Source organism: Oceanihabitans sediminis, from assembly GCF_003337215.1.
Taxonomy (GTDB): Bacteria; Bacteroidota; Bacteroidia; order Flavobacteriales; family Flavobacteriaceae; genus Oceanihabitans; species Oceanihabitans sediminis.
This window is the reverse complement of sequence record NZ_QPIG01000001.1, coordinates 692056-749726: the sequence shown is the minus strand read 5'-3', so window position 1 is coordinate 749726 and position 57671 is coordinate 692056. Positions and strand designations below refer to the sequence as shown.

The 57671-nt window shown below is 33.2% G+C and carries 49 protein-coding genes (2 of these 49 only partly in view); 22 read left to right on the top strand and 27 right to left on the bottom strand.

The genetic code is table 11. From position 1 onward, the window contains the following. Positions 1-820, bottom strand: partial view of an L-piperidine-6-carboxylate dehydrogenase gene (gene amaB / locus DU428_RS03380; RefSeq protein ID WP_072348851.1) — the 5' portion only. It extends 734 nt beyond the left edge of the window; the window shows 820 of its 1554 coding nt (coding positions 1-820); its start codon is at positions 818-820; its stop codon lies off the left edge, out of view. A gap of 246 nt (positions 821-1066) precedes the next feature. Here amaB and DU428_RS03375 point away from each other — a divergent pair, with 246 nt between their 5' ends. Continuing rightward, positions 1067-6622, top strand: coding sequence for an alpha-2-macroglobulin family protein (locus DU428_RS03375; RefSeq protein WP_113965801.1), 5556 nt, complete (start codon positions 1067-1069; stop codon positions 6620-6622). A gap of 31 nt (positions 6623-6653) precedes the next feature. After that, positions 6654-9005, top strand: coding sequence for a penicillin-binding protein 1C (pbpC, locus tag DU428_RS03370; RefSeq protein WP_113965800.1), 2352 nt, complete (start codon positions 6654-6656; stop codon positions 9003-9005). Here pbpC and DU428_RS03365 read toward each other — a convergent pair whose 3' ends face one another. From DU428_RS03365 to DU428_RS03355, 3 genes are read right to left on the bottom strand one after another with little or no spacing between them, the layout of a single operon-like run. Next, entirely contained in the window at positions 9006-9539 is a 534-nt protein-coding gene (locus DU428_RS03365; RefSeq protein ID WP_072347628.1) for a YciI family protein, read from the bottom strand. A gap of 1 nt (position 9540) precedes the next feature. Continuing rightward, entirely contained in the window at positions 9541-10032 is a 492-nt protein-coding gene (locus DU428_RS03360) for a CYTH domain-containing protein (RefSeq protein WP_113965799.1), read from the bottom strand. Next, positions 10007-10588 (bottom strand): lysoplasmalogenase, encoded by a 582-nt coding sequence (locus tag DU428_RS03355; RefSeq protein ID WP_165839142.1) that lies wholly within the window; start codon positions 10586-10588, stop codon positions 10007-10009. Before DU428_RS03355 ends, DU428_RS03360 begins: the two co-directional genes overlap by 26 nt. Positions 10589-10700: 112 nt before the next feature. Between DU428_RS03355 and dinB the strand changes: the two genes are divergently transcribed. Next, a complete protein-coding gene (gene dinB / locus DU428_RS03350; RefSeq protein ID WP_072347635.1) occupies positions 10701-11807 on the top strand; it encodes a DNA polymerase IV in 1107 nt (368 codons plus the stop codon). Positions 11808-11846: 39 nt separating this feature from the next. On the opposite strand, the gene pyk is transcribed toward dinB, so the two are convergent. The 5 genes from pyk to DU428_RS03325 form a co-directional block, all read right to left on the bottom strand. After that, positions 11847-13301, bottom strand: a complete 1455-nt coding sequence (gene pyk, locus DU428_RS03345) for a pyruvate kinase (RefSeq protein ID WP_072347637.1) — start codon at positions 13299-13301, stop codon at positions 11847-11849. A 20-nt stretch (positions 13302-13321) separates the two neighbouring features. Next, complete coding sequence (locus DU428_RS03340; RefSeq protein ID WP_243633440.1) at positions 13322-13798, bottom strand: IPExxxVDY family protein; 477 nt, start codon at positions 13796-13798, stop codon at positions 13322-13324. A gap of 119 nt (positions 13799-13917) precedes the next feature. Continuing rightward, a complete protein-coding gene (gene rnc / locus DU428_RS03335; RefSeq protein ID WP_072347641.1) occupies positions 13918-14664 on the bottom strand; it encodes a ribonuclease III in 747 nt (248 codons plus the stop codon). A gap of 7 nt (positions 14665-14671) precedes the next feature. After that, positions 14672-15922, bottom strand: a complete 1251-nt coding sequence (gene fabF / locus DU428_RS03330; protein WP_072347643.1) for a beta-ketoacyl-ACP synthase II — start codon at positions 15920-15922, stop codon at positions 14672-14674. 9 nt (positions 15923-15931) lie between these two features. Beyond that, positions 15932-16165, bottom strand: coding sequence for an acyl carrier protein (locus tag DU428_RS03325; RefSeq protein ID WP_008269813.1), 234 nt, complete (start codon positions 16163-16165; stop codon positions 15932-15934). Between the two features lie 182 nt (positions 16166-16347). Here DU428_RS03325 and purN point away from each other — a divergent pair, with 182 nt between their 5' ends. The 4 genes from purN to DU428_RS03305 all read left to right on the top strand — a co-directional run bounded on the left by purN (position 16348) and on the right by DU428_RS03305 (position 20754). Beyond that, positions 16348-16917, top strand: coding sequence for a phosphoribosylglycinamide formyltransferase (purN, locus tag DU428_RS03320; protein WP_072347645.1), 570 nt, complete (start codon positions 16348-16350; stop codon positions 16915-16917). 46 nt (positions 16918-16963) lie between these two features. Further along, on the top strand, positions 16964-17605 hold the full coding sequence (locus DU428_RS03315) for a ribonuclease H1 domain-containing protein (protein ID WP_072347647.1): 642 nt from the start codon (positions 16964-16966) through the stop codon (positions 17603-17605). A 185-nt stretch (positions 17606-17790) separates the two neighbouring features. Further along, positions 17791-18717 (top strand): PfkB family carbohydrate kinase, encoded by a 927-nt coding sequence (locus tag DU428_RS03310; protein WP_113965798.1) that lies wholly within the window; start codon positions 17791-17793, stop codon positions 18715-18717. Positions 18718-18855: 138 nt separating this feature from the next. Next, positions 18856-20754 (top strand): amidophosphoribosyltransferase, encoded by a 1899-nt coding sequence (locus DU428_RS03305; RefSeq protein WP_113965797.1) that lies wholly within the window; start codon positions 18856-18858, stop codon positions 20752-20754. Between the two features lie 478 nt (positions 20755-21232). Here the strand turns inward: DU428_RS03305 and DU428_RS03300 are convergent, their stop codons facing one another. Then, positions 21233-21841, bottom strand: a complete 609-nt coding sequence (locus DU428_RS03300; protein ID WP_113965796.1) for a superoxide dismutase — start codon at positions 21839-21841, stop codon at positions 21233-21235. Between the two features lie 121 nt (positions 21842-21962). Between DU428_RS03300 and DU428_RS03295 the strand changes: the two genes are divergently transcribed. The 5 genes from DU428_RS03295 (at position 21963) to DU428_RS03275 (ending at position 31577) form a co-directional block, all read left to right on the top strand. Next, positions 21963-25112, top strand: coding sequence for a UvrD-helicase domain-containing protein (locus DU428_RS03295; protein WP_113965795.1), 3150 nt, complete (start codon positions 21963-21965; stop codon positions 25110-25112). 100 nt (positions 25113-25212) lie between these two features. After that, complete coding sequence (gene kbl / locus DU428_RS03290) at positions 25213-26406, top strand: glycine C-acetyltransferase (protein WP_072347657.1); 1194 nt, start codon at positions 25213-25215, stop codon at positions 26404-26406. 124 nt (positions 26407-26530) lie between these two features. Next, the gene (locus tag DU428_RS03285) at positions 26531-27919 is read left to right on the top strand and encodes an OmpA family protein (protein WP_072347659.1); all 1389 of its coding nucleotides are present in this window, start codon (positions 26531-26533) and stop codon (positions 27917-27919) included. A 71-nt stretch (positions 27920-27990) separates the two neighbouring features. Then, positions 27991-30738: a PD-(D/E)XK nuclease family protein gene (locus DU428_RS03280; protein ID WP_113965794.1), complete on the top strand. Its 2748-nt coding sequence runs from the start codon at positions 27991-27993 to the stop codon at positions 30736-30738. After that, positions 30738-31577: an alpha/beta hydrolase family protein gene (locus DU428_RS03275; protein WP_113965793.1), complete on the top strand. Its 840-nt coding sequence runs from the start codon at positions 30738-30740 to the stop codon at positions 31575-31577. The genes DU428_RS03280 and DU428_RS03275 overlap by 1 nt, the downstream gene beginning before the upstream one ends. A gap of 1 nt (position 31578) precedes the next feature. On the opposite strand, the gene DU428_RS03270 is transcribed toward DU428_RS03275, so the two are convergent. Beyond that, complete coding sequence (locus DU428_RS03270) at positions 31579-32385, bottom strand: universal stress protein (RefSeq protein WP_072347665.1); 807 nt, start codon at positions 32383-32385, stop codon at positions 31579-31581. A gap of 80 nt (positions 32386-32465) precedes the next feature. Between DU428_RS03270 and DU428_RS03265 the strand changes: the two genes are divergently transcribed. Both DU428_RS03265 and DU428_RS13365 read left to right on the top strand, forming a co-directional pair. Beyond that, a complete protein-coding gene (locus DU428_RS03265; RefSeq protein WP_072347667.1) occupies positions 32466-33800 on the top strand; it encodes an MATE family efflux transporter in 1335 nt (444 codons plus the stop codon). A gap of 27 nt (positions 33801-33827) precedes the next feature. After that, positions 33828-33995, top strand: coding sequence for a hypothetical protein (locus tag DU428_RS13365; RefSeq protein WP_165839141.1), 168 nt, complete (start codon positions 33828-33830; stop codon positions 33993-33995). A gap of 98 nt (positions 33996-34093) precedes the next feature. Here the strand turns inward: DU428_RS13365 and DU428_RS03260 are convergent, their stop codons facing one another. Beyond that, positions 34094-34735, bottom strand: a complete 642-nt coding sequence (locus DU428_RS03260) for a 2OG-Fe(II) oxygenase (RefSeq protein WP_072347669.1) — start codon at positions 34733-34735, stop codon at positions 34094-34096. A gap of 95 nt (positions 34736-34830) precedes the next feature. Between DU428_RS03260 and DU428_RS03255 the strand changes: the two genes are divergently transcribed. Together DU428_RS03255 and DU428_RS03250 are read left to right on the top strand one after the other, a co-directional pair. Next, entirely contained in the window at positions 34831-35280 is a 450-nt protein-coding gene (locus tag DU428_RS03255; RefSeq protein WP_072347670.1) for a 6-pyruvoyl trahydropterin synthase family protein, read from the top strand. Positions 35281-35361: 81 nt separating this feature from the next. Continuing rightward, positions 35362-36114 carry a UDP-2,3-diacylglucosamine diphosphatase gene (locus DU428_RS03250; protein ID WP_113965792.1) on the top strand — a complete coding sequence of 251 codons (753 nt, stop codon included), beginning with the start codon at positions 35362-35364 and terminating at the stop codon, positions 36112-36114. Positions 36115-36195: 81 nt separating this feature from the next. Here the strand turns inward: DU428_RS03250 and recJ are convergent, their stop codons facing one another. The 5 genes from recJ to DU428_RS03225 all read right to left on the bottom strand — a co-directional run bounded on the left by recJ (position 36196) and on the right by DU428_RS03225 (position 40586). Continuing rightward, positions 36196-37887 carry a single-stranded-DNA-specific exonuclease RecJ gene (gene recJ / locus DU428_RS03245; RefSeq protein WP_113965791.1) on the bottom strand — a complete coding sequence of 564 codons (1692 nt, stop codon included), beginning with the start codon at positions 37885-37887 and terminating at the stop codon, positions 36196-36198. Between the two features lie 76 nt (positions 37888-37963). Beyond that, positions 37964-38386, bottom strand: a complete 423-nt coding sequence (locus DU428_RS03240) for an OsmC family protein (protein WP_072348853.1) — start codon at positions 38384-38386, stop codon at positions 37964-37966. A 195-nt stretch (positions 38387-38581) separates the two neighbouring features. Continuing rightward, positions 38582-39154, bottom strand: a complete 573-nt coding sequence (locus tag DU428_RS03235; protein ID WP_072347676.1) for a uracil-DNA glycosylase family protein — start codon at positions 39152-39154, stop codon at positions 38582-38584. Positions 39155-39183: 29 nt separating this feature from the next. Continuing rightward, entirely contained in the window at positions 39184-39858 is a 675-nt protein-coding gene (gene rsmI / locus DU428_RS03230) for a 16S rRNA (cytidine(1402)-2'-O)-methyltransferase (RefSeq protein WP_072347678.1), read from the bottom strand. Further along, positions 39858-40586 carry a hypothetical protein gene (locus tag DU428_RS03225; protein ID WP_072347680.1) on the bottom strand — a complete coding sequence of 243 codons (729 nt, stop codon included), beginning with the start codon at positions 40584-40586 and terminating at the stop codon, positions 39858-39860. Before DU428_RS03225 ends, rsmI begins: the two co-directional genes overlap by 1 nt. A gap of 244 nt (positions 40587-40830) precedes the next feature. On the opposite strand from DU428_RS03225, the gene DU428_RS03220 reads away from it, so the two are divergent. The 6 genes from DU428_RS03220 to DU428_RS03195 all read left to right on the top strand — a co-directional run bounded on the left by DU428_RS03220 (position 40831) and on the right by DU428_RS03195 (position 47428). Next, positions 40831-41478, top strand: a complete 648-nt coding sequence (locus tag DU428_RS03220; RefSeq protein ID WP_072347682.1) for a thymidine kinase — start codon at positions 40831-40833, stop codon at positions 41476-41478. Next, positions 41471-42577 carry an alanine racemase gene (gene alr / locus DU428_RS03215; RefSeq protein WP_072347684.1) on the top strand — a complete coding sequence of 369 codons (1107 nt, stop codon included), beginning with the start codon at positions 41471-41473 and terminating at the stop codon, positions 42575-42577. Before DU428_RS03220 ends, alr begins: the two co-directional genes overlap by 8 nt. An 86-nt stretch (positions 42578-42663) precedes the next feature. Beyond that, positions 42664-43071 carry a large conductance mechanosensitive channel protein MscL gene (mscL, locus tag DU428_RS03210; RefSeq protein ID WP_072347686.1) on the top strand — a complete coding sequence of 136 codons (408 nt, stop codon included), beginning with the start codon at positions 42664-42666 and terminating at the stop codon, positions 43069-43071. 114 nt (positions 43072-43185) lie between these two features. Continuing rightward, a complete protein-coding gene (locus DU428_RS03205) occupies positions 43186-44175 on the top strand; it encodes an aspartate-semialdehyde dehydrogenase (protein ID WP_072347688.1) in 990 nt (329 codons plus the stop codon). A 115-nt stretch (positions 44176-44290) separates the two neighbouring features. Continuing rightward, positions 44291-46450, top strand: coding sequence for a prolyl oligopeptidase family serine peptidase (locus tag DU428_RS03200; RefSeq protein ID WP_072347690.1), 2160 nt, complete (start codon positions 44291-44293; stop codon positions 46448-46450). Between the two features lie 60 nt (positions 46451-46510). After that, positions 46511-47428: an ABC transporter ATP-binding protein gene (locus DU428_RS03195; protein ID WP_113965790.1), complete on the top strand. Its 918-nt coding sequence runs from the start codon at positions 46511-46513 to the stop codon at positions 47426-47428. 30 nt (positions 47429-47458) lie between these two features. Here the strand turns inward: DU428_RS03195 and DU428_RS03190 are convergent, their stop codons facing one another. From DU428_RS03190 to pdxA, 10 genes are all read right to left on the bottom strand, one after another. Beyond that, positions 47459-47890: a GreA/GreB family elongation factor gene (locus DU428_RS03190; protein WP_113965789.1), complete on the bottom strand. Its 432-nt coding sequence runs from the start codon at positions 47888-47890 to the stop codon at positions 47459-47461. Next, a complete protein-coding gene (gene mtgA / locus DU428_RS03185) occupies positions 47887-48591 on the bottom strand; it encodes a monofunctional biosynthetic peptidoglycan transglycosylase (RefSeq protein WP_072347695.1) in 705 nt (234 codons plus the stop codon). Before mtgA ends, DU428_RS03190 begins: the two co-directional genes overlap by 4 nt. A 1-nt stretch (position 48592) precedes the next feature. Next, positions 48593-49705, bottom strand: a complete 1113-nt coding sequence (locus DU428_RS03180; protein WP_113965788.1) for an NAD(P)/FAD-dependent oxidoreductase — start codon at positions 49703-49705, stop codon at positions 48593-48595. Between the two features lie 94 nt (positions 49706-49799). Further along, on the bottom strand, positions 49800-52481 hold the full coding sequence (locus DU428_RS03175) for a zinc-dependent metalloprotease (protein ID WP_113965787.1): 2682 nt from the start codon (positions 52479-52481) through the stop codon (positions 49800-49802). Positions 52482-52799: 318 nt separating this feature from the next. Continuing rightward, entirely contained in the window at positions 52800-54152 is a 1353-nt protein-coding gene (accC, locus tag DU428_RS03170) for an acetyl-CoA carboxylase biotin carboxylase subunit (RefSeq protein WP_113965786.1), read from the bottom strand. 85 nt (positions 54153-54237) lie between these two features. Then, positions 54238-54729, bottom strand: coding sequence for an acetyl-CoA carboxylase biotin carboxyl carrier protein (gene accB, locus DU428_RS03165; protein WP_072347702.1), 492 nt, complete (start codon positions 54727-54729; stop codon positions 54238-54240). Between the two features lie 34 nt (positions 54730-54763). Continuing rightward, a complete protein-coding gene (locus DU428_RS03160; protein WP_072347704.1) occupies positions 54764-55759 on the bottom strand; it encodes a beta-ketoacyl-ACP synthase III in 996 nt (331 codons plus the stop codon). A gap of 180 nt (positions 55760-55939) precedes the next feature. Continuing rightward, entirely contained in the window at positions 55940-56140 is a 201-nt protein-coding gene (gene rpmF, locus DU428_RS03155; RefSeq protein WP_072347706.1) for a 50S ribosomal protein L32, read from the bottom strand. Positions 56141-56148: 8 nt separating this feature from the next. Further along, positions 56149-56688, bottom strand: coding sequence for a YceD family protein (locus DU428_RS03150; RefSeq protein WP_072347708.1), 540 nt, complete (start codon positions 56686-56688; stop codon positions 56149-56151). A gap of 74 nt (positions 56689-56762) precedes the next feature. After that, positions 56763-57671, bottom strand: partial view of a 4-hydroxythreonine-4-phosphate dehydrogenase PdxA gene (pdxA, locus tag DU428_RS03145; protein ID WP_072347710.1) — the 3' portion only. 138 nt of this gene lie beyond the right edge of the window; 909 of the gene's 1047 nt are visible here — the last part of the coding sequence; the start codon falls outside the window, past its right edge — the gene reads right to left on this strand; the stop codon is at positions 56763-56765.

The window sequence follows — 57671 nt, the reverse complement described above, 5'->3', positions numbered from 1 at the left end:
TGTTTCCTCCTAATTCTAATAAAGATTTACCAAAACGCTCAGCAACTGTTACTCCAACAATTTTACCCATTCTTGTAGATCCTGTTGCAGAAACTAAAGCAACTCTTCTATCTTTAGTCATAAACTCTCCTACTTTGTAGTCTCCGTTTACGATACAAGAAATTCCTTCTGGTAAATTGTTATCTTTTAATACTTCTGCAATAATATTTTGACAAGCTATAGAACAAAGAGGTGCTTTTTCTGATGCTTTCCAAACACAAACATCTCCACAAATCCATGCTAAAGCTGTGTTCCATGACCAAACTGCCACTGGGAAGTTAAATGCAGAAATAATTCCTACTACACCAATTGGGTGCCACTGCTCTCTCATTACATGACCAGGACGCTCTGAAGGAATAGTAAGACCGTTTAATTGTCTTGACAATCCAACTGCGAAATCACAGATATCAATCATTTCTTGAACTTCACCGTAACCTTCTTGTAAAGATTTACCCATTTCGTAAGAAACTAACTTACCTAATGGCTCTTTTAATTCTCTTAATTTATTACCAAACTGACGAACAATTTCTCCACGTTGCGGTGCAGGCATATCTCTCCAAGTTTTAAATGCGCTAGTTGCAGCATCCATCACTTTATCATAGTCTTCACGAGTTGAAGATTTTACTTTGGCAATTAATTTACCATCCACTGGAGAATAAGATTCAATAATTTCACCGTTAGAAAAATTATCAGAACCTGTAGATGTTCCATTATTTAATTCTTTTACTCCTAATGTTTTTAATGCTTGATCTATTCCAAAATCAGTAGCAATAGCTTCCATCATATGTCTTTTTTTTCTTGATTATTATAAATATACACAAAGATACAAATTATTAATAAGTTGCTATTCCGAATTAATTCTTAATATATTATCTTTAATGCAGCTATTTCTTTTTAAGCATATTTATGGTTTAAAGTAGAATTAAATCTCATAGATATTTTAAACAATTTAGTTTGCGCTAAACACGTTAACAAGAATTGTATTACTTATCTTTAAAACATTCAAAACTTCTAATATTACCTCACTATGCACATCAAGAGACTTCTTGCAATGTTTTTTGTTCTTACACTAGCTTTTTCTTGTAAAGAAAAAACAACAGAAACAGATAACATCTTCAAGTTTAAAGAGTATATAAGTTATACAACTTCCGGACGAGTTTCTGTGGCAGACCCTATTCAAATCAATTTAGCAAAGGATGTTGAAGGTTGGACAATGAATCAAGAAATTTTAGAAAAAATTGTAGATATAAAACCGCATATTTCTGGAAAATTATTGGTTAATAATAGCCATTCGCTTCGTTTTGTGCCAGACGAAGCTTTAGATGCAAACACAGAATACACAGTAAATGTAAAGCTTGGTGATATTTACAAAGATGTACCTTCAGAGTTTAAAACCTACACTTTTCAGTTTAAAACCATAAGTCCCAACTTCAATATTGATACAAACAACCTTCAGTCATACAGTAAAGAATGGCAATATTTAGAAGGAGTTATACGTGCAGCAGATATTATTTCTTTGGAGCAAGCAAAGCAAATAATAGAAGCTACCCATAATAACGAAAGACTATCTGTAGTTTGGAATGAATCTTTTAACTCCTCAAAAGTTTTTGAGTTTAAAATAGATAGCATAAATCGTTTGGTAGATGACAGCCAAATTTTGATTAAATGGGACGGAAAATCTATTGAATCGGATAACAAAGGAGAAAAGAAAATTACAATTCCGGGTAAAAATAACTTTGTTATTACCAAGGTGGATGTAATTCAAACTCCAGAACAATACCTATCCATTAACTTTTCCGATCCTTTAAAAAAACAACAGAATTTTGACGGATTAGTAAGTATTCAGGATTCTAAAAACCCAAAATATATTGTAGATGGAAATGTGCTAAAAGCATATCCGGAAGCTAAAATCGCTGGAAATGTTCAAGTAGATGTTTTTCAAGGGATAACAAATACCGACGGCTATAAACTTAAAAAGCCATTTTCAGAATTAATAGCTTTTGAAGAAGAAAAACCGCAAATAAGACTAATTAGTAACGGAGTAATACTACCTAATTCACAAAACTTAAAATTCAATTTCGAAGCAGTTAATTTAAAAGCTGTAGATATTAGAATTATCAAAATTTTCGAAGACAATGTCTTACAATTCTTACAAGATAACGAACTCGATAACACCTACAGAAGTGATGCTAGACGTGTTGGAAGAAGAATTGCCAAACATACCATTACGCTACAAAACGAATCTGAAAACACAGGAAAATGGAAAGCTTATAGCGTTGATTTATCTAAATATATGAAAGCCGATCCTGGCGCTATTTACAGAATAGAATTAGATATGAAAAAGGAGTACTCCTTATACAACTGTGACGGGAAACAAAGTGTTACAAACGCTGAAAACAATGAAGATTATTACGAAGAGGATTACTATTATGACACATATTCTGAAAACTCTAGCGAAGATGACGATTTACGTGAAGAACGTTATTGGGACAACCTAAGCTATAGCTACAAATATGATTATTACAATTGGAATGACAGAAAAGACCCTTGCAAAGAAGCGTATTATAGCGACAAAACTGTAGTACAAAACCTATTAGCCTCAAACCTTGGGGTTATTGCAAAAAAAGGAACAAAAAACAATTATTATTTTGCTGTAACAAACATTCTAGACACCAAACCTGAAGCAGGTGCCACCGTTACCATATATAATTTTCAGCAACAAGAAATTGTAAAAACAAAAACAGATTTAGAAGGACTGGCTACGCTAAAAGTTGATAAACATGCCGCTTTTGCAATTGTTTCCAAAGCAAATAATTACAGCTACCTAAAACTTAATGATGGTAATTCGCTTTCTCTAAGTAAGTTTGATGTTTCTGGAAATCAATTACAACGTGGATTAAAAGGGTATATATACGGAGAACGCGGAGTTTGGCGTCCTGGAGACACCTTACATTTATCTTTTATGCTGAATGACACCGGAAACAAACTTCCTAAAGAGCATCCGGTTAAAATGGAAATCACAGATGCTAACGGAAAACTTGCCTACAGAAAAATTACTAGCCAAAACCTCAACAATCTATACACATTTCATGTTCCTACTTCAACCGAAGACAATACAGGAAATTGGAACGCAAAAGTTTCGGTAGGTGGTGCAACATTTTACAAGGGTTTAAAAGTAGAAACGGTAAAACCAAATCGTTTAAAAATTAAAATGGATTTTGAAGACGAAGTGCTTTCCGTTGGAAAATATTTAAACGGAAAATTAGACGTAAAGTGGCTACATGGTGCGCCTGCTAAAAATGTAAGAACTGAAATTAAAGCGAAATTTAGCAGTGCTTCCTCAAGTTTTAAAAACTATAAAGATTATGTATTTAACGATCCGTCTCGTGCTTTTTCTACCGAAGAAACAATCCTATTTGATGGTAAAGTGAATGAAAACGGGCTAGCAACTATCAACAAAAAAATAAACGTTGCTAAAAATGCTCCGGGAATGTTAAACGCTCAGTTTTTAATCCGTGCTTTCGAAAATGGCGGAGATTTTTCAATGGATGCTTTTACCAAACAATATGCTCCTTATACATCTTTCGTAGGATTAAAATCTCCGCAAGAAAAAGATCATGGCTCCTTTTCTACAGACGAAAATCAAAAATTTGATATTGTTGTAGTAAATGCCGAAGGAAAACCTGTAAAGCGTGAAAATGTAGAGGTAAAAATATACAAGATTGAATGGCGTTGGTGGTGGAATTCTTCCTACGACGATTTAGCTTCGTATACTTCAAACACATTTCATCAGCCATATAAAAGCTTCAAACTAGACACAGATTCTAATGGAAAATCTAGTTTTAAATTAAATATTCCAGAAGAAGACCGTGGTCGTTATTTAATTAGAGTAGAAGATCCTAAAAGTGGGCATGCAACAGGAAGAACCGCTTATTTCTATAAAGGATGGTACACGCCTTCAGGAGACAAGGAAGCTGCCAAAATGCTAGCATTCTCTTCAGATAAAAAGAAATATAATGTTGGTGAAACCGCTAAAATTAAATTCCCTTCTGGTAAAGAAGGTCGTGCCTTAATAAGCATTGAAAACGGAAGCGAAGTTCTAGAATACAAATGGGTAAAAACTACCGCAGAAGAAACAACAATACAAGTTCCTATTAATTCTAATATGGCTCCAAACGTATTTGTAAATATCTCCCTTTTACAACCACATGCCATAACAGCAAACGATTTACCAATTAGATTGTATGGCGTAATTCCTATTATGGTCGAAAATCCTAACACCAAACTAGAACCTGAATTAAGAATGCCAAGTGTGTTACGACCAGAACAAGAGTTTGAAATTTTTGTATCAGAAAAAAACAGAAAACCTATGACTTATACCATTGCAATGGTAGAAGAAGGTTTACTAGACTTAACAAGATTTAAAACGCCAAATGCTTGGAATGAGTTTTATAAGCGTGAAGCCTTAGGCGTAAAAACCTGGGATGTTTTTGATGATGTTATCGGGGCTTATTCCGGAAGTATAGACCAAGTTTTTGCTGTAGGTGGTGATGCCGATGCCTTGGCTGGTAAAGACAAAAAAGCAAATAGATTTAAACCTGTGGTTAAATTTTTAGGCCCATTTGAATTAAAGCCTGGAGACAATAAAATTCATAAAATCAAACTCCCAAACTATATCGGATCGGTTAGAACCATGGTTGTTGCCGGAGATATTAACAGCGAAGCCTACGGAAGTACAGACAAAACCGTACAGGTAAAAAAGCCGTTAATGGTACTAGCTACCCTTCCTAGAAAATTAAGTCCGGGAGAAAAAGTAACACTTCCTGTTACCGTTTTCGCAATGGAATCAAAAATGAAAAACGTAAATATTAGCCTAAAATTAAGCAACGGAATAGAAGTAGTTGGTAGCAAAACGCAAACTTTAACTTTTGACAAACCTGACGAACAAATGGCTTATTTTGAGCTAGACGTTAGTAAGGCGAAAGGAATAAATACGGTTGAAGTAATTGCTTCAGGAAATGGTGAAAAATCCACTTACAAAGTAGAGTTAGATGTACTAAACACGAATCCTGTTTCTTCGGTTGCATTAGACAAAACTTTAGAAGCAAATGATTCAGAAAAAATAGATTTCTCCACCTTTGGAATTATGGGAAGCAATACAGCTACTGTAGAATTTTCAACAATGCCTCCAATGAATTTCTCAAAACGATTACAATATTTAATCGAATACCCTCATGGTTGCTTAGAACAAATAACCTCTGGCGTTTTTCCGCAGTTATATTTACAAGATATTTTTGATTTGACTTTCGATAAAAAACAAGAAATCCAACATAATATAGAAAGTATTATTAAAAAAGTTGGTCATTTTCAAAGACCAAATGGCGGACTAAGCTATTGGATGGGTGAAAACGCTGTAAACGATTGGACAACTAGTTATACAGGGCATTTTATGCTAGAGGCTGAAAAGAAAGGCTATGTGCTTCCGCTTTCCTTCAAGAGCAATTGGTTAGCTTATCAAAAGCAAGCATCTCGTGACTGGAGACCAAGTTATAAAACCTATAATGCAGATTTAGCACAAGCTTACAGATTATACACTTTAGCCTTGGCTGGAAGTCCAGATTTAGCTGCTATGAACAGACTTAAGGAGTTTACAGAAATTTCTAACGAAGCTAAATGGCGATTGGCTGCAGCTTATGCTTTGGCAGGTCAAAAAGAAGCGAGTGAGCAAATTTCAAAAACAGCAAATATCGAATTTATTTCACCTACCTACAATTATTACACCTATGGCTCTGTAGACAGAAACCGCGCAATGGCTTTAGAAACTATGGTTTTAACTAAAGATTCCCGAGCAAAAGAACTATCTGAAACTATTGCAAAATCCTTATCTAAAGATCATTGGATGAGTACGCAAACCACAGCATACAGCTTACTTGCAATAGCAAAAATGGTGAAAGCTAATGGCGGCAAAGAACTAGATTTAGAATATACCTTAAACGGTGAAACGAAAAGGATAAAAACCAAAAATGCTATAGCACAACGCGAACTAACAGTTAAGGAAGGAAGCAACGCTATTTCCTTTAAAAACAATAAAGATAATATTGTGTTTGTGCGTGTATTAAATTCTGGAAAGTTACCGCTTGGAAAAGAGCTAACAGAGCAAAGAGGCTTAAACATTTCTGTTTCTTATAAAGATACTAGCGGAAACCCTATGGATATTGAAAAACTACAACAAGGTCAAGATTTTGTTGCATCGGTTACTATAAGTAATCTTAAAAACGATTATATAAACGACATTGCCCTAACCCAAATATTCCCATCAGGATGGGAAATTGTAAACACTCGTTTTACCGATTTTGGAAGTAACTCAACTAGTACAGCTCGTTTTACAGACATTCGAGATGATAGAGTTAGTTTCTATTTTGACTTAGATAAAAAAGGAAAAGATGGAACAAAAACGTTCAACATCATGCTTAATGCCGCTTATTTAGGAACTTATTATTTACCAGGAGTACAAGCAGAAGCTATGTATGACAATGACTTTTTAGTTAGAAATAAAGGTCGTTGGATTGAAGTAGTAAAATAAAAAAGAAGGTTTCGCTTTCACGGAAAACATAATGAATAGAATAATAAGCTACATTAAAAGAAATAAAGTAAAGTCAGTAGTACTATTGATGCTTTTGGTAGCTTATTATTTCTGTTTACCGAAACAGCTTTTTAAAGATCCAACTGCAACCGTTATTACAAGTGAAAACAACAAATTACTTGGAGCACAAATTGCAAACGATGGTCAATGGCGATTTCCACAAAACGACTCGGTGCCCGAGAAGTTTAAAACTTGTATTATTCAATTTGAAGATGAATATTTCTACAAACATCCAGGTTTTAATCCTATTTCTATTTTTAAGGCTTTTAAAGAAAATATAACTTCAGGCGAAGTAAAACGTGGAGGAAGCACCATTACCCAACAAGTAATCCGACTTTCTAGAAAAGGAAAACCAAGAACCTATTTAGAAAAATTAAAGGAAATAATCCTTGCCACACGATTAGAATTCCGTGAAAGCAAAGAACAAATTCTAGCTTATTACAGTAGTTATGCTCCTTTTGGAGGAAATGTAATTGGAATTGATGCTGCATCGTGGAGGTATTTCAACAGAAATTCTAATCAATTATCTTGGGCTGAGAGTGCTACATTAGCTGTTTTACCAAATGCTCCAAGCCTAATTTATCCCGGAAAAAACCAAGAACGACTTCTTGTAAAACGAAATGATTTACTAAAGAAATTATTAGAAAATAAAATAATAGACACCTTAACTTACAAGTTATCTATTGCCGAAGGTTTACCACAAAAACCTTATCCTTTACCGCAAACTGCTCCGCATTTACTACAAAAGGTAGCTAAAAATCATCCTGGAGAAAGAGTACAAACTAGTATAAAATCTAGACTTCAGAAGCAAACAAATGAAACAGTAAAAAACCATTACAACCTTTTAAAACAAAACGAAATTTACAATATATCCGTTTTAGTTTTAGACGTAAAAACTCGTAAAGTTCTAAGTTACGTTGGCAATTCACCTACAGATGTAGCGCATGAAAAAGATGTAGATATTATAGATAAGCCCAGAAGCACCGGGAGTATATTAAAACCTTTTTTATATGCTGCAATGCTAGATTCTGGAGATTTATTACCAAATACCTTGGTTCCAGATGTTCCTTCTCAGTTTGGAAATTATATACCAGAAAACTTCAATAAAGAATATGATGGTGCAGTTCCCGCTAGCCGCGCTTTGTCGCGTTCTTTAAATATTCCATCTGTGCGCATGCTTCAAAATTTTGGATTAGACCGATTTCATCATTACCTAAAAGAATTACATCTAAAAGATCTTAAATACAATGCAAACCACTACGGATTAACGCTAATTCTTGGTGGCGCAGAAAGTAATCTTTGGGATTTATGTAAAAGCTACGCGTCTTTATCTTCTACCTTGAATCATTTCAATGAAAACTCAAGTCAGTATTTTACCAATGAATTTTGCGAACCTACGTATCTTGCTTCAGAAGAAATAGATTTTGGTAAAAAAACTTCCGACAAAACCTTGTTTGATGCAGCTTCTATATATTTAACTTACGAAAGTTTAAAGGAAGTAAACAGACCTGAAAACAACGAAAGCTGGGAGTTTTTTGATGGCTCCAAAAAAATTGCTTGGAAAACCGGAACAAGTTTTGGGTTTCGAGATGCTTGGGCAATAGGCACAACTAAAGATTATGTGGTTGGTGTTTGGGTTGGGAATGCAGATGGTGAAGGTAGACCTGGATTGGTTGGCGTGCAGACAGCTGCACCTATTTTATTTGAGGTATTTGATTATTTACCAAATAGTGATTGGTTTGCTAAACCTTATGATGAGATGCAAGAAGTTAGCATATGCTCTAAAAGTGGGTATAGAGCTTCGGTAAACTGCGAAGAAACTAAAACTACATATATTCAAAATAGTGGCTTAAAAACAGAGCCTTGTCCGTACCACATTTTAGTACATGTAGACAAAAACCAACAATTTCAAGTAAATTCTTCTTGTGAAGATATAAGTAATATAGAAAGCAAGTCGTGGTTTGTTCTTCCTCCTTTAATGGAGTATTACTACAAAACCAAAAATCCGTTTTATAAAACCTTACCTAGATTTAGAGAGGATTGCATGGGAGAAAATGCAATTTTTATGCAGTTTATCTACCCTAAAGAGAATACCAAAATATTCTTGCCAAAAGATTTTGACGGAAACACAAATGAGTTGATTTTAAAAATAGCGCACTCTAAGCCCGAAACTACTTTGTATTGGTACCTAAACGAAACTTTTATTGGCACAACAAAAGACATTCATGACATAGGAGTTATACCTAAAATAGGTAAACACCTCATCACAGTTGTAGACGCTCTAGGAAATGAAGCTAATCGTTATATTACTATTTCAGAGTAACTAGCGTAAAGACTGTCCTTTTGCGGTCCACCAAGGATGCACTTCTATTTCTAAGTTTCCAGATTTTACCATTGGGTCTAATTTAGCTAAACTATCTGCCATTTTTAAAGTTGGAACATTGTAAACGGCTATTCCTCTAATATCCCCGTCATCACCAAAAGGTCCGATTAAATCAGCATAGCCTTCCTCATACATTCTACTTAAGTGTTCTAAATGGTCTTCTTGTAATTCTTTAATTACTTGTTCATTTTGTGTTCTTATTGGTCCTTTCTTAAGAAAAACCATAAAATACTTTTGCATCAAAATGGTGTCTTTAGTTTTAGCATCTACGTAATCAAAAGTTTCAAACCCTTTAGCGGTTAATTCTTCTTTCAGTGAAGCAACAGATGGTTCTACTTCCTGAACTTCATTTTGCACCTCATCAGCAACTTCCGAATTAACAATTTTTGACGTTTCATCTGTTGTATTTTCAACAGTCTTTTTACAAGAAACTGTTAGTGCTAGAGCAAAAAATAATAGGATATATTGTTTCATTTTACCAGTTTTTATAAGGGTTTTCACTTAATTGTGAATTGTAATATTTTTTGTTTCCTGTCACTTCTTTTCCAAGCCAAGTTGGTTTGATATAACATTCTTCTTCGCTTTGTAATTCTACTTCAGCGATAATTAGTCCTTCGTTGTCTCCGTAAAACTCATCAACTTCAAAAGTATGAGTATCTACTTTTACTTCGTAACGAGTTTTATCGATAATTCCTTTTTTACAAAGTTTCAATAAGTCTGCTGCTTCCTCTTTAGAGATTTCTTTTTCCCATTCAAAACGAGACAATCCATTTTTAGACGATTCTCCTTTTATGGTTAAAAAACCTTTTTCACCCTTTAATCTTACACGAACAATTCGTTTTTTATTGGTGCTTAAAAACCCTTGAACAATTCGAGTTTGTTTAAAAGATTCCGCTTTAAATACATTTGATTTTACTAAAAACTTTCGTTCTATTTCTAAATTAGAAATCTCTTTTTGATTTTCCATTTATATAAATTGTGGAAAGCGAAATTAATGTAATCGCCGACCAATACGTACTAGAAACTAAAAATTGTGCGATAGTAAAATTAGAAATAAACTTTCTATATGCCAAAACAGCATCGGAAAATATAAACAAAGTAGCACCAATTGCAATTAATAAAAATGCATATTCCTTTTTCCAAAGATATAGGTTTATAGCCTGCCAAGCCATAAGCATAATGCAGGTTATATATAAGATTACTGGAATTAGTAAACCACCTAAATGATCTTTTAAAACAGAAAACATCAAGACAGAAATAATTACTAGTGGCAATAAGGGCTTAACATTTGTAGTAAATCCGTTGAAAGTTGTAAAAGCATAAATAAACAGTATGTGTCCTATTAAAAACGAAGCTAATCCGAAAACAAAATATGCGTCAAACATTAAAAAAACATCTCCGAAAAGGCAAAACACCAAACCAATTAATATGATTTTTTTATAGGGCTGTAAGGCATTTTTAGCGAATAAAACCGGCAATAGTATCACCAATATGGTAGATAATGGTTTAAAAAAATAATGCATGATATCATTCTCAAGGTATGACGATATAATTGTAAATATTACCGAAACTATTATAAAAAAAAGGAGTATATTTTTCTTCATGGATTATTCTATTATTCTATAAATTTACATCATGTCAAGCGATTTACCAATCAGAAAAATTATTCATATAGATATGGATGCATTTTATGCATCTGTAGAACAGATGGATAATCCGGAACTTCGAGGGAAACCTGTCGCAGTTGGCGGCGGCGGTACCAGAGGTGTGGTTAGCGCTGCTAGTTATGAGGCTAGAGAGTTTGGTGTAAGAAGCGCCATTAGCGGGATGCAAGCTAGACGAAATTGTCCGGATTTAATTTTTGTAAAACCACGATTTGATAGGTATACCGAAATTTCTAAGAAAATTAGAAAGATTTTTTTAGACTATACCGATTTAGTGGAACCTCTTTCTCTAGACGAAGCTTATTTAGATGTAACCGAAAACAAAAAAGGAAACCCTAGTGCTACATTAATTGCTAAAGAAATTAGGGATCGGATTTTTAATGAAATTGGTTTAACTGCTTCTGCGGGAATTAGCATTAATAAATTTATCGCAAAAGTTGCCAGTGATTATAACAAGCCTAACGGACAAAAAACGGTTAACCCGGAAGATGTTCTTTCATTTTTAGAAGATTTAGACATCAGAAAATTTTATGGTGTGGGGAAGGTTACTGCAGAAAAAATGTACCAAAAAGGAATATTTACAGGGAAGGATTTAAAATCTAAATCCTTAGAATATTTAAAGGAACAATTCGGAAAATCTGGACGCTACTATTACTACATTGTTAGAGGAATTCATACTAGTGAAGTAAAACCCAACAGAACTAGAAAATCTCTTGCAGCAGAACGAACTTTTCAAGAAAATCTTTCTTCTGAAATATTTATGCTAGAAAAATTAAAACATATTGCTGAAGAAGTGTCGCGGAGATTAAACAAAAGTAAAGTTGCAGGGAAAACAGTCACGCTTAAAATTAAATATAGTGACTTCACCCTTCAAACTAGAAGTAAAACATTACCATATTTTATCAACGATAAAGATATTATTTTGGATACGGCTAAAGATTTGCTGTATCAAGAAAAGATGAGCAATTCTGTAAGATTACTTGGTATTTCGTTATCTAATTTAAATACTGAAAAAACTATAAAACAAACGGCTTCAAAAGAAAATGAGGTTAGTGTGCAGCTTCAGTTTGGGTTTTAAAAAAACCAGCTACATTGCTGCAACTGGTTTTAGTTTTTATTACTTCTTAAAACTACATTCTGTAATTTCTGTAACACGCAAAGTGTTAACCATTCCTTTTTCTTGTATTGGCATTGCGGCTAAGCTTACCAACATATCGCCGACTTCAAGATACCCTTTTTCACAAGCTATAGCATTTACATCTTCAATTGTTTCATCGGTACTAACAAACTTATCATAATAGAATGCTTTTACTCCCCAAAGTAGGTTTAACTGCGTTAAAATTCGCTTGTTTGAAGTAAACACTAAAATATGTGCTGATGGTCTCCATGCCGAAATTTGAAACGCCGTATAACCACTATTGGTTAAAGTAGAAATACCCTTTGCATCAATTTCATTTGCCATTAGCGCTGCATGGTAACAAATAGATTTTGTTATATAACGCTTAGTACGAATATGCGGGTGCATTTGTGGCACTTGAATAAGTGGTGAATCCTCAACACTTTTAATGATATCTGACATCTGTTTAATCACCTGAACAGGGTATTGCCCTACAGAAGTTTCTCCAGAAAGCATTACAGCATCGGCTCCATCCATTACGGAGTTTGCTACATCATTTACTTCTGCTCTGGTTGGTGTAAGACTAGAAATCATAGTCTCCATCATTTGCGTTGCTATAATCACTGGAATTCTAGCCTTTTTAGCACGAAGTACTAGTTGCTTTTGAATTAATGGAACTTGCTCTGCAGGAACCTCAACTCCTAAATCACCACGCGCAACCATCAATCCGTCACAATAGGCAACAATCTTATCGATATTTTCTACTGCTTCTGGTTTTTCAATTTTTGCTATGATAGGTATTTTATGATCACTATGCTTTTTAATCAACTCTTCTAGCTGCATTAAATCTTCTGCATGACGCACAAAAGATAAAGCCATCCAATCTACTTTTTGCTCAATAGCAAAAATAGCGTCTTCAATATCCTTTTCGGTTAAAGCTGGCTGTGAAATATTTGTATTAGGAAGGTTCACTCCTTTTTTAGACTTAAGTGGTCCACCTTGAATTACCTTTGCCTTAACTTCTGATTTTTTATCTGTTGAAACTACTTCAAAAATAAGTTTTCCATCATCTAAAAGAATACGCTCTCCTGGTTTTGCATCTTGCGGAAAACGATCATAGGTCATATACACTCGTTTCTTTGTTCCAACAAAACGTTCTCCAGTTGCAAAAGTGATTTCTTCTCCTTTTTTTACAATAATATCACCTTTCATCACTCCTACACGAAGCTTAGGCCCTTGTAAGTCTCCTAAAATAGCTGCATTGTAACCAAACTCCTTATTAAGTTCACGAATCATTTTGATGCGTTTTTTTACATCATCATAATCTGCATGCGAAAAGTTGATTCTAAATACATCTACCCCTTCATCTAGCATTGCCTTTAAAACTTTCTTACTACTTGTTGCAGGTCCTAAAGTTGCTACTATTTTGGTTTTCTTTCTTTTTGCTGTATTCATTTTTATATTTTGGAAATCTTTTAATTAAATATTAATTGATCGGTAGTCTTTAATTGACTTGGATCAATACCATAAGCTGTAATAACTTGTGGAATTGTTTTTATTTTATCTACAAAAACCTTTTCATTTTGACGGAAAGATTCGTCGCTAATTTTTAAAATAAAATTCACTTTTTTATATTCTGGAACTAAGTAGTTTGTTTTAGTGAATTTCTCTAAGTCTGTAAATAAGGAAGTAGCTTCAGAAGTATTTACCACTTCTATTTTACAAATATTAGAAACTAGATTCCAAACGGTGAATTGTTTTTCATCTTCCCACTCAAAAATAGAGTAGCTTGATGTATCATCATATTCAATATCATCCCTTCTTCTTCTAAGATTCAAACCTAAATGCTTGTTTAACAAATAAGCTAATCTATAATCTTCTAAAGAACAATAAACACCAATTAGTGTATAATCAATGTCTTCTAAAAAATCATCTAGGGTTAGTTTTTTCAATCTAATTATTCCTTTTAATTAATGTAAAGATACTATATATTACAAAGAAATATGTTAAGCTAATGGTAATCTTAACACTGTTTTAAAGAGAAAATTATACTATTCGCTCTTTTGAAAACTTAATTAGAATCTGATCTAGAAATCTGCTTTTGAAAAGCAAAAAAAGCGCGCTTTGAAGCTTTTTCTTCTGCTTTCTTTTTAGATGTTGCTCGGGCTTTGGCTACTACTTTTTTGTCTATAGATAATTTTACAGAAAAATGCCTAATATCATCATTTCCTGTGTCTTCATAAACATCATAATCAAAGCTTTTCTTTTCTTTTTGGCACCACTCTATAACCAAACTCTTATAGCTTATTACCTTACCTTCTAAGGTTTCAATATCTACATGTGGTGTAATTACACGTTTGTAAATAAATTTTTCGCAGTATTTATAGCCTCTATCTAAAAATATAGCTCCTACTAAAGCTTCAAATAAATTACCATATATATTATCTCCAAACTGACCTTTAGGAATCTTACTATCTACTAGTTTTATAAGTTCCAGTTCTTTTCCTAAGTCATTAAGGTGCGCTCTACTAACAATTTTAGAGCGCATTTTAGTTAGGTATCCTTCGTCACCGCTTGGTACTTCTATAAATAAATGATGTGCAATTACGGCGCTCAACATAGCGTCGCCTAAAAACTCTAATCGTTCATAATTAACAGCATGGCCTTTGCTGTTTTTTACATTCATAGAACGATGTGTGAAAGCTGTTTCGTAAAACCTTATTTGCTTAGGCTTAAAGCCTAAAATCTTTTTGATAGATGCAACAAAATTCTCGTCACTATTGGAACGAGAACTTAATATGTTACGAATGTAGCCCATTCGAAAGTTAGTCTAATTTCTTGAATAAGACACAAGCATTGTGTCCTCCAAAACCAAAGGTATTACTCATTGCAACTTTAATATCTCTCTTTTGAGCCTTATTTAAAGTTAGGTTTAATTCAGGATCTATTCTTTCGTCTGCTGTTGTATGATTAATCGTTGGAGGTACAATGCCATTTTCCATTGCAAGAATAGATGCAATAGCTTCAATTGCTCCAGCTGCACCCAACAGGTGACCAGTCATAGATTTTGTAGAGTTAATATTGATGTTCTTTGCGTGAGCTCCAAATACCTCAGAAATAGCTTTTAGTTCTGCAACATCCCCTAGTGGTGTTGAAGTACCATGTGTATTAATGTGGTCTACCTCTTCAGGCTTCACTCCTGCATTTTCCAAACAATTTTTCATTACCGCAATAACACCTAACCCATCAGGATGTGGTGCAGTCATGTGGTATGCGTCTGAAGACATTCCGCCTCCTAATACTTCTGCATATATTTTCGCGCCTCTAGCTTTAGCGTGCTCATACTCCTCTAGAATAATTGCCCCAGCTCCTTCTCCTAATACAAAACCATCTCTGGTAGCGTCAAAAGGTCTAGATGCTGTTTCTGGACTTTCGTTTCTAGTAGATAATGCATGCATAGCATTGAAGCCACCCATACCTGCAATGGTAACTGCTGCTTCACTTCCTCCAGTTACTATAACATCACAATGACCTAAACGTATATAGTTTAAGGCATCTATCATAGCATTTGCTGAAGAAGCGCAAGCAGAAACTGTAGTATAGTTAGGCCCCATAAATCCATGTTTGATAGATATATTTCCTGGCGCAATATCTGCAATCATTTTTGGGATAAAGAACGGGTTAAATCTAGGTGTACCATCTCCATCTGCAAAGTTTAAAACTTCGTTCTGAAATGTTTCTAGACCTCCAATTCCTGCTCCCCAAATAACACCAACACGTAATTTGTTAATGGCATCAAGGTCAAGCTTAGCATCTATGATAGCTTCATCTGAAGCTACCATAGCGTACTGAGCAAACTTGTCCATTTTACGCGCCTCTTTTCTATCTAGAAAATCGGTGGCGTTAAAGTTTTTTATTTCACATGCGAAATTGGTTTTGAACTTTTCAGTATCAAAATATGTTATAGGTGCAGCACCACTTTTTCCACTAACTAGAGCGTCCCAATATTCATCTTTGGTGTTTCCAATTGGCGTTAATGCTCCTAAACCCGTAACTACAACTCGCTTTAGTTCCATAAATTTTTCTTATTTAGCTTCTTCTATATATGAAATAGCTTGACCAACTGTTGCAATGTTTTCAGCTTGATCATCTGGAATTTGGATATCGAATTCTTTTTCGAACTCCATAATTAATTCTACTGTGTCTAGAGAATCTGCTCCTAAGTCGTTAGTGAAGCTTGCTTCTGTTACAACTTCGTTTTCATCAACTCCTAGTTTGTCTACGATAATCGCTTTTACTCTTGATGCAATGTCTGACATAATCTTTTAATTTTAAGTTTTAATTAAGTGGCAAAAATAATAAACTTTATCTTATTACACACCTTTACACTAAAAATGTGGTTCTAATTTAATAAATAAAGCTGAATTTTTCATTTTTAGCCTTTAATTGTTAATAATTATTCTTTTTTTTGTTTGACCAAATTAAACATTATTATCTGTAAATGAAACGAATTGTAATTTTTGCTTCCGGAAGTGGAACTAATGCTGAAAATTTAATAAAGTTTTTTCACAACAGAGAAAATGCTTCTGTCATTCAGGTTTTAACTAACAATCCTCATGCCAAAGTATTAGATCGATGTAAGAAACTAAATGTTAGTGCATTATCATTCAACAAAATAGCTTTTACAGAAACTAATGATGTGCTTAATATTTTAAAAAGCGCAAATGCAGATCTTATTGTTCTTGCTGGATTTTTATGGAAGTTTCCAGAAAACATTCTAAAACACTTTCCTAATAAAGTGATAAATATCCATCCTGCTTTACTTCCTAAGTATGGAGGAAAAGGCATGTACGGAATGCACGTTCATAATGCTATTGTGGAAAATAAAGAAAAAGAAACGGGTATCACTATTCATTATGTAAACGAACATTATGATAAAGGTGCTATTATTTTTCAAGCAAAATGCGAAGTAGATGCAACAGACACAGCCGAAGATGTGGCGAGTAAAATTCATGCTTTAGAGATGGAGCACTTCCCTAAAGTAGTAGAAAGTATTCTTGAGGCGCAGTAATAAAAGCTCATGTTTCTGTTGAAAGAAAAAACGCAAGGTAAATCGAATGTCAAAAAAGAAAAAGAAATATTACACCATTTGGAAAGGGCATAAAGTTGGAGTTTTTGATTCTTGGAATGAATGCAAGAAACTAATAAAGGACTATCAAGGGGCGCAATATAAATCCTTCCCTACCTTAGAAGCCGCTACAAAAGCATTAAAAGGTAATTATAAAGACTATATAGGAAAATTCAAGACTTTTAAAAGCGAGCTCTCCAGCGAGCAACTTAAAAAAATCGGACTTCCTAATTACAATTCCATTTCTGTAGATGCCGCCTCTAGTGGCAATCCCGGTATTATGGAATATCGTGGTGTAGATACAAAAAGCAAAAAACAACTATTTATTCAAGGTCCTTTTGAAGAAGGAACCAATAATATAGGAGAGTTTTTAGCTATAGTTCACGGACTAGCTTTTTTGAAGAAAAATAATAGCGAACGTATTATATATACCGATTCTAAAACCGCTATGAGTTGGGTGAAAAAGAAAAACTGCAACACAAAATTAGAACGAAGCGAAAAAAACAAAACTTTATTCGAGTTGGTAGACAGGGCTGTAGATTGGCTTAAAAATAACGAGTACAAAACCGTGATAGTTAAATGGGAAACCAAAGCCTGGGGAGAAATTCCAGCAGATTTTGGTCGAAAATAATTGAACCTAAAAACCCAAATCAACACTACAAATCTAATAACGTGACACTTAACCCAAGTCTAAAAACTCACGTTGCGCCTAACTCAAATTACATTTATCTATATACCTATAAATAAATTTAGCAAAACCTTATTCAAACATTCGTAGTTAAAACACTATATTTGCATAAAATTTAAGAACGCTTTATGAGCAAATTAGTCATAGTAGGTACCGTAGCTTTTGACGCTATTGAAACTCCTTTTGGTAAAACCGATAAAATATTAGGTGGAGCCGCAACCTTTATTGGTCTTGCTGCTTCTCAATTTAATGTAGATGCTTCCGTAGTTTCTATAGTAGGTGGAGATTTTCCGCAAGAATATTTAGATTTATTATCTAATAAAAATATAGATGTTTCTGGTATAGAAATAGTAAAAGAAGGGAAAACTTTTTACTGGAAAGGTAAATACCATAACGACATGAACTCTAGAGATACGCTAGTAACAGAGTTAAATGTTTTAGAACATTTTAATCCTGTTGTACCAAGCGAGTATAGAGATGCCGAAGTTGTAATGTTAGGAAACTTACACCCTATGGTACAAATGAGTGTTCTTGACCAAATGGAAAACAAACCAAAACTAGTAATTCTTGACACTATGAATTTCTGGATGGATTGTGCTCTTGAAGACCTTCATAAAGTAATTAAGCGTATAGACGTTATTACCATTAATGATGAAGAAGCTAGACAATTAACAGGAGAATACTCCTTAGTAGTTGCCGCGAAGAAGATTCATGAAATGGGGCCAAAATATGTAGTAATCAAGAAGGGGGAGCATGGCGCATTATTATTCCATGATGACCACGTATTCTACGCTCCAGCTTTACCTTTAAAAGAAGTTTTTGATCCAACAGGAGCAGGAGATACTTTTGCTGGTGGATTTGCAGGTTATATTGCTAAAACAGGAGATGTTTCTTTTGAAAACATGAAGAATGCTGTTATCTACGGATCTGCATTAGCTTCTTTCTGTGTAGAAAAATTTGGAACACAACGAATGGAAGATTTAAGCAGCCGAGAAGTTCATGAACGACTACAGCAGTTTAAAAGCTTAACACAATTTGATATCGAATTAACATAAAAAAACGCGCTCTAATTTTAGAGCGCGTTTTTTTATTTCCGCAGCATAAAATATTCAATATCAATATATTTTAAAAAGAATTTATTTATAAAGCGGAAAACAAATAAGTAACACAACAACAAACACACAACTACAATAATGAGCGATGCTTTAAAACATGAATGTGGAATTGCACACATAAGACTTTTAAAACCATTAGAATTTTACAAAGAAAAATATGGTACTGCATTTTACGGCGTAAATAAAATGTACCTAATGATGGAAAAACAGCATAACCGTGGGCAAGATGGAGCAGGGTTTGCAAGTATTAAACTAGATACCAAACCAGGTGAAAGGTACATAAGTAGAGTTCGCTCTATAGCACAACAACCTATTCAGGATATTTTTGATCAAATAAATCAAAGAATCAATAAAGAGCTTAATGCACATCCAGAATACCAAGACAATGTTGCCATACAGAAAAAACACATTCCTTATATAGGCGAAGTGCTTTTAGGCCACGTACGTTACGGAACTTTTGGTAAAAACAGTGTAGAAAGTGTTCATCCATTTTTAAGACAAAATAACTGGATGCACAGAAACCTTATTCTAGCAGGTAACTTTAACATGACAAACGTTAAAGAATTATTCAAAAACCTGATAGACCTTGGTCAGCACCCAAAAGAATATACAGACACCATTACTATAATGGAAAGAATTGGTCATTTCTTAGATGACTCTGTAGACAAGATTTACAAAAAACTAAAAAAAGAAGGGTATAACAAAAACGAATGCTCTCCATTAATTGCAGAAAGATTAAATGTTGCTAAGATTTTAAAGCGATCTGCAAAAAACTGGGATGGTGGTTATGCAATGGCAGGACTTTTAGGACACGGAGATTCTTTCGTATTACGTGACCCTGCTGGAATTAGACCAACTTATTACTACCAAGATGACGAGGTAGTTGTAGTAGCTTCAGAAAGACCTGTTATTCAAACAGTTTTCAATGTAGATTTTGATGATGTAAAAGAATTAGAGCCAGGTCATGCTATTATCACTAAAAAATCTGGAGAAGTATCTATTCAGAAAATATTAGAACCTTTAGAAAGAAAAGCTTGTTCTTTTGAACGTATTTATTTCTCTCGAGGAAGTGATGCAGAAATTTATCAAGAAAGAAAAACGCTTGGTAAGTTATTAATGCCAAAAGTTTTAGAAGCAATTAATAACGATACTGCCAACACAGTATTTTCATACATCCCTAATACAGCCGAAACTTCTTTCTTCGGGATGATTGAATCGGTTGAAGATTTTCTTAATCAAAAGAAAACACAAGCTATTATAGATGGTAATGGGCAACTTTCTAAAGAACGTGTCATTGAAATTCTTGACGAAAGACCTAGAATTGAAAAAATTGCGATTAAAGACGTTAAACTAAGAACTTTTATTACCGAAGATAGTAGTAGAGACGATTTAGTGGCTCACGTTTATGATGTTACTTACGGCGTTATTAAACCAACAGACAACTTGGTTATTATAGATGATAGTATCGTGAGGGGAACTACATTAAAAATGAGTATCCTTAAAATGATGGATAGGCTTAACCCTAAAAAAATCATTATAGTTTCCTCTGCTCCACAAATCCGTTACCCAGATTGCTATGGTATTGATATGGCTAGACTAGAAGGTTTAGTTGCTTTTAAAGCCATGCTAGCGCTTTTAGAAGACAATAATAAGTATCATTTAGTTGAAGAGGTTTACAATAAATGTAAAAAGCAAGTAAACTTAGAAGACGCAAAGGTTAAAAATTACGTAAAAGAACTTTACGACTTATTTACAGACGAGGAAATATCAGATAAGATTTCTGAATTACTAAGTGACGAAAGTATCAATGCGGAAGTAAAAGTGATTTTCCAACCGGTAGCTAATTTACATAAGGCTTGTCCGAAAAATCTTGGTGATTGGTATTTTACAGGAGATTACCCTACAGATGGTGGTAATAGAGTTGTAAACAGAGCATTCATCAACTTTTTCGAAGGTAACGAAGAACGCGCATACTAATTAAATGCAAGTTGTTCATTTTAAACAAATTACACTTAAACTAATAAAGATGTATTTTGTCTAAAAAATTAAATTAATGTAATAAATAAACCTAAATTAGCTGTACCATAACATAAGTAGGTTAAGTTCATGGTAGATTTGGGGCAAGAAATGGTGATCACTCGATCACCATTTCTTATTTTTATACATTACTAAAATCCTGAAGTAAAACAGCTAACAAACACTATTTAACACCATTAGACTAATAAATAAGCAGTTTATCTAATATTTTTAGATTATTCCAAAAAGCGTACATATATTTGGGCTTACCATAACATAAGTAGGTTAAGTTTATGGTAGATTTGGGGCAAAAAAGGTGAACTCTCGTTCACCTTTTTTCATTTTTAAGAAACAGATTAAAAATCACCTATGTATCTTAAAACAAAAAAAGCAAACCCTAACGGATTTGCTTTTCAATATTATGAATAAGTTTCTTGACTTATTTTGCTTCTGCGTAACGTCTTTCAACTTCATTCCAGTTAATTACATTAAAGAAAGCTTCAATATAATCTGGTCTTCTGTTTTGGTAGTTTAAGTAATAAGCGTGTTCCCAAACATCTAATCCTAAGATTGGTGTTCCTCCACAACCAACTCCTGGCATTAATGGGTTGTCTTGGTTTGGTGTAGAACAAACTTCCACTTTCCCTCCTTTGTGCACACATAACCAAGCCCATCCTGAACCAAATTGTGTAGCTGCAGCCTTAGAAAAAGCATCTTTAAAAGCATCAAAAGAACCGTAAGCTGCTTCAATAGCATCTTTTAATTCTCCAGACAAACGTCCTTTTCCTTCAGGATTCATTACATCCCAGAATAATGAGTGGTTATAAAAACCTCCTCCGTTATTTCTAACAGCTCCGTTTTTCATATCTAAATTAGTAAGAATATCTTCAATAGATTTTCCTTCTAAATCTGTATCTTTAATTGCGTTATTCAAGTTGTTTGTATAACCTTGGTGGTGTTTTGAATGGTGTATTTCCATTGTACGTGCATCAACATGAGGCTCTAAAGCATCATATGCATATTTTAATTTCGGTAATTCGAAAGCCATAATTTTTATATTTAGTGTTAATAATTAATTTCTTTCAAATTTACGTATAAAAGCAATCATTTAAAAATAATATATAGTTATGAACTCATTGATAGTTTTTATCTTGTGTAAAATTTAACTTATGGTCAACAAAAATCCATTTACAATTTATAACGCATCTGCTGGAAGCGGTAAAACCTTCACTCTAGTAAAAGAATATCTAAAAATCTTATTGCAGGCAAGCAGTTTAGATGCATACAAAAATATTTTAGCTATTACGTTTACAAATAAAGCGGTAGGGGAAATGAAAGAGCGTATTGTAGAAATGCTAAAGGAATTTTCATTGGAAGAAAACCTAGAAAACCCTAATAGTATGTTTACAGTACTTTCTGAAGAGCTTAATATTCCTCCTGCACAACTGCAGAAGCAATCGGAAAAAATACTAAATAGTATTATCTATAATTATGCAGCTTTCGATGTTTCGACAATTGACGGATTTACCCATAAAATAATTAGAACTTTTGCACACGATTTAAAATTACCTTTAAATTTTGAAGTCGAACTAGATCAAGTTTCTCTTTTACAAGAAGCAGTAGATAGTTTGATTGCAAAAGCAGGAACAAATAAAGAACTAACCAAAATATTGGTTGAATTTGCTATTGAAAAAGCAGATGAAGATAAAAGCTGGGATATTTCATTCGACTTTAACAAGATTGCAAAGCTTTTGGTTAATGAAAGTGATTTAGAACATATTGAAAAACTAAAAGATAAAACCCTAGAGGATTTCAGCGTACTTAAAAAGCAATTAAGAACAGACATTAAAGCTGTAGAAAAGCAAATTATTGAAATAGCTGAAAATGTTCTGCAATTAATTAGCGAAAACGGATTACAACACAAGGATTTCCACAGTAGTTACTTACCAAAACATTTTGATAAATTAAGAAATAATAACTTCAGTGTTAATTTCGAAACAAAATGGATAGAATCTCTACTAAACAACGAGGCTCTATACCCTGGAAGAGTTTCGGCTGAAACTGGCTCTATCATTGATGCTATTCAACCACAAATAATAGAAGCCTTCAACACTAGTAAAAAGCTAATATTCCATATCAAATTCCTAAAAGCTATTTATAAAAATATTACTCCGCTTTCTGTTTTAAGTGCAATAAACCAAGAGTTAATCGCCATAAAGCAAGAACAGAATAAGCTATTAATTTCCGAATTCAACGGATTAATTCAAAAGGAAATAAAAGACCAACCAACACCTTTTATTTATGAGCGTTTAGGGGAAAAATTCAGACACTATTTTATTGATGAATTTCAAGACACCTCTAAATTACAGTGGCAAAATTTAATTCCGTTAATAGACAACTCTCTTTCTGCACAAAATATAAAACAACAACAAGGAACAGTAATGTTAGTGGGAGACGCTAAACAAGCAATTTACAGATGGCGAGGAGGGGAAGCAGATCAGTTTATAGATTTATATTCTAAAAAAGCAAAGCCTTTTCAAATAGAACAACAAGTAGAAAATTTACCTACCAACTACCGAAGCTTTCAAGAGATAATCAATTTCAATAATGCTTTTTTTAAATATATAGCCGAAACTGCTTTTAGCAAAGAGGATTATAGCAAGCTATATCATGAAGGATCTAAGCAGAATACCTTCAAAAAAAACGAAGGCTATGTTCAAATTGACTTTTTAGATTTAAAGGATGGGAACAAAGATGAACTTTACCCGCAAAAAGTTTTAGAAATTATTCAAACTAGCCTAGATAATGGGTTTCAATATAAGGATATCTGTATTTTAGTTAGAAAGAAGATGGAAGGAGTTGCAGTTGCCGAATTCTTAAATGGTAAAAACCTGCCAATTATGTCTTCGGAAACCATGCTTATTTTTAATAGTCCAGAAGTACAGTTTATAGACAATATTCTAACACTATTAGTGCAGCCTGAAAACGAAGAAGTAAAAGTAAGAGCCCTTAATTATCTTTCAGATAATTTTGAAATAAGCGATAAGCACGATTTCTTCTGTAAAAACATAAATAAATCGCTATATCAAACTTTCAAAAATTTTGAAGAGCATCAAGTATTTATTTCACCAAAAGAACTATTACAACTTCCATTATATGAAATGGCAGAAAGCGTTGTAAGAAACTTCAATCTTGTTGAAACTTCCAATGCTTACGTACAATATTATTTAGATTTTGTTTTAGAATATTCACAAAAACAAGGCTCGAGCCTTTCTGGCTTTTTAGAGCACGCAAACAACAAAAAAGACAGCTTAAGTATTGTTTCCCCACAAGGACAAAACGCTGTACAAATTATGACTATTCATAAATCTAAAGGTTTAGAGTTTCCAGTTGTTATATTCCCTTATGCCGATTTAGATATGAAAAGGGAAGTGGAGCCAAAAGAGTGGTTCCCGCTACAAGAAGAACATTTTAATGGTTTTTCAAGCACCTTAATGAGTTATAATTCCGATTTCGAAAACTATGGGGAAATAGGTCAGCAAATCCACACAAAACACCAAGCAGAATTAGAGCTTGACAACATAAACCTATTATATGTTGCGCTAACACGACCAAAAGAACAACTTTATATTATATCAAAAAGTAATCTTTCAGGTGCCGAATTAGCAAAACCTAAAACCTTTGCCGGATTGTTTGTTAACTTCTTAAAAAATGCACAACTATATCAAGAGGGTCAAACAAGCTATACTTTTGGAAATGCTAACAAAACTTCTAAAGAAGAAAAGGTTGCAAAAGACATTCTAGTACAAGAAGAATTTATTAGTACCACCAAAGAAAGTCATAACATAAAAATTGTTACTAACGCGGGTTATTTATGGGACACAGCACAAGCAGAAGCTATTGAAAAGGGAAACCTAATTCACAATATTCTATCACATATAAAAACCAAAGAAGATGTTTCCTTTACTTTTTCACATTTTATTGAAACAGCTATAATATCCCCAGAACAAGCAAAGGAATTAGAGTTAATAGTAAATCAAATAATAGATCACGAAGAACTAAAAGACTATTTTATTGCAAACAATACAATATATAATGAACGTGATATTATTTCAAACAAAGAAATAATCAGGCCAGATAGACTAGTAATTAATGCTGAAAACCAAGCAACAATTATAGATTATAAAACAGGAGCACAAGACAAGAAACACCAATTACAATTAGAAAATTACGAACGTATAATTGAAGAAATGCAATTCCAAGTAACTAAAAAGATTTTAGTATATATTAATGAAAATATTCAGGTAGTAACTTTTTAATTTCAAAAGGCACAGGCCTTTTAAATAAAGAAAACGAAAAAGAATTCTGTTTCTACCTTAATCGTAGAAAAACATTTTAACTTTGTAAAAAACAATAATCATGTACGGAAACATTAAACAACAACTACAAAAAGAAATACAAGAAATAAAAGACAATGGTCTTTATAAAGAAGAACGTATTATCACCTCTCCACAAGGAGCTGAAATCACATTAAACACTGGTGAAAAAGTTTTAAATTTTTGTGCAAACAACTATTTAGGGTTATCATCACACCCTGAAGTAATTCAAGCAGCAAAAGACACTTTAGATTCTCATGGATTCGGGATGTCTTCTGTTCGTTTTATTTGTGGAACCCAAGATATACATAAAGAATTAGAACAAAGAATCGCAGACTTCTATGGCACAGAAGACACTATCTTATATGCTGCTGCTTTTGATGCAAACGGAGGAGTTTTTGAACCTTTATTAGGAAAAGAGGATGCAATTATTTCAGATTCACTTAACCACGCTTCTATTATAGACGGAGTTCGTTTATGTAAAGCAGCGCGTTACCGTTATGCAAATAACGATATGGCAGATTTAGAAAAACAACTTATAGAAGCAAATAAAAACGGTGCTAGAAACAAAATCATTGTAACAGATGGGGTTTTCTCTATGGATGGTTTAGTTGCTCCTTTAGACGAAATCTGTGATTTAGCAGAAAAATATGATGCTATGGTGATGATTGATGAATGTCACGCAACAGGATTCATAGGACCTAAAGGTATTGGAACACTAGAAGAAAAAGGTGTTTTAGGTAGAGTTGACATTATAACAGGTACACTAGGTAAGGCACTTGGTGGTGCAATGGGAGGTTATACTACTGCAAAAAAAGAAATCATTGAAATCTTACGTCAACGCTCTAGACCATATTTATTCTCAAACTCTTTAGCGCCAACAATAGTAGGTGCATCGATCAAAGTTTTTGACATGCTTAAAAACGATACATCACTAAGAGATAAATTAGCTTGGAATACGGAATATTTCAAAAAAGGAATGAAAGAAGCTGGATTTGATATCATTGAAGGTGATTCGGCAATTGTACCAGTTATGCTATACGATGCAAAGCTATCGCAAACTATGGCAAATATGCTTCTTGAAGAAGGTATTTATGTTATTGGCTTCTTTTTCCCTGTTGTTCCTAAAGATAAAGCAAGAATTAGAGTACAACTTTCTGCTGCTCATGAAAAAGAACATTTAGACAAGGCAATAGCGGGATTCATTAAGGTTGGAAAAGAACTAAAGGTAATTTAGATTACTTACAAACAGACTGTATTTAAGTTAATTTAGTATTATTTTTCCTATCTTTGCCTTTGTTAATATTATTTAACAACTTACTTTTGTTTATTAATTAACACTTAAAATTAAATATTTGAATATGAAAAATCTTAGCAGATTATTGTTCGCTATGTTGCTTGTATTAGGTTTTAGCAACACGCATGCGCAAGATGAAAACAATCCTTGGGCAATGAGCTTCGGAGTAAACGCGGTAGATCTTTATCCTGTAGGAGAAGACACACCACAAGGAGATTATTTTGATGAGTTCTTCAACGTTGGAGACCACTGGAATATCCTTCCTTCTTTATCTTCGATATCAGTTTCTAAATACATAAACGACGGATTTTCTTTCGGAGTTGGTGGATCTATTAACCGAATTGAAAAAATAGGTCAAATTGGAAAAGATATACCTAGCTTAAGAGTAGAAGAAATGTCTTACTACGCAGTAGATGGTACTATTAAGTATAGCTTTGCTGAATTAGTAAACTCTAAAACTATAGAACCATACATTGGTGTTGGTGGAGGTTACACTTGGATTGATAAAATTGGAGCTGGAACTTTAAACGGATCTTTAGGTTTAAACTATTGGTTTACAGAAAATGTAGGTCTAACAGTTCAAACATCTTACAAACACAGTTTTGAAGATTACTTATCTAAGCACTGGCAACATTTTGCTGGAGTTACTGTAAAATTCGGAGGAACTGATACAGATGGTGATGGTATCTATGACAAAGATGATGCTTGTCCAGAAGTTCCTGGTTTACCAGAATTTAACGGATGTCCTGATACTGACGGTGACGGAATCGAAGATGCTAAAGATGATTGCCCAAATGAAGCAGGTCCTGCTGAATTAAACGGTTGTCCTGATACTGACGGTGACGGTGTTGCTGATAAAGATGACAAATGTCCTACAGTTGCTGGTTTAAAATCTTTAAACGGATGTCCAGATGCTGATGGTGATGGTGTTGCTGATGGTGACGATAAATGTCCTAACGAAGCAGGTCCAGCTGCAAACAACGGATGCCCATGGCCAGATACTGATGGTGACGGTGTATTAGACAAAGACGATAAATGTCCTAACGAAGCAGGTACTGTTGCTAACAATGGATGCCCAGAAGTAGTTGCTCCAACTGCAGAAGTTATGACTACTTTAAACAACTACGCTAGAACAATCTTATTTGCTACTGGAAAATCTTCTTTCAAGAATGAAACTTACCCAGTATTACAAGCAATTACTGCTATCTTAAAAGATTACCCAGAGTCTAACTTCACTATTGAAGGACACACAGATAGCGTTGGTAGCAAAAACACTAACCAGTTATTATCTGAAAGAAGAGCTAACGCTGTTAGAGATTATTTAATCTCTAACGGAATTAACGCTGACAGATTAGTAGCTGCTGGTTTTGGTGAAGATTACCCAATTGCAGATAACAAAACTGCTGCTGGAAGAAAAAACAACAGACGTGTTGAAGTAAAACTTAGAAAATAAGGAATACTAAAACAATCTAAATATTTCATAAAAACGCTTCGATATATCGAAGCGTTTTTTATTTTTATAATATGACAACTTTTATTCTAGATGTACTTGAAGATTTAAAGAAACAGGACAGAAACTTATCTGAACTAATCTTTATTTTACCTAGCAAACGTGCTGGTATCTTTTTAAAAAATCAAATTTCACAAGTAGTAAATCACACGATTATTGCTCCCCAAATAATAAGCATTGAGGAGTTTGTGGAAGATTTATCACAACTCAAAAAAACTTCTAATACAGAGCTCCTTTTTGTTTTTTATAAAGTTTACCTAGAGCTTACAAAAAAGGAAGACCAAGAAAGCTTTGATTCCTTTTCTAAATGGGCTCAAATACTTTTACAAGACTTTAATGAAGTAGATAGATATCTTATTCCGCAGGAAAAAATATTTAATTACTTAAGCGCAATTCAAGACTTAAAACATTGGTCTTTAGAAGAACCTAAAACAGAGTTTGTAAAAAAATATCTAGCTTTTTGGAATAAACTAAATACCTATTATACAAAATTTACAGAAGAACTATTAAAAAACAAAACTGCTTATCAAGGATTAATTTACAGAGAAGCTGTTGAAAATATAGAAAGCTACATCCAGAGCAACAAAGAAAAGCAACACATTTTCTTAGGTTTTAATGCTTTGAATAAGGCCGAAGAAAATATCATACAAGAGTTGCTTCAAAATGAATTGGCTGAAATATATTGGGATGTCGACAAACATTTTTTTGACAACCCTATTCATGATGCTGGTTTGTTTACAAGACAACATTTTAAAAACTGGAATTTCTTTAGAGATAATGACTTTAATTGGAAAACAAATCACTATTCCGAAGAAAAGAATATTAAGGTTTTTGGAGTACCTAAAAACATAGGACAAGCAAAATTTATTGGCGGACTTTTAAAAGATCTGCAAAAAGAAGATACCGACCTAAAACAAACAGCCGTAATACTTGCAGATGAAAACCTACTTACGCCTACATTAAACGCTTTACCAGAATCTATAGACGCGTTAAATATAACAATGGGTTTCCCGTTGCAGTCAATTCCATTAGCCTCTCTTTTTGAGCAAATTTTTCAAATTCACAAAAAAGCCAATAATACTTTTTACTACAAAGATGTAATTGCTATTATTTCGCATCAATTTATCAGACCCTTATTCCGAAAAGAGAATACCGATGTAGCTTCAAAAATCACAAATACTATTCTAACAAATAATCTTGTTTACATTTCTATAGATAGGCTAAAAGAGCTTGCTCCTGCTTCTTCAGAAATATTAGACACCTTATTCGTTTTAAAAGAAAACAGGGTTAAAAGCATGCTTAAAAACTGTTCAAACCTAATCTTAAGCATCAAAAAAGATTTAGATAAGAACAAAGCTTTAAATAAACTCTCTTTAGAGTATTTATTCCGTTTTAACGAACTTTTTAATGAACTAACAAGACTAAATACTAGTTATAATTATATACAAGACATGCACACACTTCATAGTATTTATAAAGAATTACTAAGTTCTGCTACACTAGATTTTCAGGGAGAACCTTTACAGGGCTTACAGGTTATGGGAATGCTAGAGTCACGTGTATTAGATTTTGAAACAGTTATTATTTCTTCGGTTAATGAAGGGGTACTTCCTTCCGGAAAAACAAATAATTCCTTTATTCCATTTGATGTTAAACTGCAAAACAAACTCCCTACCTACAAGGAAAAAGATGCCGTTTATACTTATCATTTTTACAGATTATTGCAACGTGCTAAAAACGTATACATTTTATATAATACAGAAGCTGATATACTAACTGGAGGAGAAAAGAGTAGATTTATTACCCAATTAGAATTAGAAGGGGTTCATAAAATAAAGCACAGTATTGTAACCCCTAAAGTAGAAGCTTGTTTTAGTGAATTAATTGAAATTGAGAAAACAGTAGCCGTTTTAAATAAAATTCAAGCGATTGCAGAAAGAGGCTTCTCGCCATCTTCATTAACAAACTATATGCGTAACCCAATAGATTTTTATTACCAAAAAGTATTAGGTATTGCAGAACAGGAAGACGTTGAGGAAAGTGTTGCTTTTAATACCTTAGGAACAGTTGTTCACAATACTTTAGAAGATTTATACGAAGATTTTGTAGGTGAGGTTTTAACTGTAGAGAAATTAAAAAGTCAAAAATCTAAAATCACCGAAAGGATAACACATCATTTTATAAACGAATATAAAGAAGGTGATATTACTACCGGTAAAAACCTTATCATTTATGAAATTGCAAAACGATATGTTTTAAACTTCATTAATTTAGAAATCGATGATGTACAGAAAGGAAATGAAATAAAAATTATTGCTTTAGAAGACAAAAGTATAGCTACACTGAAAATTCCAGAGCTGGATTTCGATATCAAATTAACAGGTAAAGTAGACCGTGTTGATAGCTACAACGGAACCACAAGAATTATAGATTACAAAACTGGTAAAGTAGAAAAAAACCAAGTAGAAATAGCAGATTGGGAAGCCATTACAACAGACTATAAAAAGTACAGTAAGAGTTTTCAAGTACTACTATATGCTTATATGATGCACCAAGAAAACAAAATAGAATTCCCTCTAGAAGCCGGAATCATTTCTTTTAAAAATTTAAAAGCAGGATTTTTAAAGTTTGCTGCTAAAGAAGAAAAAAAGAAAAACACTTTTATCACCCAAGAAACACTAGATAATTTTGAGATAGAGCTCAAAAAAATCATTCTTGAAATATGTAATCCAGAGATTAACTTTATTGAAAAAGAAGTGTAATGATACAGAAAAATCTAGTTCTATATAGAGAAAACAAGAAGCCTATTGTTTGGGATGCATTTTTTAAAAACACCGAAAAACAAAAGCCTCTAGTAATATTTTGTCACGGATACAAAGGTTTTAAAGACTGGGGAAGCTGGGATTTGGTAGCTGAAGCTTTTCGCGAAGCAGATATGTTTTTTGTAAAATTCAACTTCTCACATAACGGCGGCACAGTAGAGCAACCAATAGATTTTCCCGACTTAGAAGCTTTTGCTGAAAATAATTATACTAAAGAGCTTGATGATTTAGATAGTATGCTAAATCACTTACTTTCAGAAGAAAATACATTTTCAAATCAAATAGACAAAAACAATATTACAGTAATTGGTCATTCTAGAGGAGGTGGAATTTCCATTATAAAAGCTTCCGAAGATAACAGAATTACCAAACTCATTACTTTGGCAAGTGTTAGTAATTTCGGAAAAAGAACCTCAACTACTGGAGACTTAGAACAGTGGAAAAAAGCTGGAGTAAAGTACATAATGAATGGCAGAACCAAGCAGCAAATGCCACATAACTATCAATTCTATCTAGATTATAAAGCAAACGAAGAAAGGTTTAACATAGAATCAGCAACAAAAAAACTAAACATACCTTTTTTAATTATTCATGCAAAGGAAGATCCTTCGGTGAAATTTGAGGAAGCAGAAAACTTACATTCTTGGAATACAAAAAGTGATTTATTTTCTATAAAAAATAGTAATCATGTTTTTGGAGCTTCACATCCTTATGAAAACAAAAAACTACCGGAAGCATTGCAACAGGTAGTTTCTAAAAGCATTGATTTTATAAAATAAGCTATTCTGCTTCTTTTAAGACTAGAAGCGGTACGCGGCTTTCAAAATCTATTTTCTTAATAGTATTGATGGTGTTTTTCTCCCAAAGTTTTTTAAAGAAACCTCTCTTTCGTCTAATTACACATATAGCATCTGGTTTCTGACTATTTAAATGCTCTAAAACTCCTTGAAATAAAGTAGCATTTTCACTGATATTAGAAGAAGATGTCATGGCTTTAAGTTCTGTATTCACTACAGAATCTTTAGCAGAAAAATCTTGGGTTTTTACTTGCAATAAATGCATTTTAGCTTCAAATCTTTCTAAAACTTCTTTCAGAGGTAATAGATTTGTCTTTTCACTAATTACTCCAGATTTAATTGCTGTTAAAAGCTTTGCAATTGGTTTATACACATAAGCTTCCGGAATGATTAAAACAGGAACATCAGACTGCCTTACAATATTTCCAGGAGTTCTACCTAAGTAATACGCTTCAGAAATATCGTTTGGTCTTTGACCTACAATAATTAAATCTATATTTATTTTTTTGCTAATTTCTTCAATACTGTCAATAACCCCGCCTCCTTTTACAGATAATATTTCTAAGCTAACACCTTTAGTGTCTATTTGGTCAACAACTTCTTTAACATCTTCCACCTGCTCTCTAGCTACAATACTATCAACATGCATCTTTGTACCTATTTTTGGAGCAACGCTAAAAGACTTAAACACATAAACTTTTGCTTGCATGAATTGGGCAAAGTCTATTGCATATTGCAGTGTGAATTTGGAGTCTTTAGAGGAGCCTATAGGAACTAAAATATTCTTCATTACTTGGTTTTTAGGCTACAAAAATACAGATTTAATAATAAAAGTTACGACCTTTAGCATTTCAAAATAAATTTAGACCCTTGCGAACTAATATTAGCTTTAAACATATTAATAAGCTAGCAATCCCTGCGTTAATTGCTGGTATTTCAGAGCCTATTTTATCTATTACAGACACTGCTATTGTTGGAAATATAGAAGTAAATGGAACCGAATCTTTGGCAGCTGTTGGAATTGTTGGAACATTTTTATCAATGCTTATTTGGGTATTAGGGCAAACAAGAAGTGCTATTTCTTCTATCGTTTCGCAGTATGTTGGTGCAGATAATTTAGATGCAGTTAAAAATCTTCCGGCTCAAGCTATTTTTATTATTACTTCACTAAGCATCTTAATTATAATTAGTACCTATCCTTTTGCCGAAAGTATTTTTAAACTCTATAATGCTTCCGATGTAATTCTAAGCTATAGCGTAGACTACTATAGAATTCGGGTTTTCGGATTTCCTTTTACCTTATTTACCATAGCTATTTTCGGAACTTTTAGAGGTTTACAAAACACCTACTACCCGATGCTAATAGCTATTGTTGGAGCATTAACCAATATCCTTCTAGACTTTATTTTAGTGTATGGTATTGAAGGTTATATTCCTGCTATGCACATTAAAGGTGCTGCCTATGCTAGTGTAGCTGCACAATTTTTAATGGCACTAGTTTCTGCATATTTCCTATTAACTAAAACAGAAATATCCTTACGATTTAGCTTTCCTTTTAATAAAGAAATGAAACGTTTTGTGCTTATGATATTAAACTTATTTGTTAGAACACTAGCGCTTAACGTCACACTTTATTTAGCAAGTTCCTTTTCTACAAGATATGGTAATGAGCAGATTGCCGCCTATACCATTGCCATAAATCTATGGTTTCTTGGCGCTTTTATTATAGATGGCTATGCTAGTGCTGGAAATATTTTATCTGGAAAACTTCTTGGTGGAAAAGAATACGGATTACTAATAGGACTAAGTAATAAACTTATTAAATACGGAATTATCGCCGGAAGCATTATCGCCGTAATTGGCGCATTTTTATACTTTCCGCTAGGAACAGTTTTCACCAAAGACCCTGAGGTTTTAAAAGAATTTTACAACATTTTTTGGATCGTACTAGCGATGCAACCGCTTTGTGCTTTAGCATTTATATTTGACGGAATTTTCAAAGGACTAGGTAAGATGAAATACCTTAGAAACATCCTGCTCTTTTCAACATTTATTGTGTTTGTACCAGTACTACTTGTTTTAGATTATTTCAACTGTAAATTATACGCTATTTTTATAGCTTTTACCCTATGGATTGCTGCTAGAGGATTACCTTTAATTGTAAAATTTAGAAAAGAATTTTTACTACTTTCACAAAAGGATTAAATTTGACGGAAGCTAACAAAATATAAAATGAAATTTTTAGCACTTTTACAAGAAGTAGACATCAATGAAAAACTAAATAAAGCCCCAGATGCCGCTTACGGAGTTGGCGTATTTATTGGTTCGATGCTACCTTTTGTAATATTAGTAACACTCGCCTATCTTATTTATAGGTATAACAAAAACAAAAAAGAATAATATGGATGTTTTAAACTTTTTAAGCGGAAACGGACTGTTTCTAGTATTAGCTATCGTACTTGTTATAATTTACATTTATAATCGTAGAAAAAGATAGTTTAGCGCGTTTTTAACCAACCTGTAATACTCAACCTCTCAGTTTTTACAGGTTTTACTTCGTGTTCTATAATCTGACTTTCAAAAATCACCATACGACCAGGAAACGGATAAATGACCTTTTCGGTTTCTTTTCCATTTTCATCTAAATACAATACTAGTTCCCCGCCATTTTCTGGTAACCAACCATCTTCATTTAGATAACAAACAATAGAAAGTTTTCGCCTGTCGTCATTTTGAAAAGTGTCAATATGCCTTTTATAAAAAGTGCCTTCTGGGTATAAAGCATAATGAAACTCTTTGTACAGAATCCCTAGAAAACAAGTTTTATTCAAATAGTCAACTAGGTTATTTACCTTATTAAAGAATATTTTTTCGGCGTCATTGGTGTTTTTTTCATCTATCCACAAAATAACATCTCCTCGAATAGACTTTACAATAACTTCGTTTATTCGATTACCAATAGCTGCCTTTTTAAATGCATCTTCTGCCTGTTTTTCTATTAAAGAATCTCTTAAAATAACCACCTCTTCATCTGTAAAAAAGTCTTCAATTATACTGTATTTTTGCTCTAGAATATCAGCAATAATTCGCTCGTATTGAGGGTTTTCAACAAAAGGTATTTCTTCAAAAATCTGACTCATTTAATTGTATTTTTTTAAAAAAAGCGGGCAAATGTAATCTAAAAATCAATTGCTTTGACAAAACACGTATCTTTGCAAACATAATAAAGTTTACAATGAGTAAAATTAGAATCACAAAGCAATTTTCTTTCGAAACAGGTCACGCACTTTATGGCTATGATGGAAAGTGTAAAAACGTACATGGGCACAGTTATAAATTGTCTGTAACAGTAATTGGAACACCTATTTCTGATAAAGATAACGTTAAATACGGGATGGTTATAGATTTTGGTGATCTTAAAAAAATAGTGAAAAACGAAATCGTAGATGTTTTTGATCACGCCACTGTTTTTAATAAAAACACCCCACATATAGAACTAGCTAAAGAGCTTGCAGACAGAGATCACAGCGTACTTTTAGTAGATTATCAACCAACAAGTGAAATGATGGTTATTGATTTTGCTGAAAAAATAAAAAAACAATTACCAAGTCATATTTCTCTATTTTCTTTAAGACTTCAGGAAACAGACAGCAGTTTTGCCGAGTGGTTTGCATCTGATAACTAGTTTTTATTCGGAAGCCCCTACTATAGAGCAATTCCGATAAATCATTCGTTAAATAGAGGCTAATTTATTTATATTTACTTCATGAATATTCCAAAAGGAAAAAAAATCTATTTCGCTTCCGACAACCATCTTGGGGCACCAACACACGAACAATCTCTTCCACGTGAAAAGAAATTTGTAGCTTGGTTAGATGAAGTAAAACAGGATGCTGCTGCCATTTTTTTAATGGGAGATATGTTCGATTTTTGGTTTGAATATAAAACAGTAGTTCCAAAAGGTTTTACAAGAACCCTTGGTAAGCTAGCTGAAATTAGCGACTCTGGAATTCCTATTCATTATTTTGTTGGAAATCATGATCTTTGGATGAATGGTTATTTTGAAGAAGAACTAAACATTCCTGTATACCTCCACCCGAAAGAATTTACTTTTAACAATAAGACTTTTTTAATTGGTCATGGTGACGGATTAGGTCCTGGAGACAAAGGGTATAAACGCATGAAAAAAGTGTTTACCAATCCGTTTAGTAAATGGTTATTTCGTTGGCTACACCCAGATTTAGGCGTAAAGTTAGCCCAATATATGTCGGTTAAAAACAAACTAATTTCTGGCGATGATGATGCTAAATTTTTAGGGGAAGAAAATGAGTGGTTAGTACAATATTGCAAGAAAAAACAAGAAGAAAAACACAGAGACTATTATGTATTTGGCCACAGGCATTTACCGTTGAATATTGATATAAGTAAAAACTCCAAATACATTAATCTTGGTGATTGGATACAATATTATACCTACGGAGTTTTTGATGGGGAGAAAATGGAATTAAAAGAATATTAATTCTCCCTTTTAAATCACACTTTTATTGGTTTAGGTTGAAACCTTAGAACACAGCTTCAATTGCTACTGTTTCATTAAAATTTATTTTTTAATATCCCTTAATTTTAACTGAAGTGACACATTTCCTTGCCAATGATTTTCATCAACAGAATAAACCGCTTTAAATAGTTTTTTGTCTTTTATAAGCGGAAGTTTATCTCCTAAATTAAATCCGATACAAACTACTCTATCTGCTTGTTGCTGAGTAACAGTAATTCGCAGATGCTTATCGTCATCACCAACACATTTACCATATCCGGTATCAACTAAATCTTCTGTCATGAAAATTGGCGTCATATTTCCAGGTCCAAATGGCGCAAACTGCTTGATAATTCGCCATAACTTATCATTTACCTGAGCTAATTCAATCTTCATATCTATTTTTACTTCAGGAACTAAAAGGGTTTTATCTATGGTTTTAGAAACAACATCTTCAAAGGCCTGTTTAAAGGCTTCGTAGTTTTCTTCTTTTAGTGTTAATCCTGCAGCATACTTATGACCTCCAAACTGTTCAATATGCTCGGAACAAGCTTCTAAAGCATTGTATACATCAAAGCCAGAAACCGAACGAGCAGAAGCCGCTAACATATCACCACTTTTGGTAAACACCAAGGTTGGGCGATAATACGTTTCAATTAACCTTGAGGCAACAATCCCAATAATTCCTTTATGCCAAGACTCATGATATACCACCGTGGTAAATCCTTCTTGCTCCTTGTTTTCTTCAATTTGTTGAAGTGCTTCCTCGGTAATTCTTTTATCTGTTTCTTTTCTATCGCTGTTATAGCTTTCTATTTCTGATGCATATTTTGTAGCTGATTCAAAATCTTTTTCCGTTAATAAAGTAACAGCATGATTACCGTGCTTCATTCTTCCAGCGGCATTAATTCTTGGAGCTACAATAAAAACAACATCTGTAATAGTTAGTTCCTTTTTATTAGTTTGACTGATAATAGCTTGAATTCCTGGTCTTGGTGATTTGTTTATTACTTGCAGACCATAATAAGCAAGCACCCTGTTTTCACCTGTAATAGGAACAATATCTGCACCAATTGCAGTTGCAACCAAATCCATATACTCACTTAATGCTTCAACAGGCTTTCCTTCTTTAGAAGCTAATGCCTGAATGAGTTTAAAGCCAACACCACAACCACAAAGTTCTTTATAAGGGTAATTACAATCTTCTCTTTTAGGGTCTAAAACAGCAACGGCATCTGGGATATTATCTCCTGGTCTATGGTGATCACAAATAATAAAATCGATACCTTTTTCTTTGGCATATGCAACTTTATCAATAGCCTTAATACCACAGTCTAGTGCAATGATTAATGAAAAATCATTGTCATGTGCAAAGTCAATTCCCTTAAAGGAAACACCGTAACCTTCATCATACCTGTCTGGAATATAAGTAGCAACCTGCTCTGTTTTTGTTCTTAAGTAAGAAGACATTAATGCCACAGAAGTGGTTCCATCTACATCATAATCACCATACACTAATATATTTTCATTATTAGATAAAGCTTGCTCAATACGAGTTACAGCAACATCCATATCTTTCATTAAATACGGATCGTGTAAGTCGTCTAAACTAGGTCTGAAAAAAGATTTAGCATCTTCAAAAGTTTCAATACCACGTTGCAACAACAAAGTAGCTACAACTTCATCTACTTGTAGTGCTTTTTGTAGGTTTTCTAATTTGGCTTTTTCTGGATTTGGCTTAATAGTCCAACGCATAAGTCTACAACATTTTTATCCTTAGGAGCTTTTAAAAAGCTCCTAGAATGAAATTTTGATAAATTAAAGGGTAATTTTATTTGTTGTGATAGTGAATGGAGGTTTTCACGTTTGCAAACTTGCGAAACATTTCCATAACACCACAGTATTTTTCAATAGATAAGTCTACAGCTCTTTTAATTTTCTTTTCATCTAAATCTTCGCCATAAAAGTGATATTCTAAAGTAACGGTATGGTAATACTTAGGGTGTTCTTCGGTTAATTCACCGTAGGCATCCATTCTAAAATCAGCAATTTTCACTTTCATTTTATCTAAAACGGAAACTACATCTAAACCAGAGCAACCTGCTAAAGAAGAAAGCATCATTGCTTTAGGACTTAATCCAGAACTGTGTCCGCCATTTTCTGGAGTTGTATCCATTAAAACTGTTTTTCCGTTAGGATTATCAGATTCAAATTGCATATTTCCTTTCCAGTGTGTTGATACTTTGTTTGTCATTTTTATATTTTTTAAATTAATAATTATTGAAATTTGCCAAAGTTCTTCTTCATTTAATCTATAACAAACCTCAGCTTCTAATTTATTCAAAAATACCAATAAAAATTAGACTTTACCATTTGTAAAACCTTTATCGGTACGGCAGAATTTTAAATATAGAGCTTTACTTCTATACAGAAACTTAAGAAAGCTTATTTATTTTAAAATAAGGCTCACCTTATCTTGCAACACCGGAATTACTTCGTTTTCAAACCATGGATTTTTTGCAAGCCAGAACCTGTTTCTTGGGCTTGGATGTGGTAAGGGCAGAAATTTAGGTAAGTATTCCTTAAAATTCGCTACGGTTTCGGTTAGTGTTCGCTTAGCATCTTTTTCTAAATAGTATTTCTGTGCATACATACCTATAAGAAGAATTAATTCTACTTTGGGCATTTTTTTAAAAAGTGCATCATGCCATTGTGGTGCACATTCTGGTCTTGGAGGCAGATCTCCAGATTTTCCTTTTCCTGGATAACAAAAGCCCATTGGCATGATGGCGAATTTTGTTTCGTCATAAAATTCTTCGGAAGAAACATGTAGCCATTTACGTAATTGTTTTCCGCTTGCATCATCCCATGCAATACCAGACGCATGCACTTTGGTTCCTGGTGCTTGACCTATAATAATGATTTTAGATTCTTTACTTGCTGAAACAATCGGCCTTGGACCATGTGGTAAATCTTTTTCACAAATTCTGCACTGTCTTATATCATGAAGTAGAGCTTCCATAAATTAGTGTTTTACAGTGCGAAAATTTGCTATTTGCCTTTACCTGCAACAACAATTACTATTTCGCCTTTTGGAGGTTTATTGGTATAATGTTCTAAAACTTCTTTTGCAGTTCCTCTTAGTGTTTCTTCGTACAACTTGGTAAGTTCTCTTGAAACGGAAACCTGTCTATCTTCTCCAAAATATTCAGAAAAGTGAGAAAGTGTTTTTACTAGTTTATGCGGACTTTCATAAAAAATCATTGTTCTAGTTTCTTCGGCTAGAAGCAGTAATCTTGTTTGCCTTCCTTTTTTTACCGGAAGAAATCCTTCAAAAACAAACTTATCGTTTGGCAATCCGCTATTTACCAATGCGGGAACAAAAGCTGTTGCTCCTGGTAAACAATCTACTTCAATTCCGTTTTCAACACATGCTCTAGTTAGTAAAAATCCTGGATCTGAAATCGCTGGAGTTCCTGCATCACTAATTAATGCAATAGTTATTCCTGATTTTAATTTTTCAACCAAGGCAACTACCGTTTTATGCTCATTATGCATATGATGACTTTGCATTGGTGTTGCAATTTCATAATGCTTTAAGAGTTTACCCGAGGTGCGTGTATCTTCAGCTAAAATAAGATCTGCATCCTTTAATACTTCAATTGCTCTAAGCGTAATATCTTTAAGGTTTCCAATTGGTGTTGGTACAATATATAGTTTAGACATTACTCGAATTTGCTTGCAATAAGTTCTATAAAACGCTCTTCAATCTCTTCTTTATTCTCCCAATTATTATAGTCTGGCTTCACCATTGTTTGTATAAAATTTATGGCGTCTTGATAAGAATCGGCAGTGTTTATCTGCGAAATTACTCTGTCGTAATCTTCGTTTTTACCTTCAAAAAGATGTTTTGTAAATGCAATTTTATCATTCAAGCCAATACTTAAGGATCCTGCTTTAAGCTTTTCGTTTAAAGATTTTTTCTCGTTTGCAGTTGTTACCTTTTCAAAAACAGGCATTTCTGAAAAGTCTGCTGTTATTTGATGAAAATCGTCTTTTTGATATTTTGCTTTTGGTATAACTTCTTCTATAAGCTCATCTATTTTCTGAGATTCGTCAGGCATTTGCGCTACCATATCTTTTATCGTTTCGATAGCAGGCTCCATGATAGCTTCCTCTTCATTATCATCCATATTAACATAGGTCTTGTCTTCAACCTCAATATTATCACTTACTTTATTATTAAAAGCACTGTCTAGCATTTCGAAAAACGAAGAATCATTACCTATAGTAGGCAAGCTTTCTTCAAAGTTTTCTTGCGCAAATTTTAAAACGGTAAGTTGTTCGTATAACTTTGAAACCTCTTCGTGCATTCTATTTACATCTTCTCTTCCTTTAAGTTTTAAGATTCTATGCGCAATACTTATTAATTCGGATTCTAACTTCCTTTTCATTTTTCTAATTTTTTTATTATTTAATTTGAAAAGAATTTCTAAAAACTTGAAAAACTCTCTTCAAAACCCTTTTAATTTTTCTTTAAAAATACCACTAATTGAAATGTAAATTTACTAAATATTTATTTTAGTGTATTTTATAACTTTTCCTGTTTTAGGCTAAATTATACTTTTGTTTTTAATAAATTTACGCCACCTTTATAGAAACCGGAAAACGGTTATATTTTAGTGTTAAAATTACAAAATGTTTCTTGAAAATACAGTAAATCAAAAAGAACAATTTGGATGGATTGAGGTTATTTGCGGATCTATGTTCTCTGGTAAAACCGAAGAACTGATACGCAGACTCAAACGTGCGCAATTTGCTAGGCAGAGAGTAGAAATATTTAAACCTTCGGTTGATGTGCGTTATGATGAAGAAATGGTAGTCTCTCACGATGCAAATGAAATTCGCTCAACTCCTGTCCCAGCAGCTGCAAATATTCCTATTCTAGCAGATGGCTGTGATGTGGTTGGAATTGACGAAGCACAGTTTTTTGATAATGAAATAGTACGTATTTGCAATGATTTAGCCAATAAAGGAATACGTGTAATTGTAGCTGGTTTAGATATGGATTTTAAAGGAAATCCTTTCGGACCAATGCCATACCTAATGGCAACTGCAGAATACGTCACCAAAGTTCACGCTGTTTGTACAAGAACTGGAAATCTAGCACAATACAGCTATAGAAAATCTACAAACGACAACCTTGTTTTACTTGGTGAAACAGAAGAATACGAACCTTTAAGTCGTGCTGCATACTACAAAGCAACTATGCGAGAAAAAGTAAAGACAATACAAGTGGAAGATGCTGAAGAAGTTGTCTCTAAACAAAATGATTCTGATGCCTAAAGCGCAAGAAACAATATTAGAAATAGATTTAAATGCACTAACTCAAAACTACAAACATCTTAAATCTAAACTTGATAAAAACACCAAATTTTTAGCAGTAGTTAAAGCCTTTGCGTATGGTACAGATGCTGCTGAAATTGCAAAACATCTACAAAATTTAAACGTAGATTACTTTGCTGTTGCTTTTACTAACGAAGGTGTTGCGCTTCGCGATGCCGGAATTACAAAACCAATTTTGGTTCTGCATCCGCAGCCAGTATATTTTAAAACCATTATAGCTAGATGCCTAGAACCAAGCATTTATAGCCATAAGATTTTAAAAGAATTTATAGAAGTTGCAAACGAAGAAAAACAAAGCAACTACCCTATTCATATAAAATTCAACACAGGATTAAACAGATTAGGTTTTAATATAGAAGAAATAGGTACTGTAGTTTCCAATCTTCAGAATACCACTTCTGTAAAACCTGCTTCCATATTTTCGCATTTAGCTGCAAGTGAAGATTTTAATGAAAAAGAATTCTCTTTAAAACAAATAGAAACTTTCAATAAAATTGCTTCAGCGTTTAGTGCAAAATTAGGATATCAACCAATGATGCATATGTGCAATACTTCAGGAATTTTAAATTTTCCAGAAGCACATTTCAATATGGTTAGATCTGGAATTGGCTTATATGGTTATGGAAATTCTGAAAAAGAAAACAAAAACCTGAAGCCAATTGCTACGCTTAAATCTATTATTTCTCAAATTCACACCATAGAAAAAGGCGAAACCATTGGTTACAACAGAGCCTTTAAAGCCGAAAAAACCACCAAAACGGCAACAATACCTATTGGTCACGCCGATGGAATAGGAAGACAATACGGAAACGGAATTGGTTATGTAAGCATAAATGGTAAGAAAGCTCCAATAGTAGGAAACGTTTGTATGGATATGATTATGGTAGATATTACAGATATTATCTGTGAAGAAGGAGATGAAGTTATTGTTTTTGACACCAACCAAACTGCTGAAACTTTAGCAAACACTACGAAATCCATTTCCTACGAATTGCTTACTGCTATCTCTCAACGAGTAAAAAGAGTATTTCATCGTTAAAACGCTAAATGTTAAAATGTAATATTTAGTATTTGATAAAATTTTAGTTAAATTGCTACATATATTTAACCAATAAAACAAAAAACATGTTAAAAGAATTTAAAGATTTTATTATGACAGGTAATGTCATAGATTTAGCCGTTGCCGTTATTCTTGCTGGAGCAGTAGGTATGGTTGTAAACGGGTTTGTATCTGATATTATGATGCCTATAGTAGGTAACTTTGCAGGAGGTGTAGACTTCGCCGACTTAAAGTACGTACTTTCTCCAGCAACTGTTGGTGCAGATGGTGTAGTTACTAAACCAGAAAACGCTATCATGTACGGGAAATGGGTAAACTCTATCATTAATTTAATTATTGTTGGTGCTGTTTTATTTGCTATTGTAAAAGCTTATAACAAAACAAAAACTCCTCCAGCTCCAAAACCTGCTAAACCAGCTGGACCAACTCAAGAAGAATTATTATCTGAAATCAGAGATTTATTAAAAAAATAATTTCTAAATTCCATTTTATACTAAAACCACTTCTAATCGAGGTGGTTTTTTTATATCCTTTTTAAGAATATTGAAACTCTTAATAATTACATTTGTGTTTATAAATTAAATTATATGAAAATAGCTGTAGTTGGCGCTACCGGAATGGTTGGCGAAGTAATGAGACAAGTACTGGTAGAACGCAAATTTCCAATAACAGAATTTATACCCGTAGCTTCAGAAAGATCGGTTGGAAAAGAAATTCGTTTTAACGGAAAAGATTATAAAATTGTTTGTGTACAAACTGCTTTAGAGATGAAGCCCAACATAGCGATTTTTTCTGCCGGAGGAAGCACCTCTCTAGAATGGGCTCCAAAATTTGCTGAAGCTGGTATTGTAGTTATAGATAACTCTTCGGCTTGGAGAATGGATCCAACCAAAAAATTAGTTGTTCCTGAAATCAATGCCAAAGAACTTAGCAAAGAAGATAAAATTATAGCAAACCCAAATTGCTCAACTATTCAACTAGTTTTAGCGCTTGCACCACTTCATGAAAAATATAAAATGAAACGCGTTGTAGTTTCTACTTACCAATCTGTTTCGGGAACAGGAATTAAAGCGGTGCAACAATTAGAAAACGAAACAAAAGGAATAGAAGGCGAAATGGCTTATCCTTACCAAATAAACAGAAACGCATTACCTCATTGTGATGTATTTGAAGAAAACGGATACACCAAAGAAGAAATGAAGCTTGCTAGAGAACCACAAAAAATATTTAACGACAGAACCTTCTCTGTTACAGCAACAGCCGTTAGAATTCCAACAAGCGGAGGACATTCAGAATCTGTAAACGTAGAGTTTTTAAATGATTTTGATTTAGCAGAAGTTAGAGAAATACTAAGCAATACCGAAGGGATTATAGTTCAAGATAATACTGCCACAAACACCTACCCAATGCCTATTTTAGCTAATGGTAAAGATGAAGTTTTTGTTGGAAGAATTAGAAGAGATGAAACACAGCCAAACACATTAAATATGTGGATTGTAGCAGATAATTTACGAAAAGGAGCTGCTACAAACGCAGTTCAAATTGCAGAGTATTTAGTAAAAAACCAGCTAGTTTAAATCCAAAAACCAAAAATTCCATATAAAACAATATAAAAACACTCTAAAAGGTACAGCTAAATTTTATTAGAGCTTTATTTATCTTATTTTTATACCAAATTAAATTTAACATAAAATGAAAAAAATAACCCTTTGTTTAATTACAGCAATAACTATTATGTCTTGTAATGAAGAAAAAAAACAAGCAGAAACTAGTATAGAATTAAACTATCCTGAAACCAAAAAAGTAGATACTGCATACACGCATTTTGGTGAAACAGTGAAAGACCCATACAGATGGCTTGAAGATGACAGAAGTAAAGAAACTGGTGACTGGGTAAAAGCGCAAAACCAAACAACATTCGGTTATTTAGAAAATATCCCATACAGAAAAGAATTAAAAGAACGTCTAGAAGTTTTATGGAACTACGAGAAAATTGGAGCACCATTTAACGAAGGAGACTATACATACTTTTATAAAAACGACGGATTACAAAATCAATATGTAATTTATAGATATAAAAAAGGTGGCGATCCTGCATCTGCGGAAGTTTTCTTAGATCCTAATAAATTTAAAGAAGACGGAACTATTTCTTTAGGACAAACAAGTTTCTCTAAAGATGGTAAAACATTAGCATATTCTATTTCTGAAGGTGGTTCTGACTGGAGAAAAATTATGGTAATGAACACAGAAACTAAAGAAATTATTGAAGACACTTTAGTTGATATTAAATTTAGCGGAATTTCTTGGTACAAAAACGAAGGCTTCTACTACTCTAGTTATGATAAACCAGAAGGAAGTGAATTATCTGCAAAAACAGACCAACATAAAGTTTACTACCACAAGCTAGGAACTTCTCAAAAAGAAGACAAACTTATTTATGGTGGTACTCCAGAAGAAAAGCACAGATATATTTATGCTAATGTAACAGAAGACGACAATTACTTACTATTATCTCCAAGAGTTTCAACTTCTGGAAATAAACTATACCTAAAGGACTTAACAAAACCAAACAGTCCTTTAGTAGCTATTGTTGACCATACAGATAGCGACACTCAAGTGATTGATAACATTGGAAGCAAACTATACTTAGTAACAAACTTAGATGCTCCTAACCAAAAAATTGTAACGGTAGATGCAAAAAACCCAACTCCAGAAAACTGGAAGGAATTTATTGCAGAAACAGAATACGTATTAACAGCTTCTAAAGGAGGTGGATATTTCTTTACAGAATATATGGTTGATGCTATTTCAAAAGTTTCGCAATATGATTATGAAGGGAAATTAATTAGAGAAATTGAATTACCTGGATTAGGAAATGTTGGTGGTTTTGCTGGAAAGAAAGAAGAAAAAACGCTTTATTATTCGTTCACAAACTACAACACACCTTCAAGCATCTATAAATACGATGTAGAAACAGGAAATTCTGAATTATACTGGAAACCTAGTATCGATTTCAATTCAGATGCATACGAAAGCAATCAAGTATTTTATAATTCAAAAGACGGAACAAAAGTTCCTATGATTATTACCCATAAAAAAGGATTAGAATTAAACGGTAAAAACCCTACGATCCTTTACGGTTACGGTGGATTCAACATTAGCTTAAACCCAAGCTTTAGCACTGCTAATGCTGTTTGGATGGAACAAGGAGGAGTTTACGCTGTACCAAACTTACGTGGTGGTGGTGAATACGGGAAAGAGTGGCATAAAGCTGGAACACAAATGCAAAAACAAAATGTATTTGATGATTTCATTGCTGCTGCAGAATACCTAATCGATAACAAATACACAGATTCTAAGCATTTAGCTATTTCAGGTCGTTCTAACGGAGGTTTATTAGTTGGAGCAACAATGACGCAGCGTCCAGATTTAATGCAAGTAGCGCTTCCAGGAGTTGGTGTATTAGACATGTTACGTTACCATACATTCACAGCTGGAGCTGGATGGGCTTATGACTACGGAACTGCTGAGGATAGCAAAGAAATGTTTGAATACTTAAAAGCTTATTCTCCGGTTCATAACGTAAAAGAAGGAGTACAATACCCTGCTACTATGGTTACAACAGGAGATCATGATGACCGTGTTGTACCTGCACATAGTTTTAAATTTGCTGCAGAATTACAAGACAAGCAAACAGGAAGCAATCCAACGCTTATACGCATTGAAACAGATGCGGGTCACGGAGCAGGAACACCTGTGAGTAAAATCTTAGAGCAACATGCTGATACCTTTGGCTTCACACTTTATAATATGGGGTTTGAAGAATTACCAAACAAAGAAATTAAAAAGTAAAACTTTGAATGACACCAAACCCTTCAGTATAAAAACTGAAGGGTTTTTTGATTTTTATATATGCTTCAAGTAAAAAACCTTTCCTTTTCATACAAGGAAACCCCTGTTTTAAACAATATATCTTTTTCTGTAAAACCAGGAGAACATCTTTCTATTATTGGTGAAAGTGGTTCGGGAAAAAGTACCCTTTTAAAAGTACTTTACGGAAAGTATGATTTGAATGAAGGAAATATTTATAGGAAGGAAACCGAAATTCTTGGTCCGAAATTCAATCTAGTAGTCGGCTATGATTTTATGAAATATGTAGCACAGGAATTCGATTTGATGCCATTTACATCTGTTGCAGAAAATATAGGAAAACACCTTTCTAATTTTTACCCAGAAGAAAAACAAGAAAGAACAAAAGAACTACTAGAAATTGTAGAACTCACTCCTTTCGCCAATACAAAAGTGAAATTATTAAGTGGCGGACAAAAACAACGAGTGGCCTTAGCAAGAGCTTTGGCAAATACACCTGAAATCCTATTGTTAGATGAACCCTTTAGTCATATAGATAATTTTAAAAAACAATCGCTTCGCAGAAACGTATTTCGATATCTAAAAGAAAAAAATATAGCCTGTATTGTTGCAACGCATGACAAAGAAGATGTTTTAGGTTTTGCAGACAGTATGATTGTTTTAAACAACAAAAAACTATTAGCTCACGATAAACCCGAAAGCTTATACAGAAACCCAAAAACACCTTTAATTGCAGCTTTTTTTGAAGAATTTAGCATTATAAGCAATGAAATTGTTTATGCTAGCAGGTTACAAGTTGTAGAGAATTCAGATTTAGAGGTAACAGTAAAAAATAGTTATTTCAAAGGAAGTTATTACCTAATAGAAGCAGTTTGGAATAACGAAAATGTTTATTTCGAACACAGAGAAGCTATTAATAGGAACACTAAAACATGTCTTTCTGTAGTAGACAAAAAATAATAACCTGCTGTTTACATCACCTTTAAAACTTCAAAAATTAGTTCCTCTAAAGTTAATACTGTCTCCCTCTTTTTTACCCATTAATAATTGAGCAATGGGAGTATTTACAGAAATAGCATAAAAGTTATCTTTTTCTACTTGTAACTCTCCGGCACTTATAGCAATAAAATAATTGGATTTAGTAGTGTAGACCACACCTCCTAGCAGAACAGATTCAGAAACTTTGGCTGCATCTATTTTGGAAAGTACTTCTTTTAATTTTTGTGTTTCTGCTAATTGCTGACCAATCTTTTCACGCTCTAATTGTAACATAGCACGACCCGTTTCATGCTTATCTCCCGCACTACTTTTTGTTTCAGAAGTTAAAGATTCTTGAATTTCTAAAATACCATTTTGAATGGTTTTCAAACGGTTTTCTACAAAATCTAAACACTGTTTATATAGTTGTTGTTTTACTATCAATCTGTTTTTTCTTTATTTAAATTATAATCTAAAACTCCAAAATTTCTAGATTGATTAACAATCCAATGCTTTCTCTTTTGTATATAATTTGAAGCCGGATTTGCCTGATAATTTCTAGGGTTTGGTAATATAGCACTAATTGCTGCTGCCTCATAAATACTTAATTTATTTGCCGATTTATTAAACCAATATTGCGATGCAGCTTCAATACCATAAATGTTTTTCCCCATTTCAATACTGTTTAAGTACACTTCCATAATTCGTTCTTTACCCCAAATTTTCTCGATTAAAAAAGTAAAATATACTTCCAAACCTTTTCGTAACCAACTACGTTCTGGCCACAGAAAAACATTTTTTGCCGTTTGTTGGCTAATGGTACTTGCGCCTTTTATAACTTTTCCTTTTTTGTTGTTTTCAAAAGCTTTTTCAATAGCTTCAAAATCGAAACCATTGTGGTATAAAAAATTCTGATCTTCGCTAGAAATTACAGCAAGCTGCATGTTTTTTGATATTTCATCTAAAGAAACCCATTGGTGATTATAGGATGTTTCTTTGCCATTTTGATGATTTTCTATACTTCTAATAATCATTAATGGCGTTATATACACAGGAACCCATTTATAAGGAAAAACCCAGGCTACAGAAAAGACAATTAGCCAAAAAATAGTTTTTAATATAAATAAGAAAAAACGTTTTATCATCTTACACCAATTCTGCTAATTCTTTTCCTACTAAACTACCTATTGCAACCCCCATACCACCTAATCTAACTCCACAATACACATGATTAGACAATTGTTTAACAACAGGCTGTTTACTTGTCCCTACTCCCATTATTCCAGACCATTTGTAATCTATTTCAAAGTCTATACCTGGTAAGATTGTTGTTTTTAATAATTCTTCTAATTTGTTTTGTATAAGACTTGTTTGCCCTAATTCGGTAGTTTCTTCTGTTTTAAAATCTAGGTTTCTTCCGCCACCAAATAAGATTCTATTATCAATATTTCTAAAATAGTAATAACCTCTATCTAAATGAAAGGTTCCTTTTATATGTAAATTCTTAATTGGTTTGGTGATTAAAACCTGTGCTCTTGCAGGTTTCACAGTAGGAATATCTAACTGTGAAGCAAAACCATTAGTTGCTATTAATAGTTTGGAAGTAGAAAACTTAAACTGATTGGTTTCTATTGTAACCGAATTCAATGCTTCAGTATAGTGTTTTACTTTTATATTATTGAGAATTTTGATGTTTTTAGAAAGTGCTTTTTGAAGCAAAGCCTCCATCATTTTTCCAGTATCTATTTGCCCTTCAAAAGGGTTGAAAATATAGTTTTCTTTTATTTTTTTAAACTGAAAAACATTCTTCTTTAAACCGAAAACATCCTTCTTAAAAATAGGCTTCAGTAACTGGTTCACATAGTTTATTTTTGAAACACAATCTTCAAATAGTTCTGAATCTGTTTCTGTAAAAAGTTCATAGCCGCCTAATTGTTTATAGGCAATAGTTTTGTTTCCTAAACTGCTTTTTAAAAGAGCTAAGCCATTTAAACGCTTATGAACTAAATCTACTACTTGATCTTCCGAATGACTGTTTAAATCGTCTAAAATTTCGCTTAAACTTCCAAAACAAGCAAAACCTGCGTTTTTAGTACTTGCTCCTTGGGGTAAGGTTCCTTTTTCTAATACTAAAATATTAGCTTTAGGGAATTTCTCTCTTAATTGAAGTGCACAGCTAAGTCCGACAATTCCACTACCAACAATAGTAAAATCTATATTACTTAACCAAGTTTTTATTTCCCAATAAGATAAATTCATTGCACTAATTTAAGGTATTTATTTATGACTTATGGGTATAAAAAAACTCCGAAATTACTTTCGGAGTTTTTATAGTATTAAAAAGGAATAGAAACTATTCTACAATAATCTTTTTAGTGAAAGTTCTATAACCGTCATTTACATTTAATAAGTACATTCCTGCTTGAACATTTCCTAAGTTAATAGTTTCGTTAAATGTTCCTGCATTATTAAATCCTTTCGTGTAAACCGAACGTCCTCTAATATCAAACACCTCTATAGATACATTATCTGAAGTAGAGTTAAATTTCACATTAAACTCTCCGTTATTAGGGTTTGGATAGATTGCAAAACTGTTTTCTAGAGTGTAATCTTCTGTACTTAAAACAGTAGAGCATATTTCAATAGACCAATCATTAATTGTTCCTGTATTTCCAGCAGCAAAATCAACTGCTGCAATATACCAATCTCCCGCAGTAGATAAACCATTGAACACTCCTAATGTTTCATCTGGAGTAAAGGTTCCAGTAATATTATCGCCACATACAATTGGTGGTGCACCATCAATAAAAGTAATATCAAAATTAGAATTTCCTCCGCAATTTCCTACCCATACGTTAACAAAAGCATTGTTCGTTTGAACATCAGGGTGCTGAATTTGCACTAATACTTCTCCTAATTCTGGATGAGATACATCCACATTAAATTTGATAGTAGTTTCATCACCTATTGTAACATTCTCGGTTACATTTATTGAATGAAATACAGGAGCACCTTGACCACCGCCAAAAGCACCGTCAGGAATAGCTAAGGCTATTGGACCTGATTCATATGAGTTACATACCTCTTCAACAGTAGCGTTTATTGAGAAATGTTTTTCGTTAATATTAAAGAATGAATGACCAACTGCTTCAACCATTACTCGACAAAAAGGAGCTACCACATCTGGTACAGAAACATCATAAGCCCCATTATTAGGAACGTTTGATGCCAATACAGTACCGAAAGTTACACCTCCATCTGTTGATAATAAAATATTTACATTAGAAACATTTATTCCTGCTCCTGTTGTATTTGCAACATCCCAAGTAATCGTTTTTGTTTCACCTGTATTCCAGCTAATTCCTGTTTCATTTTGAGAAGTCACAATAAAAGGTCCAGCAGCATCTGTCCAAGTAACAGTCATATCATCATAACTATTTGCTCCTCCACCTGCTTTATTATCTCTAACTGTAAGTCTAAAGTCAGCAGATCTTGCTACAGTTGGAACTTTTTCCCATAAACCTCCATTAAAACCTAATGAAACTAAATCAGAAAGTTTTGGAAAAGTTCTTGTTGGGTTAGTTGTTGGAATAGATGATCTAAATAAAGGCTCGTTACTATTTGTTGATGTAGCACTAGGAAATGGATTTAGTGCATCATTTTCATCAAATTGTTCCCAACAATATGTTAAGGTATCCCCAGCATCTGCATCAGATCCTGAACCTGTTAATCTAAATGGTGTTCCTTTTGGAAGGGTTAAGTTAGTACCTGCATTTGCTGTTGGTACGCTATTTCCTGTATCTGTTTCAACATCACAGTCTCTAGTAGAAACATGAGTAATTACTTGTTGTATTGAAAATGCATGGAAATATGGGTCAGAATTTGATTGAACGTCTGTAGCCCCAGTAATTCCAGCATATCCCATAATAGTAGAACCACTACCAGGCTCCATGTGAGCATTTGTGCCTTCATTTCTGATAGTAAAGGTATGGTTTGCTCCAAATTGGTGTCCCATTTCATGAGCAACAAAGTCAATATCAAAGTTTACTCCAACAGGACTTGTACTAGTTGTAAAACCACTTCCTTTGTTCCATTCACAAATACAACCAATACATCCAGCATTACCATTATTTCCTATACCAGCCATTAAATGACCAATATCATAATTACTTACACCAATATTACTGTTTAAAGTACTTCTTAAAACCGTATTATAGGCACCATCTGATGTTCCACTATAAGGGTCTGAAGCCGGATCTAAAAATACAACATCATCATTATTAGCAATTAATACCATATTTACGTTAAAGTCATTTTCAAAAACTGCATTTACCGTAGTAAGCGTATTTGCAATAGCAGCATTTACTTGAGGAAGAGTACCACCATGAAATTGAGAATACTCACCAGTAACAGACATTGCAAGATCGAAAGTATGTAATATACCATCTGCAGAAGTACGCGAGTTTTGACCTAAGTTGTCTAAACTCATATCAAAATCATCTGGAGTAGTACATTCAAACTCTTTAGCTAAACTGTAAGATTGTTCTTTCTTTAAAATAGATACTTTTGAAACATCTGTTCTACTAGGTTCTAAAACCATAGTCTTTCCTTCTTCTCCAGAAAGAATAATTCCAGATAAACCTTTATAAGGTGAAATTGTAAATCTTAAATAAGAACTTGGGGTATCAATTCCGTATCCTACATAAGATCTAATTTGTGGATATTGAGCCTGTAATTCTGGAGCCATTACAGAAAATTCTTGAATTATGTAACTTTCAGACTTTCCTTTAAGGTTAGGAATTTCTAGTGTAAAGTTACTAGATCTTAAGTTAGAAGCACCTCTAACTTGTGCTTTAGACAAGTCCACCATTAATTGGTCAATATTAATAGAGTACGTTGTGTAATCAGGTTGAATTGTTAAGCTGTTTTGCTGTTTGGCATTAACCGCCTTTTTAAAATGTTTGGTTTGTCCATTTACCGAAAAGCAAAGCAAAAACAGTGCTAACGATAAAACATTAAGTAGTTTTTTTCTCATAATTAGTTAGGTTGATTTTTTTGAAGCACTAAATATACTTAGCATAAAATAGAATGCAAATTTTATATTGTTAAATTACTATGCGAACATAGAGCTAGGAAGACTTAGCAGATATCCTTAATTATCATAATACCAAATAACTAATTGTTTGTATTAATATTTAAGCAGCTAATTATGATGCTACTATGTAAATTTTGTAGTTTAATAAGCATAAAAAAACTCCGAAATAAATTTCGGAGTTTTTAAGTTCCCAATTTCATAGGAATAAAATAATTAATTTGATACTTCTAGATAAATATCTAGAAGTATGTTTTACAATTAATCTTCTTTTGGTTCTTCCATTACAAAATCTTCCATGAATTTAGTAGTGTAATTTCCTGCTAAATAATCTGGATGATCCATTAATTGTCTGTGGAAAGGGATAGTTGTTTTTATACCTTCAATTACAAACTCATCTAAAGCACGCTTCATTTTATTGATAGCCTCTTCACGTGTTTGCGCTGTTGTAATTAACTTAGCAATCATTGAGTCGTAGTTTGGCGGAATAGTATATCCTGCATACACATGCGTATCTAAACGAACTCCATGTCCGCCAGGAGCATGTAATGTGGTAATTTTTCCTGGAGAAGGTCTAAAGTTATTATAAGGATCTTCTGCGTTAATTCTACACTCAATAGAATGTAATTTTGGTGTATAGTCTTTACCAGAAATTGGTACTCCTGCTGCTACTAAGATTTGCTCACGTATAAGATCAAAATCAATTACCTGTTCTGTAATTGGGTGCTCTACTTGAATACGTGTATTCATTTCCATGAAGTAGAAGTTTCTATGCTTATCTACAAGAAACTCTATGGTACCTGCTCCTTCGTATTTTATGTATTCTGCTGCTTTTACAGCTGCTTCACCCATTTTCTTACGTAAAGCTTTTGTCATAAACGGAGAAGGAACTTCTTCTGTTAACTTTTGATGACGTCTTTGAATAGAACAATCTCTTTCTGATAAGTGACATGCTCGACCTGTTGAATCACCAACGATTTGAATTTCGATATGACGTGGCTCTTCGATAAGTTTTTCCATGTACATATCATCATTTCCAAATGCAGCTTTAGACTCTTGTCTTGCAGATTCCCAAGCTTCCTTAAGATCTTCTGGTTTCCATACAGCACGCATTCCTTTACCTCCACCACCGGCAGAAGCTTTTAGCATTACTGGGTATCCTGTTTCTTCAGCTACTTTTTGGCATTCTTCAAAATCTGTAATAACTCCTTCACTTCCTGGAACACATGGTACTCCCGCTTTAAGCATTGTAGCTTTTGCATTAGCCTTGTCTCCCATTCTGTCGATCATTTCTTCAGAAGCACCAATAAATTTAATATTGTGCTCTTCGCAAATTTTAGAAAATTTAGCGTTTTCTGAAAGGAATCCGTATCCAGGGTGTATTGCGTCTGCATTTGTAATTTCTGCAGCAGCAATAATGTTAGACATTTTTAAATAAGATTCGCTACTTGCTGCTGGGCCAATACAAACAGCTTCATCTGCAAATTTTACGTGCAAACTTTCTGCGTCTGCAGTAGAATAAACAGCAACCGTTTTGATTCCCATTTCTTTACAGGTTCTAATTACACGAAGTGCAATTTCTCCTCTATTGGCAATTAGTATTTTTTTAAACATAATTTTGAGTTTATAAGTTTATAGGTTTTGTTTTTATTGTTCTAGCGGAAACTAGAACCTTAAATTTTAAACTTTAAACTTTAGATTATGATGGGTCTACTAAAAATAGTGGTTGATCAAATTCAACTGGAGATGAATCATCTACAAGAACTTTTACGATTTTACCAGATACTTCTGATTCGATTTCGTTGAAAAGTTTCATTGCTTCGATAATACATAATACGTCACCTTCTTTAATAGTTTGACCTACTTCCACAAAAACTGGTTTGTCTGGAGCTGGTTTTCTATATAAAGTTCCGATAATTGGTGATTTTACGGTGATATATTTTGAGTTATCATCCTCTGCAGCTACAGGTTGCGCTGGTGTAACCGGAGCAGCTGGTTGTGCTGGAGCAGCTACAGGAGCTTGTGGCATCTGAGCTTGCATTGGAATTTGCTGAACGATTGTTTGTGTTTCAGTCTTATCATCACTACCTGTTTTAATAGTGATTTTCACATCTTCTGTTTCTAATTTTACTTCACTTGCACCAGACTTAGCTACAAATTTAATTAGGTTTTGAATGTCTTTAATATCCATAATATTTAGATTTAAATTATGCTTTTTTGTTTAGTTAAGAATTATAAGCCCATTTTAAGTAAATAGACCCCCAAGTAAATCCGCCTCCAAAAGCAGCAAGAACTATATTGTCTCCTTTTTTCAGTTCAGATTCATAATCGTTTAATAATAGAGGAATAGTTGCAGAAGTAGTGTTTCCGTAATTTTGGATGTTCATCATTACTTTATCTGCTTCTAGATTCATTCTGTTAGCAGTAGCATCTATGATTCTTTTATTTGCTTGATGTGCTGCTAGCCAATTTACATCATCATTTGTAAGATTATTTCTATCTAAAATTTTCATACAAACATCTGCCATATTAGAAACTGCCCATTTAAAAACAGTTTTACCATCTTGATATACAAAATGCTTTCCTGCTTTTACGGTTTCTAACGTAGCTGGTTCAATAGATCCACCTGCTGGTACTTGCAAAAATTCTCTTCCTGCACCATCACTTCTTAAGTATTCATCCTGAACCCCTAGGCCTTCTGAATTAGCTTCAAAAAGTACTGCTCCTGCTCCATCTCCAAATATGATACATGTTGCTCTATCTGTGTAGTCTATCATAGAAGAATTCATATCTGCTCCTATAACTAATACTTTTTTATATTTTCCAGATTCAATAAAGCTTGATGCTGTTGAAACTGCATATAAAAAGCTTGAGCAAGCTGCATCTAAATCGAAACCAAAAGCATTTGTTGCGCCTATTTTAGATGCTACATATACAGCTGTTGAAGAAGCTTGCATATCTCTAGTAGCTGTAGCAACAATTACTAGTTCTATTTCTTTAGGGTCTAGATCTGACTTTTGAATCAAATCTTTAGCTGCTTCGATTGCAAGAAAGGAGGTTCCTTTTCCTTTTTCTTTAAGTATTCTTCGTTCCTTAATACCTGTTCTCGTAGTTATCCATTCATCATTTGTATCAACCATTGTTTCCAATATTTGGTTGGTTAATACGTATTCTGGCAGATACTTTCCTACAGCTGTTATTGCTGCTGTGATTTTACTCATACTTTTGAGTGTTAATTTGACCTAAAAATCATTAAAAATTACCAAAAAGAGTACAAAATTATAAAATCTGTCTATTTCTAGTAAATTCTAATGCAAATTAAGTGGTTTTTAACGTAAAGAAAAACATAAAACAAAAAAAACGCTCACAATGGAGCGTTTTATTGTATGCACGCATAGTACTTATGCTACATTTTCTTCTTCAGAGTTATCAATTAATACTTGACCTCTATAGTATAATTTTCCTTCATGCCAATGTGCTCTATGATATAAGTGAGCTTCACCTGTTGTAGGGCAAGTAGCAATCTGTGGCGCAGTTGCTTTGTAATGTGTTCTTCTTTTATCTCTTCTTGTTTTGGAGATTTTTCTTTTAGGATGTGCCATTTTTTATGTTATTTATCCGTTAATAGTTTCTTTAATGTATTCCAACGAGGATCAATGTCCTCATCTTTATTTTTATCTTCAGCTTCTTTAGGGCTGAGTTCTTCTAATTTTTTTAGTATTTCAGAATCTAATGTTCCATCTTCTACTCCTGGATGGATTAGTTTATTAGGTACTGCTAAAACAATGAGTTCGTAAATATACTGTTGTACATTTATTTCATATTCACCGTGCGGTATGATTAATATATCAATGTTCTCATCATTGTATTCATCTCCAAACTTAACAACCAAATCAAAATTTGTTTCAACTTCTTGGTTGTAAGGCTCATTGGTTAAGTCACAATTTACATTTACAAATCCTTTAATATCAAAATCCAACTCTAATAATGTTGGTTTTTTTGTTAAAACAAGATTTACTTTAATGTTTGAATCATTGTAATCTTCATACCCAAAATGCTCAAAGAACGATTGTTCAATATCATACTCAAAATGGTGATTTCCATCCTTTAAACCTACAAATGGAATTGTAAATGTTTTCAACAGCTTCATTATTCACATCTATTTTGAGCCTGCAAAGATATAAATTTTTATTTACCAAAGCCTAGTTATAAACATTTTTTTGTTTATATCTTTTTTTGGTTGAATTTTAAAGGGTTTTTCGTGATTTCTTCAAACTCTATTCTGTTTTTAAAAATCTCAAGAGCCTTAAAGACAGCTTCTTTGAATGAGCTATTATCTGCTACATTCTTTCCTGCTATTTCAAAAGCTGTTCCGTGATCTGGCGAAGTTCTTACCTTATTAAGTCCGGCTGTATAATTTACCCCTTGTCCGAAAGAAAGCGTTTTGAATGGTATTAAGCCCTGATCATGATAAGATGCAATAATTGCGTCAAAATTTGTATAGTTATTAGAACCAAAGAAACTATCGGCTGCATAAGGTCCGAAAACCAATTTACCCGTTTTTTTAATAGCTTCTAAGGTTGGCCTAAGCACTTTATCGTCTTCAACACCTATTACACCATTATCGCCGGTATGCGGATTAATTCCTAGAACAGCAATTTTAGGTTTTCTTATTTTAAAGTCCATTTGAAGCGAATGATAAATCGTTTCAATTTTTTCTTTAATAAGTTTCGGAGTAATATGCGAAGCTATATCTTTAATAGGAACATGATCTGTTAATAAACCAACACGTAGAGAGTCTGCTACCATTAACATTAAGCTATTTCCTTCTAATTCTTGTGCTAAGTAATCTGTATGGCCTGGGAATTTAAAGGTATCTGACTGTATGTTATGCTTGTTTATTGGTGCAGTAACTAAGACATCTACATTACCTTCCTTTAAGGCTTTGGTAGCTGCTTCTAAAGAGCGAATAGCAAATTCACCTACTTTCGTATCTTCTTTGCCAAATTGAATTTTTACATGGTCATTCCAAACATTCCAAACATTTATTTTTTGTGGAATAATTTTATCTGCACTTTGAATTCCGTTTAAATTCACATTTATTTTAAAATGATTCTTTAAAAAGGTCATGGT

Coding starts and splice junctions, on each gene's coding strand:
- DU428_RS03375 (WP_113965801.1), top strand. CDS start 1,067: ATGCACATCAAGAGACTTCTTGCAATGTTTTTTGTTCTTACACTAGCT.
- pbpC (WP_113965800.1), top strand. CDS start 6,654: ATGAATAGAATAATAAGCTACATTAAAAGAAATAAAGTAAAGTCAGTA.
- DU428_RS03365 (WP_072347628.1), bottom strand. CDS start 9,539: ATGAAACAATATATCCTATTATTTTTTGCTCTAGCACTAACAGTTTCT.
- DU428_RS03360 (WP_113965799.1), bottom strand. CDS start 10,032: ATGGAAAATCAAAAAGAGATTTCTAATTTAGAAATAGAACGAAAGTTT.
- DU428_RS03355 (WP_165839142.1), bottom strand. CDS start 10,588: ATGCATTATTTTTTTAAACCATTATCTACCATATTGGTGATACTATTG.
- dinB (WP_072347635.1), top strand. CDS start 10,701: ATGTCAAGCGATTTACCAATCAGAAAAATTATTCATATAGATATGGAT.
- pyk (WP_072347637.1), bottom strand. CDS start 13,301: ATGAATACAGCAAAAAGAAAGAAAACCAAAATAGTAGCAACTTTAGGA.
- rnc (WP_072347641.1), bottom strand. CDS start 14,664: ATGGGCTACATTCGTAACATATTAAGTTCTCGTTCCAATAGTGACGAG.
- fabF (WP_072347643.1), bottom strand. CDS start 15,922: ATGGAACTAAAGCGAGTTGTAGTTACGGGTTTAGGAGCATTAACGCCA.
- DU428_RS03325 (WP_008269813.1), bottom strand. CDS start 16,165: ATGTCAGACATTGCATCAAGAGTAAAAGCGATTATCGTAGACAAACTA.
- purN (WP_072347645.1), top strand. CDS start 16,348: ATGAAACGAATTGTAATTTTTGCTTCCGGAAGTGGAACTAATGCTGAA.
- DU428_RS03315 (WP_072347647.1), top strand. CDS start 16,964: ATGTCAAAAAAGAAAAAGAAATATTACACCATTTGGAAAGGGCATAAA.
- DU428_RS03310 (WP_113965798.1), top strand. CDS start 17,791: ATGAGCAAATTAGTCATAGTAGGTACCGTAGCTTTTGACGCTATTGAA.
- DU428_RS03305 (WP_113965797.1), top strand. CDS start 18,856: ATGAGCGATGCTTTAAAACATGAATGTGGAATTGCACACATAAGACTT.
- DU428_RS03300 (WP_113965796.1), bottom strand. CDS start 21,841: ATGGCTTTCGAATTACCGAAATTAAAATATGCATATGATGCTTTAGAG.
- DU428_RS03295 (WP_113965795.1), top strand. CDS start 21,963: ATGGTCAACAAAAATCCATTTACAATTTATAACGCATCTGCTGGAAGC.
- kbl (WP_072347657.1), top strand. CDS start 25,213: ATGTACGGAAACATTAAACAACAACTACAAAAAGAAATACAAGAAATA.
- DU428_RS03285 (WP_072347659.1), top strand. CDS start 26,531: ATGAAAAATCTTAGCAGATTATTGTTCGCTATGTTGCTTGTATTAGGT.
- DU428_RS03280 (WP_113965794.1), top strand. CDS start 27,991: ATGACAACTTTTATTCTAGATGTACTTGAAGATTTAAAGAAACAGGAC.
- DU428_RS03275 (WP_113965793.1), top strand. CDS start 30,738: ATGATACAGAAAAATCTAGTTCTATATAGAGAAAACAAGAAGCCTATT.
- DU428_RS03270 (WP_072347665.1), bottom strand. CDS start 32,385: ATGAAGAATATTTTAGTTCCTATAGGCTCCTCTAAAGACTCCAAATTC.
- DU428_RS13365 (WP_165839141.1), top strand. CDS start 33,828: ATGAAATTTTTAGCACTTTTACAAGAAGTAGACATCAATGAAAAACTA.
- DU428_RS03260 (WP_072347669.1), bottom strand. CDS start 34,735: ATGAGTCAGATTTTTGAAGAAATACCTTTTGTTGAAAACCCTCAATAC.
- DU428_RS03255 (WP_072347670.1), top strand. CDS start 34,831: ATGAGTAAAATTAGAATCACAAAGCAATTTTCTTTCGAAACAGGTCAC.
- DU428_RS03250 (WP_113965792.1), top strand. CDS start 35,362: ATGAATATTCCAAAAGGAAAAAAAATCTATTTCGCTTCCGACAACCAT.
- recJ (WP_113965791.1), bottom strand. CDS start 37,887: ATGCGTTGGACTATTAAGCCAAATCCAGAAAAAGCCAAATTAGAAAAC.
- DU428_RS03240 (WP_072348853.1), bottom strand. CDS start 38,386: ATGACAAACAAAGTATCAACACACTGGAAAGGAAATATGCAATTTGAA.
- DU428_RS03235 (WP_072347676.1), bottom strand. CDS start 39,154: ATGGAAGCTCTACTTCATGATATAAGACAGTGCAGAATTTGTGAAAAA.
- rsmI (WP_072347678.1), bottom strand. CDS start 39,858: ATGTCTAAACTATATATTGTACCAACACCAATTGGAAACCTTAAAGAT.
- DU428_RS03225 (WP_072347680.1), bottom strand. CDS start 40,586: ATGAAAAGGAAGTTAGAATCCGAATTAATAAGTATTGCGCATAGAATC.
- DU428_RS03220 (WP_072347682.1), top strand. CDS start 40,831: ATGTTTCTTGAAAATACAGTAAATCAAAAAGAACAATTTGGATGGATT.
- alr (WP_072347684.1), top strand. CDS start 41,471: ATGCCTAAAGCGCAAGAAACAATATTAGAAATAGATTTAAATGCACTA.
- mscL (WP_072347686.1), top strand. CDS start 42,664: ATGTTAAAAGAATTTAAAGATTTTATTATGACAGGTAATGTCATAGAT.
- DU428_RS03205 (WP_072347688.1), top strand. CDS start 43,186: ATGAAAATAGCTGTAGTTGGCGCTACCGGAATGGTTGGCGAAGTAATG.
- DU428_RS03200 (WP_072347690.1), top strand. CDS start 44,291: ATGAAAAAAATAACCCTTTGTTTAATTACAGCAATAACTATTATGTCT.
- DU428_RS03195 (WP_113965790.1), top strand. CDS start 46,511: ATGCTTCAAGTAAAAAACCTTTCCTTTTCATACAAGGAAACCCCTGTT.
- mtgA (WP_072347695.1), bottom strand. CDS start 48,591: ATGATAAAACGTTTTTTCTTATTTATATTAAAAACTATTTTTTGGCTA.
- DU428_RS03180 (WP_113965788.1), bottom strand. CDS start 49,705: ATGAATTTATCTTATTGGGAAATAAAAACTTGGTTAAGTAATATAGAT.
- DU428_RS03175 (WP_113965787.1), bottom strand. CDS start 52,481: ATGAGAAAAAAACTACTTAATGTTTTATCGTTAGCACTGTTTTTGCTT.
- accC (WP_113965786.1), bottom strand. CDS start 54,152: ATGTTTAAAAAAATACTAATTGCCAATAGAGGAGAAATTGCACTTCGT.
- accB (WP_072347702.1), bottom strand. CDS start 54,729: ATGGATATTAAAGACATTCAAAACCTAATTAAATTTGTAGCTAAGTCT.
- DU428_RS03160 (WP_072347704.1), bottom strand. CDS start 55,759: ATGAGTAAAATCACAGCAGCAATAACAGCTGTAGGAAAGTATCTGCCA.
- rpmF (WP_072347706.1), bottom strand. CDS start 56,140: ATGGCACATCCTAAAAGAAAAATCTCCAAAACAAGAAGAGATAAAAGA.
- DU428_RS03150 (WP_072347708.1), bottom strand. CDS start 56,688: ATGAAGCTGTTGAAAACATTTACAATTCCATTTGTAGGTTTAAAGGAT.